Genomic DNA, 55,529 nt, shown 5'->3' on the forward strand with positions numbered 1-55,529 from the left:
GGCCTTGAGGCCACGACGTGGTATGCCGTAGTGGGCCCCAAGGGCATCCCGGACGACGTGACCAAGAAGCTGCACACCATGCTGGCAAAGGCCCTGGACGACCCCAATTTCAAGAAACGCTATGCCGAAGAAGGCTTGTTGATTCAGTCGTCCACGCCACAAGAACTGAGCGATCTCATGGCCCAGGAAATTCCGGCTTGGCGCGAGGTAGTTGAACGCGCGAATGTGAAGCTGGATTAAGCTGGCCTTGCCCCGTTTCTTCGGGCACCTTAGATGGCAACATGAATCGCTGGTAAATTTTTCTGAAAAAATGCTATTTCATCCAAACTTGTCGGTGACCCTGCCTCGTTTCCACGTACAGCAAGTCATACAGCTCGGTTGGCGATCTCCCATGCCACCTGGGCGAGGAAGTCGTTGGCCGAATGCAGGCGCTGGCGGTTGTACCAGCCCTCGATCCAGTTAACGATGTCCAACCTAGCCTGAGCCCGCGTATCGTAGCGAACTTGGTTGACGCGCTCGACTTTCAGCGTTTTGAAGAAGCTCTCCATCGCCGCGTTGTCCCAAGCGTTGGCCCTTCTGCTCATGGACATCGTGATCCCCATGTTGGCCGCCAACGCCCGGTACTGCCCACTGGCGTACTGGACACCGCGATCGGTGTGGACCAACAAGCCCGTGGCAGGCCTGCGCTGCCCCCATGCCGATCGCAGAGCAGAACACACCAAGTTGGCGTCAATGCTGTCGGACATCGACCATCCCACGACACGTCGGCCAGCAAGATCCATGACCGCCGCCAAGTATAGCCAGCCTTCACCGGTGGACACGTAGGTTATGTCAGCCACCCAAGCTTGATCGGCTTGCCAACCATCGAAACGCCTATTGAGTAGATTGGGCGCCACCGGCAGATGATGGGCAGAGTCTGTGGTCACCACGAACGGCCTGCGATATACCGGGCGCAGGCCCTGACGCCGCAGACTTTTACGTACCCGTTCAGCGCTGACCGTCTCACCCTGATGGCGCAGCGTCTGTACGATGCGAGCACGACCGTAACTGCGCCGACTCGCGCTGTGAATGGTAGCCACCCTGGCGTCCAGGGCCTGGTTGGCCAGATCCCGAGCACTTGGCGTACGCACCCGCCATTGACAATAGCCGCTGCGAGATACGCTCAGCACGCGGCACAATCGGCTGACGGTGTATTGATCGCGATGCGCGTCGATCCAGGCGTACCTCATCGCGACCCTCTGGCGAAGTACGCCGTCGCTTTTTTTAGGATTTCTACATCCTGCTTCGCTTCGGCTAGTTCCCTGCGCAGGCGGCTGTTCTCAGCTTCCAACTCACTCACCGGGCGCCGCGTAGCAACCTCCGGCACAATGGCTGCGGGCAACCCGCTGCCACTCTCGCTTACGGCCCGATGACGACGCACCCAATTGCCCACGGTCGCCACCGGAAGCCCAGACGTCGTGCCGCCTCATGACTGCCTACCGAGCCCGCGAGCCTGACCGCTTCAGCCTTGAATTCCTCTGTGTACTGCCTCTTAGGCAAACTGCTGTCTTTCATTTCGATTTTCCGTACTTTCAAAGTTGACAACTTTTTGATGTACGTGGAAACGAGGCAGGGTCACCCGTTATTTTTGCTCGCTCACCTGCTTCAGCTCGTAGTGCTGCGCCAACGGCCCGGTGGGTCGCGTGCCATCCTGGTACAGCATGATCAGCCGTCCCTCGGACACAAAGTAGCGCTGCTCGTCACCCGACATGTCAAGCAGAATAGTGCTTCCATCAGGCTGCCACGTGAAGGTGCCGCTCACTGCGGTTGGGTGCGACTGACGATCTAGGTAGCGGGTCTGCAGTTCATATGTTCCATCCTGCATCAGCACAAGGCGGGTATGAATGCCTGAGCAATCGGCACAAGGAAGCGTGCCCTCGTAGGTGCCGGCCCAGTCCAGCGCGTTGCGTGCATTATGCCCGTCGGTCTGGTCACTATGCTGGGCGGAGCTCGGCTGGAGTGGCGCAGAATCTCTCGGCCCAGCGCAGGCCGTCAGCACGACGGCAACGAGAAGGCAAAGTGGCACGGTCGATTTCATATGAGCTCCTTGAGACGTTGCGGCTTCCCTAACGATAGCCTGCTGGAGTGCCCTTTGCACCCACAGCGCTCTATTTCAACCGCGCCTGACAATACTCAAGCTGCGCCGTCACCTCCCTGATTCCAGCTCGGAGGGCGAAATAACCCGATCGAGCAGTTCGATCAAGCTCGGGGCGGGCTCCATTCAAGCACGGGTACGGCATACGCACGCACTTCACCACGCGCAGCTATAGAAGCTGATTTACGACTATATGGTCTATTTTAAAGTTTAAAAACGACAATTGGGTCCAATCAAAGCCTATCGTTAGCTAGAAAACGACATTGCTTCATTTAATGAAAATTAGCTGAAAAACGACAAAATGCATACAATAAAAGCTATAAAACGTCATTTTGGATAAATATGCTACCTGCAAAAGCGAAAAAACGACCACTCGAAGAAGTCACGTTCGCAACCGGAGATGCCGTCACAGACCGTCAACTTCAACGACGCGCGAAAAGCGGAGAGTTGCTTCGCATCGCTGCCGGAGTCTACGTTGAGGCGGGCTCTGAAGAAGAAATCATCGGTCGGGTCCGACGCAACTGGCAAAAGTTGGCCGCTCATGCTGTGCCCGGCGCTGTTGTTTCGCACCTTAGCGCGTTTGTAAGCGGAATTACGCCGTCCAACGAGGTTGTCATCTCTCACCCCACTCGCTTTAATCGACGCATCAAGTACCCGGGTTTGGTGCTGGTTCTCACAAAAGGCCCCTCACCACTTGCGGGCGATTTTCGCCTGGGCGCCCTGGACCTATATTGGTCCTCACCTGAGCGAGCATTGCTCGAAAACATGAGCCGAGGCTCCAAAGCTACACGAGCGTCTGCACAAGCAGTGGAAGAACGACTCATCGCGATGCTCAACGTGAACAAGGAAGCGGGACTTAACCGAATTCGAGACCGAATACGCGAACTTGCGATACCGCTAGACGCAAAAAAAAGCTTTGAGTCTCTTAATGGCATGATTGGCGCACTGCTAAAAACCCATTCCAAAGGTGCACTCAAGACGAAAGCTGGGCTCAACATTGCCCGAGGCACGCCCATCGACACCGAGCGTCTGGCGCTGTTCGACGTGCTTGCCACCGCACTACGAGTGACCGTGCTTCCTGATATTCCCGAAATTGCTGCTCCGGGCGATGCGCGTATCCATTTCGCGTTTCTGGAGTCCTATTTTTCGAACTACGTAGAAGGCACCAAGTTTTCTCTTGAGGAAGCAGAAGATATTGTTTTGCGTAACAAGATTGTGGCGCAACGTCCCAAGGACTCTCACGATATTCTGGGTGTATTTGAGCTAGCGAACCGTACCGAAACCCGCGGGTCAGTACCACCAGTGGGTGAGGACTTCGTCGAAGTACTACGAGCATGGCACGCGCAGATGCTCGCCCGACGCCCCGAGGTTAATCCAGGGCAACTGAAACTTGAGACGAATTACGCGGGAACGACAGAATTTGTGAGACCCTCGCACGTATGCGGCACCTTGATAGAAGGCTCACGACTGGCACCAAGCGTGCCCGAGGGCCTGGCGCGAGCCATCTACTACCTCTTCCTGATTGCAGAGGTGCACCCGTTTGAGGATGGTAATGGCCGGATATCACGACTAGTCATGAATGCAGAGCTGTCACGAGTCGGCCGCTCCCGGGTCATCATACCGACACTCTTTCATCCCCAATTCGTCGATTGTCTTCGCGCCCTCACTCGAGGAAAAGAAACAGAACCGATCATTCAGGCTATATCCAAGACGGCGACTTGGTGCGCTCAGTTTGATTACGTCCACCTGGACAAGCTTCTTGCTCAGTTACGAAAGACAAATGCCTTCGAAGAATCTCCGGCGCAATTTCGATTGCTAAATCTAGACTAAGTTTGCAAGGATACGTACCGACCCACTATTGAGCGGACGGTACGACAGCCTCCCAATAATCGCCCACATAGACACGCGGATACTGCCGCCCCAAAACGCCGTCCGGCCGATATTCATAGCCCGTCGCGTGTTTGTCCTGGAAACTCACGATGATCTCCTCATGCATCGTATCAAGGCCTAAGCGGGACAAGGCTTGCGTCTTGGCCTGCTCCAGCCGCTCCGGGCGATGCGGCGGCGCCATATAGCGGTGCAGATTCAGGTCGCGCAAAGCGGAATAAACTCCCGCATCGCCCTCGACCGTCACCCGAATGTCATAGAGCGTAAAACCGGTCAACACTAAAGGCTCTCCGTTGTACGAGAGATCATGATATCGATCGTCGACCAAGCTGATCCGCCCTGGTGACGAGACAGCAATCACCGGCTTTACGAATCGAAGCACATACCCGTGCACATTGGCCACGATCTGCTCGAACCGCTCCCGCGCGTAAGCATCGACATCGAACGTCTCCCCCTCCGGCACGACGACCGTGGGCAGGGTGAGACTGAAATAATACGGATAGTCGCAGTCTCCCGGCTTTGGCGAACTCACGTCCCGGAACAGGACGTTGCGGCTTTGCAAACGCTCCAGCGCCGGCAGGAACACGTCGCAACCGGCCTGCAACCGGCGTTCGCGCACCAAGCGCCCGGCCTGCCGCAGGCCAGACGGCACTTGAATCTGCGTCGCACTGGGTACAGAACGGCCCGCCACCTGCCTGCCATTGCGAAACAACAGCACGTAGTAATCCCCCCTGCCCTCGCCCGGCAGGAATTCCACGATGCTCGACTTGATGTCGACGGCGCCGCGATACTTCGCAATCACGTCTCTGTCATCGATCAGCGTGGCAAGCCGGCTTTCTGACTGCGCCGGATGGGTCTCAGTGCTGACTTCAGTCTCGGTTCCATCCTGGATGACCAGTATGTACTCGCCATCGGACAGGTCCAGACCGGCCAGCAGGTGCGAGCCTTTCTGTTCCTTTTCATTATCCAGCCATACGCCGGCGCCCATCATGCCAAGAACAAGCACTAGCATCAACGCACCGATTCTGCTCGAGAGGCTATTGGGCAACATCTTCATCCAGCAACCCGATCGGCAGACTGGAAAAATGGGAGAACGTTTGGGCCGTACGGGGACCGTGTTTGTTGTCGCGTTCGCATTCCTTTTTTTATCCCTTTTTACGTATGCGTCAGTGGACGCCTTAAATCCACTGATCGTTCTCGACAGTACGCTCGTCCGTCGGACCGTCACCCGTGTTCGCCACGCCTCGCGGCTCGATCAACAGCATCTTCACTTCTGCATTTGCACAGGGCTTATGCTCGACGCCCTTTGGCACCACCGCCATCTGACCGGCGCGCAGCACGATCGAACCGTCACCCAATGGGCCCGCGCGAAAATCGATGCGCAACTCGCCTTCGAGCACAATGAACGTCTCGTCAGTATCGGCATGCCGGTGCCACTGGAACTCGCCTTCGACCTTGACGACTTTAAACTGATAGTCGTTCATTTCGGCGACGACGCGCGGTTGCCAGTAACCGTCGATCAGCGCGATCTTGCCGACTAGGTCGATGGCCTGGCACTGGCCGCGCTCAGCCGGCGCGGCTGTGTGGTTCGAGGGGTGGGACATCATTATCTCCGTTCAAAGGTCAATGCACCGAGGATACGCATGCGCCTTGCGGCCATATTGCGCTATCGTGCGGGTTTTTCAGCCGCGCTGGACAACGCCCACGATTTGGCCTTTTATTTTGCTCCGCAATTCTGGTGTTGTCCCACAAATTGATTGCGCGGCCCGTACGGGCCCTTATACTGGCTTGATCCGAAACGGTCGAAAAGCGTGTGCACTGAGTCAAGTTCAGTCACGCCAGAACCAAGATCATGAATGCTGTCCCACGCACGCGGAGGCGAGGAATGGATCACACTGATGGCAACTCACAAAAACTGGGCCTAAGCGCCGATGAACTCTCGGCTTTTGCTGATGCGGCGGGGCTCGACGATGTAGACCATGCATCGCTGCTTACTTTCGCCCTATCCATAGCCGAGGAATGCGCCGAAATCGGAGATCGCTACTCGGTAGGCGATCGCAACTGCGGGAACGAAATCCGCGCTCGATTCGGACTGGGATAAATAGCGACGCGGTCCCGTTTTTGGGCATCCTGGATAAAATGTATATCCGTACGGTGCGCACAGTAGCGCGGCCATCGCACCGACGCACTGGCTGTTCGTAGAGGCTTAGCGGCAACGCGATCTCGAGACGGACTGCGCTTAACTGTTTCCTAGTTCTTGGGTGGAACAGGACAACTCAAGTCGCCTTCTTCGCAAGACAAATAGGTTTTGAAGTCCTTGATGCGAGTTTGGGTAAGCCCATCGCGACACATGCGGATTAGCATTGGATAGGCACTCCCGTCTTGCGAGCGAACGCTAGAGAAATCGCACTCGGCATCACGGAAAACAATCCAGGCCTTTTGCGCTGCGACGAGCTTTTTCACTGCATCGGGTTGATCGCTCAGACGGCCCCGGATCTCTTTATAGAGTTTGTTCAATTCGGCATCCGATTTCGCGTAGTCCTTACTAGCACACTCATTCAGTGTTGATTGATCACTCGCTGTGGCACAGTCCGCAGCGTGCGCGTTGGAGAGGGGCTCCACAGTGCCGAGTCCGAAAAATACCAGCGCGATGAACACGAGAGTACGCATTAAGTGCTCCTTTTAAGCTTTGCGCGAGTCAACATTAACGCCGCTCATGGGTGAGTCTCAAAATACTTGGACGGCAGCGCTTCGATTCGCCAAGCCAATCAAACAGATTTTTTAACGGGTGGCCGCCCGCAATTGATCAAGCACCGCCTTGCCTGCCGCACGCGTACCTAATTGCCCCCCCACGTCGGCCGTGCACTGGCCCGATGCAATGCTGGCGGCAACAGCGGCTTCGATCGCTTTGCTGGCATCCAGGAATTTTTGTTTCTCTTGACGCTGGCCATACCAATTCAACAGCATGGCCGCCGACAATAATTGTGATGCAGGATTGGCCAGATCCTTGCCCGCAATATCCGGGGCCGAACCGTGAGCCGCTTGCCCCATGGCATAGTTCTGGCCCGCATTCAACGCCCCTCCCAACCCTAGACTACCGGAAAGCTCTGCCGTCAGGTCAGACAAGATATCCCCAAACATATTGGTCGTCACTATCACGTCATAACGATCGGGTGCGCGCACCACATGAGCCATCATCGCGTCGACAATGACATCGTCCACGCGCACCTCGGGAAACGCCTTAGCCACCTCGTGACACGTATCGATGAACATGCCGTCACCGATCTTCAGCACATTCGCCTTATGCACGATCGTGACGTGTTTTTTGCGTGTCATGGCCAACTCAAAAGCAGAGCGTGCAATGCGCTCGCAGCACTGACGGGTGATACGGCGCAAGGACACGACGACATCCGGCGTGATCAGCATCTCGCTGCCGCCCGACTCGATATTGCGATCCGCGTAAAAACCTTCCGTGTTCTCACGAACGACAACCAGATCGAATTCGCCTAACCGCGCCGGCATACCCTCATAAGTACGGGCCGGACGAATATTGGCGTACAGATCTAAATTTTTGCGGAAGAATTTCGAAGGATTGATTTCCCCCTTTGATTCGTCTTTGAAATCGTAGGTGGCCATGGGACCCAGCATCAGACCGTCAGCAGCCTGGACTTTGTCCAACAACGCCGGCGTCACCGTCGCACCATGACGCTTGAGGCTATCGTGGCCCGCCACGTCATGATCCAACTGCAAACCGAGGTCGAACCGTTGCGACACCGCCTCTAGCGCATCCACCGCAACCGCCATGGTTTCAGGCCCGATACCGTCGCCAGGCAATACCACTATCTTCATGAAAACACCTCACACGTTTCACAGACTATCCAGGACAACGCGAGAAAGAATTACTCGTTGATCGCATTCTGTGCGTCCCTGATGAACCATGGGAGATTTAACCTTTCCCCCTCGCCGGATTGGATGGTCAGGCGAGGCTTTGGCGCATTGGCGTTGGTAGTCGGGCCCGACGTCGTATAGTCCGGTGGAGGCTGAACTTCGGGCTCGGGAGGTTGGGATGGCCCATGGGCGCAGGAAGCGAGCAACGCGCACATTGCCGCGGGCAAGAGGCGCGGTGATACCAAGCGATGGATCTGCATGATGCTGAGACTCCAGGTAACTATGCCATCAAGCATACCAAACGCGGTGGATCGCTGGATTCGCTGTCGAATCAAGGGCGCGTCACAGCCCTCCATGACCGGGCTGCGACACACATACCTCGCAAAATCAAGACAACATTAAAATGCCGGCTTGCGATGTTTCCAGGGGTCCGCCCGTTCGAGTTGGGCCGACACCCGCAATATCACGTCTTCGCGCCCGAAACGCCCCACTAATTGCGTGGCGACCGGTACGCCTTCTGGCGTGGCAAACAACGGCAAGCTGGCGGCGGGCTGGCCTGACGCATTGAATGCCGCCATGAAGGTCGCGTATCGCGACACCCTTTTACGCAGATCAAGAAACTCGCCGCGCTGCGTGGACAGCTCACCGAGCTTTACCGGCAACTCGGTCAATGCCGGGGTAAGGATCAGATCGAAATCCTCCATGTAGGCTTCCATCGCACGACCGATGGCGTGCAGGCGGTTCACGCTGGCGATGTATTCTTTCGCCGTGATGCGCTTGCCCAGTTCGTAGCCCGACAGCATGATGGGTTCCAGGTCGTCGCTTTGCAACGCCTTGCCGGTCGAGCCCAGACGCGTGTCCACCGCAAGAACAATATTGCTGGCCAAGATGCATGCATGCGCCTGCACGAAGGCGTCATAGTCGATGACCGGCGGCGCCGAATCCATGACCGTGTGGCCCAGGCTGTGCAGTAAGTCGACGCTGTGCTGCACAGCCTGCAACGGCTCCGGCGAAATGGCGATATCGTTCCAGGCCGAGCGCCATACGGCGATCCGCAATGGCTTGACCGCCGATTCCACGACCTCATCCAAATAGGCCCCTGTCTTGGGCGGGGCCGCGTACGGCGCGCCACGTTCGTAACCTGAGATGGCGTCCATAGCCGCGGCGGTATCTCGTACCGTCACACTCAACACCCCGTCGGTCGCCATGCCTCCCCATCCCTCACCCCGAAACGGCCCCATCGGTACGCGGCCACGCGAAGCTTTCAAGCCATACACGCCGCAACATGCGGCGGGGATGCGGATCGACCCGCCACCATCGCTGCCATGCGCCACCGGGACGACGCGTGCCGCCACCGCTGCCGCCGCACCGCCACTGGAGCCCCCGGTCGAACGGCTTCGGTCCCAGGGATTGAGGGTGGGGCCCCCATTAACCTGTGCCTCGGTCGTTGCCACCATGCAGAATTCCGGCACAGTGGAGCGGGCGAACGCGATCAGGCCTGCCTGTTCGAAACGATCTGTCAGCGTGCCATTGCAATCATAAGTCGTATCGTTAAGCAGGCGCGAACCCACGCTGGACGGAAAGCGCGTAGACGGCAGGCCCGAATCCTTCAACAAGAAAGGAATACCGCCGAACGCGCCTCGCTGTTGCCAGGACTTCGCCAGTTCGACGGATGTCTCATACTGTTCGTAGCGCAACGCATTCAGTGCCGTTGCCCGGCTGCACGCCAACTCAACCGCGCAGCGCATCAATGCCTCGGGGGACGTGTCTCCCGACTTGAGCCGGGCAGCCATATCCAGGCCGTCCAACGATTCATACTCTTCATGTTGCATGTGCAATGGTTTCCTCTGAAGGATCGGCTCGGGAGAAGTCCGGTTTGGACCACTGTCGGCCAGGAATGGAATCGATCAATCGACGCGTGTATTCGTGCTGCGGGCGATAGAAAATATCGGTGGCTCGCCCCAGTTCGACCAGCTCGCCTTGCCGCATCACCGCGATACGATCACAGATTTCGGCGGCAACGCGAAGGTCGTGGGTAATGAACAAGACCGACAGATCGAATTGCCCACTGACCGTCTTCAGCAGCTCCAGCACCTGAGCCTGGATAGACACATCCAGCGCCGATACGGCCTCATCGGCCACAAGCAGTCGAGGGCGCAGCGCCAGCGCGCGGGCAATCCCCACCCGTTGCCGCTGTCCGCCTGAGAACTGGTGCGGATAGCGGTCGCCGGCATCACCACCCAAACCCACGAGTTCGAGCAATTCGCGCGCATCCGCCAACGCTTTGCGACGCGGCTCGCCGAACGCGATGGGACCCTGTGCCACAGCGTCGACGATGCGATGGCGCGGGTTCAACGATGCATACGGATCCTGAAATACCATCTGAATCTGGCGTCGATGCTCGCGCCATTCACGGGTGGACAGGCCAACGAGCTCTCGTCCATCGATTCTCACGCTGCCACTGTCGGGAAGAATCAGGCCCGTAAGGGTACGGCCCAACGTGGATTTTCCCGACCCGGATTCACCTACCAATCCGACCGTCTCGCCCTGCTGAATCGTCAGCGAGATATCGTCGAGCGCCAGTACCTGACGTCCCTTGTCCGACCGAAACGTCTTGCGTAGCCTGTCGATCACCATCAGTGGTGGCGTCGTGGCCGCCTCCACCTTTCCCTGCGGTTTATGCGGCACGGCGGCGATCAACTGGCGGGTATAGGCCGCCTGTGGCCGATTCAGAATGTCGGCGGCGGCGCCCTGCTCTACTACCTGACCGTGGCGCATCACCACGATACGGTCGGCAATCTCCGCGACCACACCAAAATCATGGGTAATGAAAATGACGCCTATGCCCATCCGTGCCTGAATGTCTTTGATCATGGCCAGGATCTGGGCCTGCGTGGTGACATCCAGCGCCGTGGTGGGCTCATCGGCGATGAGAATATCCGGCTCCATCGCCAGGGCCATGGCGATCACCGCGCGTTGACGCTGGCCGCCCGACAACTGGAATGGGTAGGCATTCATCAACTTCTCGGGATCGGGCAGCATCACGTCATGGAACAACTGCAGTACCTTGGCGCGACGCGCCTCGGCCGGCAATTCAGTATGGCGCTCGAGCACTTCGTCAACTTGACGGCCAATGCGCATGATGGGGTTCAGTGCAGTCATGGGCTCCTGAAAAACCATACCAAACGACTTTCCCCGCAAGCCATACCAGTCTTTCGGCGTCAACCCGACTAGTTCGCGTCCGCGATAAAGAATGCTGCCTGCGCTGACCTGCAACTCGCCCTCGGGCAAGAGCCCCATCAGCGCGTGCGCGGTCACCGATTTTCCCGAGCCCGATTCACCGACCACGCATAGGATTTCGTTTCGATTAACGGTATAGGACACGCCGTTGACAACGGGCGTCGAAGGCCCGTCTTGCACGACAGAAACGCACAGGTCGCGGATTTCCAGTAGCGCCGTCATCAGTTTGTCCTTTTGCGGGCCAGTTTGGGATTGAGTGCGTCGTTGAGCGCCTCGCCCACCAAGTTAAAGGCCAAGACCGTCATCAGGATGGCAATGCCCGGAAACACACTCATCCACCACGCATCGCGCAACACGCTGCGCGATGCGCCGATGATGTATCCCCATGTCATGGTGTTGGGATCGCCCAGCCCCAGGAAACTCAACGCCGACTCCAACAAGATCGCGCTAGCCACCATCAGTGACCCCGACACGATGACCGGCGACAAGCTGTTGGGCAGTATCTGAGTCAGAATAATGCGCATATTGGACTGACCGCTCAGGATCGCGGCCTCGACAAATTCCCGATGCTTCATGCTCATGAATTCGGCGCGCACCAGACGTGCCAGCGGCGGCCAGGATACGAGCGCAATCGCGAAGATCACAGTGCTGATACTGGGAGTAAGAATAGCCACCAGCACGACAGCCAGGAAAAACCCGGGAATCGTCTGGAACAGTTCGATGAACCCGACGATGACTTGATCGACCTTGCCGCCGTAAAAGCCCGCGATCGCTCCGACCGTAATGCCCACCAGAACTGACACCGCCGTCGAGATCAGCGCCAGCACCAGCGTGACCCGGCCGCCATAGGCGATACCACTTGCGATATCGCGGCCCAGGGTATCGGTGCCCAGCAAGGCGTCCTCGGACAAGGGCGGCATATACGGCGCGTTCACCATGTCCCAGGGGCTATCGGGAAATATCCAACTGGCAAAAACCGCCAACAAACTGACCAGCGCAAGAACAGTCAAGCCCACCAGGCCGCCCTTGTTGTGGCAAAACGCGCGAAAGAAGTTCTTCATTTGAGTTCTATCCTGGGATCGGCGATCGTGTAAAGAATGTCGGTCAGCAGATTGACAATCACGACGACAATGGACGCCACGAAGAACACGCCGAGCAACACGCTGTAGTCGCGCTGTACCAGAGCGTCGAACGCCAGCCGGCCTATGCCCGGCCAGGCGAACACCGTTTCAACCAGCAAAGATCCCCCTATCAGGTGTCCCGCCTGGATACCCGCATAGGTGATGATTGGCAGCAAAGCGTTGCGCAGCACATGGCGCATGATTACGGTGCGTTCCGATAAACCCTTGGCGCGCGCCGTCTTCACAAAATCGAGCTGGCGGATCTCCAGCATCGACGCGCGGGTCAATCGTGCATAGACCGCCATATAGAACATGCCCAGCGTGACCGTGGGCAAGATCAAGTGACGCGCGATATCAGCAAAACGCGCGAACCCTGTCAGGTTGGCGCCGACGCTTTCGTAGCCAAAGGAAGGCAACCACTGCAACTGCACCGAAAACACCAACACCAGCATCAGTCCTACCCAAAATATCGGTGTGGCGTAGGCCAGCATGGCAAGCGTCGTGATGACCGTATCGCCCCATTTACCCACGCGCAATGCCGCCTGGATACCCAGCCCCACCCCTGCGAATAACGCAAAGGCAAATGACGTCAACGCCAGTATCAGCGTCGCGGGCAAGTGCGCCAAGATCAGCGTCGACACGGGAGACTGCTGGCGATAGGAATAACCCAAGTCGAACGTAGCCACGTCTTTAAGATAAGACGCAAGCTGTACGGTCAAGGGCTTGTCCAGTCCAAAATCCTGGCGCAGCTTTTCGATGTATTCGGCATCGGCCGCCCCCGACTGCCCCGCCAGAATTTCCGCGGGGTCGCCGGGTGCGGCACGGACCAGAAAGAAATTGAATATGGCGATCATGAAGAGCACCAGGATGCTCTTGACCACGCGCCTGCCCAGGAATCCGGCGATCTTGCTCATTCCTTCGACAGCCACGCATCACTGTAGGTATCCACCACGCCCAGGCCCGTCGTGATGGCGTCGTGCACGCGCTTGTTCAAGATGGTGCCGTAATTGGTGTCCACCAACCACACCAGCGGCACATCCTCGACCAGGATTTTTTGTGCCTCGGAGTAGTATCTCTGCCGTTGTTCATCGTCACTGGCCTTTGCGGCCAGATTGAACAGCTCGTCGACTTTCGGATTGTTGTACTGGGACGTGTTGCTGAACATCACACCTTTGCGAATGTTGCTGCCCACATAGGTGCGGGCCACGCCAATGGCGGGATCGGCATACTGAAACACCCCATTGCCCGCCATGTCGTAATCCCAGTTACCGACACGCGACACCCATCCCCCCACGTCGGTGCTCTCGAGGTTCACTGCGATACCGACTTTGGACAGATTCTGCTTGATGTACTCGGCGACACGACGCGGCATCTCACCGTAAGGCAATGGGATCATGCCGATGGTGACGCGCACGCCATCGCCATTGGGCTTGAGCCCCATTTCCTCAAGCAGGGCAATAGCTTTCTCGGGATCGTAGTCGTACTTCTTGACGTTGGAATCATAAAAGCGCGTGTTGTGGTGAATCGGTCCGGTAGCGGGCACCCCCTGGCCGACCATGATCTTTTCCGCGATGAATTTGCGGTTGATCGCATACATCAACGCCTGGCGAAAGCGCTTGTCGTTAAACGGCTCGCGCGCGTTGTTCAGCTCGATCCACTGCATAGTCGACCAGTATTCGAAGCCCTTGTTGGTATGCGTCATGTTGGGCAGCTTCGCCACGCGCGGCACGTCCATCGGCTCCAGATCCTGCAGCCAGGCCTGCATCACCGTGCCCTGTTCGATCGCTAGCCGACGCGACGCGGCGTCGGGAATCACGCGATAGGTAATACCGTCCAGGTACGGACGGCCTTCCTTCCAGTAGTTCTCGTTCTTCACCAGTTCCACATACGAGCCACGTTCCCATTTCTTGAACTTGAAGGGGCCGGTGCCAATCGGATGCGCGTTATTCGGGTTCTGGCCAATGGGAGTATCCACGTCGTATAGATGCTTGGGCACGATTGCGCCACCGCCAATGTCGAGCCCGTACAGGAACGCGGCATACGGTTCCTTCAGCTTGAACACCACGGTGTTCGCGTCCGGCGCCGTGACTGATTCGACGTTTTGCATCATGCCGCGGGTACGCGGCGTCTTGGACAGCACCTTCTCGTACGAAAACACGACATCGGCCGATGAGAACGGCTTGCCATCGTGCCAGGTCACGCCTTGCTGAAGATGGAAGGTATACGTCAGCTTGTCGTCGGAAACCTCCCAGGACTTGGCAAGGCTGGGCAACGGCTTAAGATCAAACGAATAGGTCAACAGGCTTTCGAAGATCTTGCCGCCAATCATCTGCGTGCCAGCGACCTGCTGGAGCGCCAGAATGAGGCTGGGCGGCTCCGGATGCAGAATGGCCGTAAGCACGCCTCCATATTGCGGCGTTTCGGCGGCGTGCACAGGCAGGTTCGCCATCGTGGCGGCAGCCGCCAATGCAAACCCACATTTGACAATGGCCCGGCGGGCCTGACTGACCAGTTTCATCACTTGCTCCGAGAAACCTCGGCATTCCTGCCGGGGAGGAAAGGGACGCAGCCGTCAGGCTGCAGGATCGGTCTGATATGAGTCGATAGCCGGGTAAATACCCCGTTATTAGGTTTGACGTCGATAGCATCTCGGGCATGCAAACCAAACGTGCCTACCGATTCCGGTTTTATCCCACGCCCGAGCAAGCGATCACGCTGGCTCGCACGTTTGGTTGTGTGCGCGTGGTCTATAACCACATGCTTAATCTTCGTTCGACGGCTTGGGCCCAGCGGCAAGAGCGCCTGGGGTATCACGCGACCTCGGCTGCGCTGACGGCGCTGAAAAAGACGGCGGACCACACCTGGTTGAACGAGGTTAGCAGTGTTCCGCTGCAACAAACGCTGCGCCATTTGCAAACGGCGTTTGTTAGTTTCTTCGCCAAGCGCACCAGATACCCTCGCTTCAAACGCAAAGACGGCTCGCAATCGGCCGAATACACCGCCAGTGCCTTTCGATGGGATGGCCGTTCGCTCAAATTGGCGAAGATGGCTGGAGTTCTCCCGATTCGTTGGTCCCGTCAGATTCCGAAGGCTGCCAAAGTCACCGTCGTCACCGTCGGCAAAGACCCGGCAGGGCGATACTTTGTCAGCCTGCTGTGTGATGACGCCGTGGTACAGAAACCTCCGGCGTCGAGCTGTGTCGGGATCGATCTGGGGCTGTCTCATTTTGCGACCCTCTCAACCGGAGAAAAAATCAATGCGCCGCATGTCTTTCGACAACATGAAGCCAAGTTAGCCAAGCTGCAACGTCGCTTGGCCAGGAAACAACGCGGATCGGCTCGCCGTGCCAAGGCAAAGCTGAAAGTCGCCAAACTGCATGCCAAGATCGCAGACACCCGCAGGGATTTCCTGCACCAGCTCTCTACCCGGTTGATCCACGAAAACCAAGTGATCGCCGTAGAAAGCTTGTCTGTGTCAAATATGCAGAAAAACCGCTGTCTGGCTAAATCCATCGGAGATGCCGGGTGGGCTGAGTTCGTGAGACAGCTTGAATACAAAGCGCGTTGGGTCGGACGAGACGTCGTGCGGGTGGATCGCTGGTACCCCTCCAGCAAGCGCTGCCACGCTTGCGGACACGTGTTACCTAAGCTGCCGTTGAGCGTGCGGCGGTGGTTCTGTCCCGCATGTGGCACAGACCACGATCGTGACATCAACGCCGCGCATAACGTATTAGCCGCCGGGCTGGCGGTGTTAGCCCATGGAGAAACGGTAAGACCTGAGTGCATGAGTGTTGATGCGCAAATGGCTCGGTTCGGTGAAGTGGGAATCCCTTTCCCTTTAGGGAGGGGAGCAGTCAACGTGTTCCCCATGAAAGACGTGAATTAACGGAAGGAATCAACCGCGCTTGGGTTCGACTCCACACCATTCATTCAGAAAGAGCGCAAACGTCTTGGCAACGCGCAGCATGCTCTGCACGCTGACGTTTTCATTGAATCCGTGATAGTTACGCGCGATCGGTCCGTAGCAGGTCACCGGCACATCGGTCATGAAATGAAAATGTCGGCCGTCCGTCGTGCCCGTCAGCGCCACAGGCTTGGGGGCTTCGCCCGCCACCTGCCGGTGCGAGTCTGCCAATAGGCGCAACGCGGGTACGTCCAGGTCGTACTCGCAACCAGGCGCATGGAAGCCTTCGTAGCGAATATTGAATTGGGTATCGGGTTGGCCGACCTCTTGCTCGACCTGGCGTATGCAAGCTTCAATACGTGCCTTGGCCGTTTCAACCGGCATGTCCGGATAGCACGACAAGCGCAGGCCCAGCGTGCATACACTGGGTACCGACGAGTTCCAATCGCCGGCATGGATCTGCCCGAGATTAAAGTTGATGGGATGCGCGTGGTCACGATAGGCGGGGTGGCGATTTTCGGGCAGGTTCCACTCGTGCTCGACCTTCCTGATCGCATCCATGACGCGCAGCCCGAGATCTACCGGACTGATTCCAGTCGTCATTACTGAGGCGTGGGCCGGCTTGCCGATGATATCCACGTACATCCAGAACACGCCCACCTGGGCCGACATCAAGCCCTCATGGGTGGGTTCCGGAATCAGCACCGCGTCGAACGCGCTGAGCTTGGCCACGCCGATCGCGCTTTTAAGCGCCGATATCGTGGCCAGCGTGCCGTTGCCGGTGTTTTCCTCTTCGAGCACACCATTGAAGCCCACCACCGCGGCGGGTTGCATACCTAGATCCTGCAGGGCTTTGAACGCCGCCAGCGAACACACAATGCCGGCTTTCATATCACCTGAACCACGGCCGTACAACCAGCCGTCATGCAAGCTGCCCTTGAACGGCGATTCTTCCCATAAATGTTCCGGGCCGGTAGGAACGACATCCAGGTGGCCATTGAAAAGCACAGAACGCCCGGTGCTTTGCGTCGGCTCATGACATGCCAGCACATTGAAACGCCCGCCGTCGGGGCAGCAAGCCGGCGAATATAGGGGGAGCCCTTCGATGTCCTCGGTACGCAGCGCGATACGCTCGCTTTGCAGGCCCAACTCGGCCAATTCGGCCTCGAGGAACTCCGCTGCCGGAATTTCCTGGCCCAGCAGGCTGCGGCACTGCACGAAACGCGACAAGGTATCGGTCATGTAGTGCTCCAGCCTATCGACCGCCGCCTCGATATCCCCTGCTGACAATCTTTGCGCCTGAACTTCGCTCATTTCACCTCCAGCGTTTTGTCGGTAAAATACGAGTATCAAATATTGATACTTACGTGCCTACTAATGATATCTTAGGGTTGTATATCAAACCTGACAAGACATCCACGATGAGAGATTTCCCTAACATCGGGATGTAGCACGTCAATTTCTATCGCGTCAGCAGGAGGCAAACTATGAGCAGTGTGGATACTCGATTCAATCAATCCGTGGCCAAGGCATTCGACATCCTTGAAGCCTTTAGTGTGAAACCCGGTACCTTGAGCTTGAATGAATTGATCGAGATTTCGAATCTGGACCGCAACTCCACGCTGCGCATGCTGCACACACTGGTGGCGCTGGGTTATCTCGAACGCGGCTCTAACCAGCGCGGCTACACACTGGGCAAGAAAATCCTGCACCGGACGTTCGACTATCTGCGTGGCCACCCACTGATCGAGCGCGCCAACCAGGTGCTGATCGAGTTGCAACAAGAGTCCAACGAAGGGGTGGACCTGAGCCTGCCCGATGACCTGAATATTGTGTACGCGCTGCGCCGGCAAACACGACGGCGCTACTATTTCGCGACCCTGGTGGGACGCTCTATGCCGATGTACCGGGCGTGCGCGGGTCGAGCCATCATGGCGCATCTGCCCGACGAGCAGGTCGACGATATCCTGACGCGCTCCGATCTGGTGGCCGTCACCCCGCACACGCAAACCGATCCTAGCGCCATTCGCGAAAAAATCTCGCAGGCCCGCCAGAACGGTTTTGCCATGACCGTACAGGAAACATTGTTGGGCGAACTCGCCGTGTCGTCGGCCGTGTTAGACCACACTGGTCAACCCATCGCGGCGATTCACATCTACGGCCTGCTATCTCAATGGAAACCAGAGGCTTTCGCCCAACGCTTCGGGCCTTTGGTCATCAATGCCGCACAAGCGCTCAGCAAGCAATGACTGCAAGCGGATGGTGAAATTTCGCTATTAGATCACTGCCGCATTACGCAGTGCGGTCAGCTCTTGATCATTCAGGCCTAGCAGACCGCCCAAGATCTCATCAGTGTGCTGGCCAATCATCGGCGGCGGTAGATCATAGGTCGGCGGCGTCGCGGTCAAGCGTAGCGGTGAAGCCGCCGCACTGACACGTGCGCCATCCTCACGCTCGTAATCGACACGTAGTTCGCGATGTTTGACCTGCTCATTATCAAAGACCTGGTCATAGGTGTTTATCGGGCCGCACGGAACGCCACTCTTTTCGAGTAGATCCAGCCAAGTAGCCGAATCCCTAGTTTGCATCGTCGCCTTTAGTGCCACGTCCAGACGCTCGCGGTTGACGATACGACCCGTTACCTTGGCAAAATCCGGATCTGCCGCTAGGTCATCGCGTGCCATCACGACGCAATAGCGCTGCCATTGATCATCGTTGCCTACTGCAATAATGATGTGACCATCGTGCGTGGGATACACCCCATAGGGCACCAGACTCATATGCGCGTTCCCCATGCGGACTGGCACTTTCCCGCTAGCGAAATAGCCGGTTATCTGATTACTGCCAAGCGCGACGACGCTGTCGAGCAAGGACATATCGATGTACTGCCCCTCCCCTGACTTAGCGCGATGATTGACTGCGGCGAGGATGGCAATCGTTGAATACATGCCGGTGATGATGTCCGCAAGCGCAATGCCTACCTTCTGGGGCCCTCCTCCCGGCGAACCGTCCTTTTCGCCCGTAATACTCATCATGCCGCCCATGCCCTGAAACACAAAATCGTAGCCCGGACGATGGGAATAAGGCCCATCCTGACCGAAGCCTGTGATTGAGCAATAAATAATCGACGGGTTCTCGCGTCGGATGGACTCATAATCAAGGCCATACTTCTTCAAATTTCCTACCTTGAAGTTCTCGATAAACACATCACTCATCATGGCTAGTCGTTTTATTAACAACTGACCCTGCTCTGTTGTGATGTCGACCGTCACCGACCGTTTTCCGCGATTCGCCGCGGCATAATAGGATGAATCCGTGGCGTCTGTTTCATCCGATACGGGAAGCCATGGTGGCCCCCAGACTCGAGTGTCATCCCCGACACCGGGGCGCTCAACTTTGATGACGTCAGCTCCCAAATCAGCCAGGTTTTGCGTGCACCACGGTCCCGCCAAGATACGTGACAAGTCCAGCACGCGAATATTCGACAAAGCCTTGTCACCGGCTTGGCTCATCATCTGGTTAAGCATGTTGTCCAGCATGGCAATCTGTCCTAGTCATCAGAACGTGGTTAATTACGGCCCTGATCGTTACCGCTGCAGCTTGATATCGGCCTGGGTGATTACCGTTGCCCATTTGTCGATTTCCTGATTCACGTAGCGATCAAATTCGACTTGTGGCATTTTCCCGGGCGCGGCGCCGAGCTCATTGAATTTCTTTTCAATCTCAGGCGAAGCCAGTACTTGGTTCACATCCTGTGATATCTGCTCAAGCAGGTCATCGGGGATTTTCTTCGGCGCATACAACCCAAACATTGCAATGGCCTCAAACCCATCCACGCCTGCCTCGGAGATCGTGGGCACATCAGGCAACTGCGGTACTCTTTGCGCCGATGTCACCCCCAAGGCGCGCAAGGATCCTGACTGAATGTGCGCCAGAACCCCGGGGACCGAATCAAACATCATTGGAATCTGCCCCGCCAACAGATCATTCAAAGACGGTGCCGCGCCACGATAAGGAACATGTGTCAGCTTTATGCCGGCCATATGCGCAAATAGTTCGCCCGAGAGATGGTTAGCTCCGCCAACACCCGCAGAGCCAAAGTTGATCTGACCGGGCTTTTTCTTGGCCAGGTCAATGAGCTCCTGCACGGTTTTCACTTCAAAATTCTTGTTCACCACCAGCACATTCGGAACCTGCGCGACCATGGCCACATTCGCGAAGGCATCTTTGGTGTCGTAAGGGATGGTGTCCTTGAGCAAGGTCGGATTGATAACATGATGCGTCGCGGTTAGCAGTAGCGTATATCCATCGGCCTGACCACGAGCCACCGCCGCCGAACCTATCGTGCCGCTGGCGCCTGCGCGATTCTCAACAACGACTGACTGCCCCCATTTTTGCGCCAAGGCATTGCTCAGATGCCTGGCCAGTACATCTGTCGTCCCGCCCGCGGGGAACGGAACGACGATGGTCACCGCCCTATCGGGAAAGCCCTTCGCCCAGGCGACAGAACACATTAGCGCCGCTATCGAACTCATGAAAATGCGATGTATCCTCTTCATACTCTATCTCCCATAGAGAACGCCGCCTACTGAAGTCAGCGGCATAAAAAGAGTTGGGTTCCTCTTTAATTAATGAGGAAACTCCACCATTGCTTCACCTTCGGCCACAAGACTATCCTGCTGATTCTTTACCTGCACGGAAACAACCACCCAGTTCGCTTTTTCCGTTTTCTTGATTTTCTTCACGATGCCTGTAGGTGTGATCGTGTCGCCAGGTTTAACCGGAGATCTCCAGCGCGTTTCCAGGCGTCGATGCGTACCCCCGAGCGGCAAGGCCCAATCCGTCATCATTCGGGTAATCAGACTGAAATTGGACATGCCGTGCATAATGATTCCGCCGAAGTTGGTCTTGCCAAAGTCCGACTTCATATACTCATCGTCCCAATGCAGCGGGTTGTAGTCGAGTGAGGCCTCGCAAAACGCCCAGATCGTCTCTCGTGTCGGACTGAATGAGGGTCCTTCAATACGCAGGCCTTCTTCAATATCAAATGTTTTTTCCATCTCGTGCTCCTTACTCTGGACGGATCGTCCAGCCGCGGCCGGAGCAGATCACTTCATTTTTTTGATTGAAGAAAACATTGTCATGAACGGCGAAAAGACGATCGCCTTTGATGAATTTGTCTAACGCGCGGGCCTGGAGCGTGATCACGTCGCCCGGCCTGGCCGGCACGTTGTAGGTCCATGATTGACTGGCATTGATGGTGCCGGGGCTGCGCATCCAATCATCGTTTGGTGTGCACGAGAACATCAGCAATACATGAATCGACGGCGGCGCAATGATGCCCTCCCATTTCGTCGTTCTCGCATACTCCTCATCGATATAAAGAGGGTTCATATCGCCGGTGGCTTTGCACAGTTTGTAGATCGCCTCTTTGGTCAACTTATAGGGAAGTGTTTTCCGCGGGACACCGGGGACGATGTCGTCCCAGAGTTTTCGGGCGGAATTACCCGCCCAGAAGTCGGTGTCATATTGGTAATCCATGCATGCCTCCGGATCAGATACTGGCAATAGATAGTCAAATGAGTCACAATAAAAACGACCGCTAGACGGTTATTAATAACCGCTATACGAACAATACTAGGGGCTACCTATTTGCCTGTCAACACGAAATTCGAGCCGCCAGACTGAAATGCTGAACGGAAAAACAGCAAAATCCCGGAGGAATGTCATGGCATGATGGGTGAACAAAACCGTCGAGTATCCTCGAATATTCAACACCATCAGATCAGTAGGAGTCCGGACCATGGAAAGTCGCGAGAGCGAATCTTTCGTACGCACCTTTGCACGCGGGCTGCAGGTCATTGAATCCCTGGGGCGTAACCAGCCCGAGATGAACATCGCCGCTCTGTCGGAAGACACGGGCCTTAGCCGGTCCGTGATCAAGCGCTATGTACTCACACTGACAGATCTTGGGTACACACGCACCGACGGTCGCAGTTATTCCCTGACACCGAAAGTGCTCAATCTTGGCCTTTCTTATCTGTATTCATTGCCGTTCTGGCGGCAAGCGCAGTTAGAGCTCGAGGAACTATCGCAGCACATCAAACAGTCATGTGCCATGTCGATCCTCGACGGAAACGAGATCGTTTATGTCGTGCGCGTCCCGACCTACAAGATCCTGCGGGCCAGCCCCACCCTGGGCAGTCGCCTACCTGCCAATGCCGTTTCCATGGGACGGGCATTACTCGCCGAACTGCAGGAGACGGAACTTAACGAGTTTCTTGAACATGCGCCCCTGAAGCGACTTACCAATCAAACATTGACAGATCGGAACGACCTGCGAGCCGAAATTTTATGCACTCGGGAACGCGGTTATGCATGGGTTGACGCAGAGCTGGATGAAGCCATTTGCGGCCTGGCCGTTACCGTCAAGGATCTCGAAGGCAGAGCACTGGCCGCGATCAATGTGAGCCTTCCGTCGGGCCAGATTAGCGAAAAGCAAGCCGTAAAGAAGTATTTGAATCTGCTTCGTTCCAGTGCGTCGAATATACGCGCGACACTATGAGCGATTGCTAAAAGTTCGAACATGACCCGCATCAACTGCGTACCCGTTCAAGAGCTAAGTGGCCCACACCTTGTTGCCGAATACCGAGAGCTGCCTCGCGTTTTCGCACTTGCACAGAAGGCTTGCGCTCGCGGAGTCCCGCCCCAACCGCCTACCTACACTCTCGGAAAAGGCCATCTGCTTTTCTTCTATACACGACTAGGCTATCTTGCGCGGCGGCACGCCGACTTGATCGAGGAAATGAAGCGCCGCGGCTACAACCCCACCTTTACCGGTGTCCGGCGTGAAGACTTTCCTGGCATTCCAGATAAGTTCTGGGGTGCCTGGGTACCGACTACCGAAGCGCTACGGCTGAACCGTCAACGGATCAAAGAACGTAGTACCGCCGCTCGCGTCGAATGATGATGTGCAACGATCACCGAGATTCTGACGATGAAATCAATGGTCTCGGCGGGGTACGCCAATGCCCCAGCAAACCCGGTAGCGCCGGTTGCAACCAATGCACCCCATCTGTTTGCATCGCGTCCGTGACCGTCTCTCTCGCATCCACATCCATCTGCCACGCGACCGCCGCCACCCAATCCTCCGGCAGGCGATAAACCCTGGCCTGCCACTGCCCTTCCGGAACACGCAGCACTGCGGCGGACGCACCGGTATATGTCAGACCCACTTTCGCCATACCAGCCGGAAACGGCAGCCTCGCCGCTTTAAGCAGGGACTCTTTGAGCGTCCACAGCACGTAGAAGTCCTCAAGCCGACGCGCAGGATCGATCTCGGACAACAAGGCCGCACGTTCTTCGGGCGTGCAAACCCACCGCGCAATGGCTTCGGTATCGCGTGGACGACAACGCTCCAGATCGACAGCCAGGACGACCGATGCCGGCGCTATCGCAGCCAGCGCGTGACCGCGACTGTGGCTCAAGGCCAACGGCGCGTGTCGGTCAGCCCCCGTAGCACGGCGCAGTTCAGCCGCGATCGACCGACTGACTTGCCAATCTTTTTCGGCACGCGGAGCCCGGGGGGCCGACAGTCGTACCCGATCCGTATCGCTCAGATTCTCAGGGTCATAATGACGTTGCCAGGCAGGCCCGCCGAACTGAATATGAATCATTAGTTTCTTTACGTAACTCGAAAATAATTTCTTTATGTAACTATAAATAACATAATACCTTATCCAGTACAATCGCCAGCTATGTTTACGTTCACCATCGAACAGTGGGGAGCGTGGGCCCCCGGTTTGGATGACGAAAGTCATTGGCGTGAATGGGCGACGTCACCGTACTGCCCGTTTCCCGAAACCGGCACCTTGCCCAGCACCCATTTTCTGCCTGCCATGCAGCGCCGTCGCCTTAGCCCGCTGGCGCGGATGACGTTCGGCTGCGCCTGGCCGTTGGCAGAAGGATGCGCGCCCATGCCTATGGTATTTGCTTCGCGTCATGGTGAAACCACACGCAGCTTCCAGCTCTTGAGTGATCTGGCCGCCGACGAACCGCTTTCGCCGACCGCCTTTGGCCTGTCGGTGCACAACGCTATTCTGGGGCAATGGTCTATTATCCGCAAAGAAACCGAGGAGACCGTTGCCTTGGCGGGTGATACGGATTTGCTGGAACACGCCATCCAGGAGGCGTGCCTACTATTGCACGCTGGCGCGCCGCGCGTGCTGGTCATTGCGGCCGAAGAACGGCCGCCACGCGCCTATTTGCCCTGGATCGATGATGTGCCCTTTTCGTATGTCGTCGCGTTGCGCCTGAGTGCCGGGTCCGACTGGCAACTGTCCCTTACCCGTTCAGGCCAGGATCCCGTGTCTGAACACTGGCCGCACCCACTCAATTTATTGCGCCACCTCGTCAACGGTACGTCCTCCTGGTCTCATAGTGGATCGACACGTCATTGGCAGTGGGGCCGCGCCGCCGCATCATGAACACCTCTCCGCTGCAGGATCCTCTTCCCGGCACGAATCCGCCGCGGCAGGACGCCTGGCTATGGCGCCTATTCGCGACGGGGCTGGCCTTTACGTTGTTTGGTCTGGGCGGATTAGCGTTACGCCTGATCGTCTTTCCGTTATTGCGCTTGCGAGGCGGCAGTGCCGACGAACGGCAGCAACGTGCCCGCGTGGCGATTGCCTGGACATTTCGTTATTTCGTCCGATTTATGGTTTTTGTCGGTATTCTGACTATCGACTTCCGGGGAGCAGAGCGCCTCGGGCGCCCGGGCCAGATGATCATTGCCAATCACCCGTCCCTGCTGGATGTGGTCTTTCTCGTGGGGCACGTTGCCAAGACCAATTGTGTCGTCAAGCATGCGCTGGTAAGTAACGTGTTCACGCGCGGCCCTATTCTCGCGGCTGGCTATATCAGTAACAATGAAAGCTTGGACATGCTGGATCAGGCGGCGCAGGTTCTGCGTGATGGTCAGGCGTTGCTTGTGTTTCCAGAGGGAGGTCGCACACCGCGAGACAGCATGCCCCGTTTTCATCGCGGCGCCTGCGCCATCGCCTTGCGGGGTGCCTGCGTCATTACACCTGTCGTTATCCGCATGAACCCACGCAGTCTCACCAAAGGCGAACCGTGGTATCGAATTCCGCATCGACGTATGCACTACACCATCCATGTAGGCCCGGATATCGACCCAGTTAAATGGAGTTCACAGGCTCCGTTACCCATTGCTGGCCGCAGGCTCAACGAGCATCTGCACGCCTATTTCGACACTGAATTAACCGATCATGACAACAAACATTCAGCTGGAACATGACATCAAGGTCCTGATCATCGAGTCCCTCGGACTCGAAGACATGCAACCCGAGGACATCGACAGCAACGCCCAGCTCTTTGGCGATGGCCTGGGCCTGGACTCTGTAGACGCGCTTGAGCTTGGCCTGGCGCTGCAGAAAAAATTCCATGTGACCATCGATGCCGAAACACGCACCATGCGCGAACACTTTGAATCGGTGGCCAATCTGAGCAAATTTGTCGCCGCGAAGCAACGCAGCGCTTGATACCGGAGTTACTCATGCAAAATCGCGAAGATATTTTTGCCGCGCTACGCGATGCGCTGGTTGAGTTGTTCGAACTGGAACCCGAGCGCGTCACGCCCACCGCCAATCTCTATACGGATCTGGAAATCGACAGCATTGATGCGATTGATCTGATTGACCATATCAAACGTCAGACCGGCCATAAACTGGCGGCGGACGACTTCCGCACGGTTCGTACGGTGCAGGACGTGGTGGATGCCGTTTGGCAAAAGATGAGCGCCCCCACATGAAAACGGCGTTGGGACTGGTGCTCGCGCTGTTGGGCGTCGCCTATCCCTTCGTCGTGCACGCGAGCCTGGGGCGTTGGCCCACTGGCTGGCTACTGGGGGTCATCGGTACGCTGTGGTTTGCGCGCGCCATGCTGCGTCCGGCAAACGCACAGCCTGGCGGGCGCTGGCTACCCACGTTGGCATTGGTCGGCTGCATTACGCTGGCCCTGATTAACACCGAATCCGCGCTGCGTGTTTACCCTGTGATGATCAACGCGCTGCTGCTGGCAGCCTTTGGTGCGAGCCTGCTGCGCGGTCGCCCCGTGATCGAACGGCTCGCTCGTCTGCGCCACCCCGATCTTTCCCCCGAAGGGGTGCTCTATACCCGCCGAGTGACGCAGGTTTGGTGCGTTTTTTTCTTGGTTAACGGCCTGGTTGCCGCGGCGCTCGGGCTATGGGGCTCGTGGCAAGCCTGGACTTGGTACAACGGGGCCATTAGCTACGCGCTGATGGGTGTGCTGTTCATGGGCGAATGGTTGCTGCGTCCGCGCGTGATAGAGGGTGCGAAAGCAACCTGACGATGAACGCTCCCTTTTGGATCGACCCTACCGAATTACTGCTGCCGCGCGACGAAGATCGGCCGCTGGCCGCCACGCCTGACCTGAGCCGCGCCGGGTTTCGTGAACGCGCGCTGTGTCTGGCGGGTGCGCTGCAGGAACGCGGTGTCCGCAATGTCGCACTCTGGTTTGAGGATGCCATCGAACTTGCGATCGCTCTGGTGGGCTGCTGGCGCGCGGGTGTCATGGCTCACTTGCCCGGCGACGTGCTGCCATCGGCGTGTGCGCGTGTCGATACAAATGTCGATTTTTGGCTATCCGACGCCGACGTCCCGCTACCGTCAGCGCGCGTTTTCTCCTCCGCCGAACTCATGGGCACCGCGCTGCCGGCCCGTGTGCTGGATGCGGAAGTCGCTGGACTGGTGTTGTACACCTCGGGCTCTAGCGGCGTGCCAAAACCCATCGCCAAGCGGTGGCGGCAACTGGCCGACGAAGTGTGCGCCCTGGAACGGCACTGGCCCACGCGCGAGACCTTGTGTGTGCTGGGCAGCGTCGGCCCGCATCATATGTTTGGCCTGCCATTTCGCGTGCTCTGGCCGCTGTGTGCCGGGCATCTGATCGATCGTCCACAACGCCACTATCCCGAAGAGCTGATGCAGGCGAGTCTGACGCATCCGCGCTTTCTCTGGATCGCCAGCCCCGCACTGCTGCGTCGCGTACAGCAGCGCATCGATTGGCCTGTGCTGCGTGGGCGTCTCATGGCGATCTACACGGCCGGCGGCCCGCTCCCGCCTGAGGTATCCGATCAAATTGCGGCGGCCTGCGATTGCCGGCCGATCGAGATTTACGGCAGTTCCGAGACCGGTGCGGCCGCAACGCGTCAAGGCGATGTCGATTGGCGTCTGTTGCAGGACGTGCGGGCCGGCCTGAATGAGCACGGCGCGTTGTGGATAGCCTCGCCGTGGACGGCGGGACGAGAACAAACGGCCGATGCCGCCACCCTGACGGGGAACGGATTGCAATTGCACGGCCGTCTGGATCGCATTATTAAGCTCGAAGAAAAGCGCATCAGCCTGCTCGAAATCGAGCAGGTCCTGCTGTCGCACCCTCACGTGGCGGATGTCCGCATGGGCCTGGCGCCGGGACGACCGAGACTCAGCGCACTGATTGTGCTCACGACAGCGGGCCTGCACACGCTGCGCAATGGCGGGCGACGCCTGCTGCTTGACGGCCTGCGTCGCCATCTGCATGGTCGCGTCCCGCCGTTGGCGGTGCCGCGCTCCTGGCGCCTACTGCCCCAGTTACCCTGGAATGCCCAGGGCAAGTTGACCCAGGCGCAATTCATCGAATTGGCCGGTCCGCGACCCCGTCATCCGAATTTTGAGGCGCCCTCGTCCCTTGAAGACGGCACGCTACAGGCCGAATTCGACGTGCCACTCGATCTGCCGGTGTTTCCGGGACACTTCCCCTGCTCACCCGTAGTGCCCGGCGTACTGCAGATCGAATGGGCGATGGATCAAGCCCGCGTACATGTGCGTCCCGATTTGCGGGCCAGCAACATCGAAAATCTGAAATTCCAGCGTTTGATGCGCCCGGGAGATCGGGCCATGCTCTCGCTGCGCTGGGACGACACGCGACACAAGCTTACTTTTTCCTATCATATGTCGGGTAAGCCCTGCTCATCCGGCCGTATCGTGTGCACCTCTTCCGATGAATCCCGATCCGTTTAAGCCCTGCGCGGTGATCCCTGTCTACAATCACGCCGCCAAGGTCGGCACCGTGGTGGTGGCGCTGCGTACACTGAACTTGCCTTGCATGCTGGTCGATGATGGTTCAGACGCGGATTGCGCGGCGGTGCTGGACGCGCTGGCCGGACCCGGCATCACGCTGATGCGCCGTGCGGTCAATGGCGGCAAAGGTATTGCCGTACAAGAGGGCCTACGCGCGGCCGCCGCAGCGGGCTACACCCATGCGCTACAGATTGACGCCGACGGCCAACATGATCTGCACGATGTACAACGCCTGCTCGACAAGGCCCGAGCGGAGCCACGGGCGCTCGTGTGTGGCCAGCCCGTGTTCGGCGATGAGGCGCCTCGCACGCGGCTATACGGCCGCCGACTCACGCGCGTCTGGGTCTGGGTCAACACCCTGTCGCGCGACATCCCTGATGCCATGTGCGGATTCCGTGTATACCCCCTGGCGCAAACGCTTCCCGCGCTACCCGGTTCCGGAGACCACATGGACTTCGACATCGGCGTGGTAGTCCATCTGCACTGGGCCAATGTACCGATGCACTGGATACCAACGCGCGTGAGTTATCCCGCAGATGGCGTCTCGCATTTTCGCGGGCTGGCCGACAACGTGCTGATCAGCCGCATGCATGCGCGACTTTTCTTTGGCATGTTGCGACGGTCGCCGCGTCTGCTATGGCGTCGTGTGAGGCCGGCATCATGACGCGGCCTGCCCCCGATTCCGCCCACTGGGCCGATCAGCCCGAACGCGGCAATCCGCTGCTGCTGCGAATCACCGCGGCGGCGGCACGCCACCTGGGGCGCCGGGCCGTCGCGCCGGTGATGTGGTTAGTGGTGCTGTATTTCTACCTGACCGGCCGCCGCGCGCGCCGCAGCATCGCAAGCTACCAGCGCCGCCTGGTCGCCACCCATCCCGATGTGGTGCTGCCACGTTACGCGCCGGTCTACCGCCAGTATCTGGCGTTTTCCAGCGCATTGCTTGACAAACTCGACGTCTGGCAGGACAAGATCCATCTCTCGGATGTCGACCTGGTCGACCCCGACAATCTGCACCCGCAAATGCGCAAAGGTAGCGGCCAATTGCTGGTCGGGTCGCATCTGGGCAATATCGAGATCTGCCGCGCGCTAGCTGAACGCGAACAAAGACTGACGCTCAATGTGCTGGTGCACAACAAACATGCGGAGGCGTTCAACCGTCTGATGGGCGAGTCGGAGGCCGTGCACCTGCGCCTCATTCAGGTGAGTGAACTGGATGCGGTACGCATGATGGAACTGGCTCAGGCGCTGACCCGCGGCGAATGGATTGCCATTACCGGCGATCGTATCCCCTTGTCAGGCGAGCGCACGGCGGAGGTCGATTTTCTCGGGGCGCGAGCACGCCTGCCACAAGGACCCTGGCTGCTTGCCGGCCTGCTGGGATGTCCAGTCAATGTCCTCGATTGCACGCGTCACAACGGTCGCTATCGCATCGCCATCTCACGTCTGACCGATCGAGTGCAATGGACCCGCGCAACCCGTGAACAAGAGGTTGCACGCTGGGCCCAGGCTTACGCCGACCATCTATCGCGTAGCTGCGCCGGTGCCCCACTGCAATGGTTCAACTTTTATCCCTTCTGGAGCGACGATGCGTAGCCGCGGCGTTCATAGTGTGCAAATCGACATCGAGGTCCCGTTCTACGACGTCGACATGATGCAGGTAGTTTGGCACGGTCACTACGTTAAATACCTGGAGCAGGCGCGTTGCGCGCTGCTGGCCGATCTGAACTACGACTATTCCGTCATGCGGGCCTCGGGCTATGTCTGGCCTGTGATCGACCTGCAACTCCGCTATGTACAGCCGGCGACGTTTGGCCAGCACTTGCAGGTGCGTGCCGAATTGGTCGAGTGGGAAAGCCGCCTGAAGATCCATTACCTCATCTCCGATGCCGCCTCCGGACAACGCATCACGCGCGCCAGTTCGATACAAGTCGCCGTCGATGTTGCCACACGTGAGATGCAGTTGATGTCGCCCGAGCCAATGTGCACGGCCATCGAAACCCGCTTGACCCAACTCGGAGCTGCCCGATGATCTTCCTGCGCCAGATGTTGCGACTGCCTGTCCTGACCTTGTGTGCGTTGTTGCTGCCCGCCGCAGGCTGGGCCTTCGACCTCGCCCAATTGCGTGAGCAATTAACCGCGGCGCCTGTGGTGCGCGGCAAATTCGTACAGGAAAAGCACCTGCGTTCGCTTGCCGAGCCACTGGTCTCGCGCGGCGAGTTCGTGCTGGCCACAGGTAAAGGCGTGCTATGGCACCTGCGCAGCCCGCTGGAGCAGAACTTGCGCATCACTTTGCAAGGGGTAGCACGCAAGCTACCCGACGATACCTGGCAGCCTGCGCCCGGCAGCAGCAATCGCGAAACTCAACTATTTCTCGCCCTGCTGAGCGGTGACGCGGAAGGTCTCGCCGAAAACTTCAACCTTCGGTTGGAAGGAACACCCACCGACTGGCGCGTGCTGATGACGCCCAGTTCGCTACTGCTACGCCAGGTTTTCACGGACATCGAGATCCGCGGCGGCACACTGGTGCAGCGCATCGAACTGCGCGAAACCCAGGGCGACCGTACGGTGTTGCGCATGGAGGACGCCCGGACAGCCTCTTCGTTGAGCGATGATGCACAGCGCGACCTCACCGACTGAACGGCACCTGCGTCGCGCGGCTTGGGTCGCGCTCGTGCTTTTGCTAGCTCTGCTGGGCTGGCAGTGCCGTCACGGCTGGCCCGTTACCTCAGATCTGATGGTACTGGTACCGCACACCACCACGGATCCGCTGCGCGCGCAGGCTCAGGCTCAGGCGCGCGTTGATGCGCCGCTTACGCGCCAGATGGTGGTATTGGTCGGTCATGCCGACCGCAAACAGGCCGTGTCGCTAGCTGAATCCGTTGCGAGCCGGCTACGAGATAGCCAGCGTTTTGACAGCGTGCGTTTGCACATTGACGTCGCGTTGCCGGAGCTACGTCAAAGCCTGCTCGCCATGCGTCTTGCCATGCTGCCGAGCGACGACCGGCACCTGCTCATCAATGATCCGGCAGCCTACGCCGGTCGCCGCGCGACCCAAATACTCGATCCCTTCGGCAGCGCTGGTGTCGTCCCTCTGAACGACGACTTTTTGGGTCTGACCTCGCGCGTCGAACGTGCGATGCGACCCACGGGCACTGTGCAACTGGACCTACCTACCACCACGCTGCAAGCCAACGCCGAGGGTCGTACCTGGGTACTCATGTTGGGGCAGATCCGCGGTAGAGCGTTTGATGGCGAAACCAGCCGTGCGATCGCAACGATAGTGCGGCAAGCGGATGCCGCTGTCACCCAAGGCGGCGGCGCCCTGCTGGCAACGGGTGGCGTCCTCTACGCCGCGGCCGGTAGCGAACAGGCGGCCGATGAAAGCGGTCGTATCGGCATCGTGTCGCTGATCGGCACCGTCCTGGTCCTGCTGCTGGCCCTGCGCCGCGCCAGCGTACTACTGGCGTTTTTTCCAGTGGCGGTCGGCTTTGTGGCCGGCTTGGCCGCCAGCATTGCGCTGTTCGGTGAAGTCCATGTGCTCACGCTGGTGATCGGCATGAGCCTGCTCGGCATCGCCATTGATTTCCCCATGCATTGGCTCGGTAAAAGCTACGGCATGCCCGATTGGCAGTCGCATACCGCGATGCGGCGCGTATTGCCCGGCCTGACCATCAGTCTGGCCGCCACACTGACCGGCTATGTGGCGCTGGCCTTTACCCCCTTTCCCGCCCTGACCCAGACTGCCGTGTTTTCCACGGCTGGTCTGGCTGCGTCGTACGCCACGACGGTACTGCTGCTTCCGTCGCTACTGCCGCGACTACGCCCCCGTCCCTCGGCACTTTTAGCTCGTGCGGCCGAACGCTTGCTGGATGGCATCGCGAGCGCCCGCCGGGCACCGCGTACTTTGCGTCATTTCATGTTATGGCTGATGATCGGCCTGAGCGTCGCCGGCATTCTTCGCCTGGACATGCGCGACGATATGCGTCAATGGTTGAGCGCGCCGGCGACCCTGCTCGAGCAGGCACAAGAAATCGCCGCCATCACCGGTGTCATGCCCACTAGCCAATTCTTTCTCGTGCGAGCGCCCGATACGGATACCTTGCTCCAGCGTCAGGCCGCATTAACGGCACGACTCGACTCCCTCGTGACAGAGGGAAAATTAAAGGGCTACGACGCGCTTAGCCAAGTCGCGGTACCGCGCGCGGCACAGCAGCAATTGCAAGCTCAATTACATGCCCAGGCCGACAACCCAGCCGCATGGCGCGCACTCACCGAGCTGGGCCTGCCTGAAAGCGCCATTCAAGCTGAGCTGAAGACGCTGACATCCCTGCCCCTGCTCAGCCTCGATCAGGTACTGGCCTCACCGCTCGCAGAACGCTGGCGTACGCTGTGGCTCGGCCCCATCGATGGCGAGGTGGCGGGTCTGGTCACCCTGCAGGGCCTGAGTTCCGCCGAGGTGCTCGTACACGTGGCCGAGGGACAAGCAGGCGTGTCGCTGATCGACCGTGCGGGCGAACTCAATGCTCTGTTTTCCGCCACACGATTGAAAGCCGCCGAGCTCAAGATCGGTTCTTATGTGGTGGCCGGTCTGCTGATAGCCCTCCTGCTGGGTCGCGCGGCGATGTTGCGCATCCTGACAGTACCGATCATCGCCACCGTCGCGACGCTAGCCATACTCGGCTTTACCGGCCAGCCAATCACCCTGTTCTCGTTGTTTGGGCTGCTGCTGACCTCGGCACTGGCCGTCGACTACGCGATCTTCATGTATGAAGGCGTGGGCGGCGCCCCCGCCTGCGTGATCGGTATATCCCTGGGCGCATTGACGACACTGTTTTCATTCGGGATGCTCGCGGCCAGCGCCACGCCCGCCATCGCCAGCTTTGGACTGACCGTGACGATCGGCGTGCTGTGCTCGGTCTTTTGCGCGGCCTGGATCCGTAGCCCGTTCCTGTCTCACCCACCTCACTCCCAACCGTAATCCTCACAGAGATTCCCATGCAAAATCGTCAAATCGTCGTGATTGGAGCAGGCCCCTCGGGCTCGGTCGCAGCCGCGCTGCTCAAGCGTCGGGGCCATGATGTGCTGATCCTGGAGCGACAGCGTTTTCCGCGCTTTTCGATTGGCGAGAGCCTGCTGGCTCACTGTCTGGAATTCATCGAAGAAGCCGGAATGATGGACGCGGTCCGCGCCGCAGGCTTCCAGACCAAGAACGGTGCGGCTTTTGCTTGCGGCAACGCTTACACGACCTTTGATTTTCGTGACAAATTCTCGCCTGGCCCTGGCACCACGTTCCAGGTATTGCGCGCGCAGTTCGATAAAGTCCTGGCCGACGATGCCGAGCGCCAGGGCGTGGAAATTCGCTACGAACAAACGGTCACGGCCGCTGACTTCAGCGGCGCGCGCCCTGTGCTGGATGTCAGTAGTGCCGACGGCTCCTCCTATCAGGTGACTTGCGATTTTGTGCTCGACGCCAGCGGGTATGGCCGCGTGCTGGCTCGCCTGTGCGATCTGGAACAACCTTCCTCCGCGCCCCCGCGCAAGGCGATTTTCACCCACATCGAAGACCGTATCGATAGTGAACAGTTTGATCGCAACAAGATCCTGATCACTGTCCATCCGAAAATCCGCGACATCTGGTACTGGCTCATTCCCTTCTCGAACGGTCGCAGCTCAATCGGGGTCGTCGGCGACGTTAATCTCTTTGGCTCGTCCGACGAACCGCTCATGGACACACTGCGCAGTACCTGCGATGCCGCGCCCAATCTGCAGCGCTTGCTAGGCAACGCACAATGGGACACTCCAGCCAATCTCATCAGCGGCTACTCCGCCAGCGTGCGGTCTTTGCACGGCCCGGGTTTCGCCCTGCTGGGCAATGCCGCCGAGTTCCTCGATCCGGTGTTCTCATCGGGCGTCACCATCGCGTTACGCTCCTCAAAACTGGCCGCCGACGCCCTGCATCGCCAATTGAGCGGTGAGACCGTCGACTGGCAACGGGATTTTGCCGACCCGCTGATGGTGGGTGTGGAGACCTTTCGCACCTATGTGCAAGGCTGGTACGAAGGCGCGTTCCAGGATGTCGTGTTCTACGAGCAACCCCAACCCGCAATTCGCGCCATGATCAGTTCCATCCTGGCAGGCTATGCTTGGGATCAAGCCAACCCGTATGTCGCCGAATCCCGGCGGCGCCTTGCCACCCTGGCCGAGATATGCCAGGGTGCCACTGAGCGCGCCGCAGCAACGGCACTTTGATCCGCAATGAATCTTCGCTCCGCCCCCCTTTCTCGCCTGTGCAACCTCATGGCAATGGGTACATTGGTCAGCGTGCTGGTAGCTGGCTGCGCCAGCAGCCTGCCCGTGCCGCGCGAACCCATCGCGTTGACGACGCCACGCATGCTCCACGTCACAGAGCAGCGCCCCGGCGAGGCCGTCAACGATGCCATGCTGGTCGTGCAATCCGAAGGAAGCGGCACGCGCTGGTCCCTGTTCGATCCGCTTGGCGCGCCTCGTGCCCGCCAGATACTCGAGGATGGCCAATGGCGCACCGATGGCTTCCTGCCCCCGAACGCGAAAGCGCGATCACTATTCGCGGCTCTGATCTTTGCCTGGACGCCCCAGGCGGAACTGGCCTCCCGCTACGGCGCGTCCAACGTCACGCTAGCGGATCACACGCGCATCCTCAACGCGCAGGGCAAGCCCCTCGTCAGCGTCACACCAATGCCCGGCGACACACTACGCATCGAGCTCAACGATGGCACTCGCTGGCAAGTGATGCCGCTGAAGGAAAAGCCATGAACGAAACCCATTGGCTGGACGCGCCAGGAATCGTCTGTGCGCTCGGCGCCGATACCGCGACGGTACGCGCGCGCCTGCTGGCGGCTGACTGCCGTGGTCTGCGTCAAGAAGAGGGCTGGGTGAAAAATCGCAGCATCACGCTCGCTGCCGTAGACGCCGCGCTACCCGAGATTCCGCCTCACTTGCCAGCGCATTTGCATAGCCGCAACAATCGTCTCTTACTCGCTGCAGCGCAACAAATCGAACCCCAACTACGCGCCGCATTGGACCGCTACGGCGCCGCGCGCGTCGGCATCGTCCTGGGCACCAGTACCTCCGGCATTAACGACAATGCACCCGCGTTTACCACCTTGGCGACGACGGGTAGCTGGCCCGCGGGTCATGACTATCGGCGCCAGGCCCTGAATGCACCGGCAGAGTTTCTCGCCGAATGGCTCGGCACGGCCGGTCCCGCCTATACCCTGTCGACGGCCTGCACCTCGAGTGCACGCGCGCTGCTATCGGCGCGCCGCCTGCTGCAACTGAATGCCTGCGATGCCGTCATCTGCGGCGGCGCCGACTCGCTATGCCGTCTTACCATCAATGGGTTTGCCGCCCTCGAAGCGATTTCCGACACGCGCTGCCTGCCGTTTTCTGCCAATCGCGCCGGCATCAATATTGGTGAGGCTGCCGCATTGTTTTTGATGCATCGCGAGCCTACCGGAGACGTCGCCCTGCTGGGCGGCGGCGGCAGCTCCGACGCCTGGCACATGTCGGCGCCCGAGCCCACCGGCGCTGGCGCCCGGCAAGCAATGCAGGCCGCCCTGGCCGATGCGAACCTGGAGGCCAACGAGATTGGTTGGGTTAATCTCCACGGAACCGGTACCGCGCTCAATGACGCGATGGAAAGTCACGCCATGCAAAGCTTATTCCCCTCCGGCGTCCCCTGCGCCTCGACCAAGGGCATGACGGGCCACACCTTGGGTGCAGCGGGCGTGCTTGAGGCCGCGATCACCTGGCTCACCCTCGATCGCGCCAGTCGTGGGCAACCGTTGCCTCTCCATGCGTGGGACGGCGTACCCGATCCGCAGTTGCCAACACTCGATTTCTGCAATGGAACACAGCGCTACGGCGAGCGCCAGCGACGCATCGCGATGAGCAATTCCTTTGCCTTTGGGGGCAACAACACCAGCCTGATTCTCGCAGCGGCATCATGACAATCTGGCCTATCGCCGAACTCGTCCCGCACGCCGGCGACGCGATTCTGCTGGACGAAGTGCTGACTTTCGACGCAGACACCCTGCGCGCGCGTGCCACCGTGCGCGCCAGCGGCCCCTTTCACTTGCCGGACAACACGCTGGCCAACTGGATGGGATTGGAATTCATGGCCCAAGCCGTGGCCGCATGGGCGGGATGTCACGCACGCGCCGCCAATCAACCGGTAGAACTGGGGTTTTTACTCGGTACGCGCCACTATGAATGCCACCTTTGCGCTTTCACCGCCGGCATGGAATTGATCGTGGACGTAAAACGTAGCCTGCAGGATGATTCGGGCATGGGGGTGTTCGAGTGCAAGCTGTCCTCACTCGATCGCCTATTGGCCTGTGCTCGGCTTAATGTTTACCGGCCGCCGGATCCCAGTGCTTTTATGCAAGAACAAGAACCGCGCTGACGCTCGCATTACATGAAAACAAACGTATGAATTCTTCTTTTATTCTCGTCACGGGCTCCAGCCGGGGCATCGGACGCGCTATTGCAATCGCACTGGCTCAGGCCGGCCACAATCTCGTCATCCACTGCCGCGACAGGCGCGAGCAAGCTGAAGCCACGGCCGCATCGGTCCGTGCGCTCAGTCGTGACGCGCGCGTGCTGCAATTCGACGTCAGCGACCGAGCCGCCGCCCGCGCTGCCCTAGAGGCCGACATTGAGGCGCATGGCGCCTATTACGGCGTTGTGCTCAACGCCGGCCTCACCCGTGACAATGCCTTCCCGGCCCTGAGCGATGATGACTGGGACAGCGTCCTGCGCACGAATCTGGATGGGTTCTACAACGTGCTGCACCCTGTCATCATGCCCATGATTCGACGCCGTGCCAGCGGCCGCATCGTTTGCATGGCATCGGTCTCCGGGCTGATCGGCAACCGCGGTCAGGTCAACTACAGCGCCTCCAAGGCCGGCCTGATCGGCGCGGCCAAGGCCCTCGCCGTCGAACTCGCCAAACGGCAAATCACCGTCAATTGCGTCGCACCGGGCCTGATCGATACGGATATGCTCGATGAACACGTCCCAGTCGAAGAAATCCTCAAGGCCGTGCCTGCCCAACGCATGGGCACTCCCGAAGAAGTCGCCGCCGCGGTAGTATTTTTCATGTCACAGCCTGCTGGCTACATCACACGCCAGGTTTTGGCGGTCAACGGAGGGTTGTGCTGATGGAACGCGTCGTCGTCACCGGTATGGGCGGCCTATGCGCCCTGGGTGATCAATGGGACCAAATCGAGGCGGCGTTCGATACCGGACGCAATGCGGTGCAGTACATGCCCGACTGGAATCGCTACACGGACATGAACACGCGTCTGGCCGCGCCGCTGCCAGCCTTCACCACACCCTCGCACTGGACCCGCAAGCAACTGCGCAGCATGGGCAGGGTGTCGCAACTATCGGTGTACGCGGCCGAGCGCGCGCTGGCGGATGCCGGCCTGCTCGGCGATCCCTGCATCAGCGACGGCCGCATGGGGGTCGCTTGTGGGTCGTCGACGGGCAGCACAGCCGATGTCCAGGCCTTTGGCAGGATGCTGATCGATGGCACGACCGACAACTTGAATGCGAATTCATATGTGCGCATGATGCCGCACACCACCGCTGCCAATATCGGCATTTTCTTTGGCCTAAAGGGGCGTGTGATCCCGACCTCCAGTGCCTGCACCTCAGGCAGTCAAGGCATCGGCTATGCGTTCGAGGCTGTCCGCTATGGTCGCCAGGCGCTGATGCTGGCGGGCGGCGCCGAGGAGCTTTGCCCGAGCGAAGCCATCGTGTTCGATGCGCTCTACGCGACCAGCCAGAGAAACGAGACTCCCGAACTCACGCCGCGCCCGTATGACCGGGCCCGCGACGGCCTAGTGATCGGCGAAGGGGCCGGTATCCTGGTACTGGAGTCGCTCTCGCACGCCCAGGCGCGCGGTGCACGTATACATGCCGAACTCGTCGGATTTGGCAGCAACTCCGATGGCACGCACATCACGCGTCCCGAAGCCACCACCATGCGCATCGCGATGGCCCAGGCATTGGCCGATGCGGGCGTACCGCCCGAGGCCATCGGTTATGTCAATGGACATGGCACCGCGACCGAGCACGGCGATATCGCCGAAACCAATGCGACACATGACTTGTTTGGTCCGCGAATGATGATCAGCTCGCACAAAAGCTACCTGGGCCATACCCTGGGGGCCTGCGGTGCACTCGAATCCTGGTTCAGTATCGAGATGCTCAAAAAAGGCCGCTATACACCCACTCTCAACCTTACCGAGGTCGACCCACAGTGCGGGGAATTGGACTACATCACCGGCACGGCCCGCCAGGCCGACCTCGAGTACGTGATGAACAACAATTTCGCCTTTGGTGGTATCAATACGTCTTTGATTTTTCGGCGTTGGCCTTAACCACCCCGCACGCTGTTTATCCAAATACAAGGAAGAAACCATGTCTCTGATCCGCGCTCGTCTTGCCCAAGCCAGCGTTTGCCTGACTTTCGCCCTGGCAGCTACCGGCGCCTATGCCGCCGACGACATTGTCCACCTGCCGCTCAAGCAGGCCATCGACGCCGCGACAACCGCCGGCAAACTCGATGGTAGCGTCAAGTTCTACCTCGCTGGCACGGGCCCCACAGGCAAGCTGATACAGGCCGACGTCATCACCAACAAGAAGAGCAACGCCTTTGGCAAGGAAAATGACGAAATCTGCATCTGGACGGCCCAATCGGCCCTGATTCAACTCCAGGAAGCAGCCAAGAACGCCGGCGCAAACGCGGTCACCAACATCGTCAGCTACTTCCGCAAAAACGAATACACCGACAAGACCAACTTCGAATGCCACGTCGGCGCCATCATGTCCGGCGTCGCACTCAAGGGTAATTTAGTCCGAATTGGCAACTGAATTCGTCGGCCGCACGACCGACGATACCGCTGATGTCGCCGTGGGCAGGAAACGCACGCCCGTGCGTTTCACCAGCTCGTCATAGCTGATCGGTGCGCCCGCCCGCGTGCTGGCGCTATTGGCCTGCCAATAGGCCCACGAACGTCCTGTCGCCGGGTCATAGACCAGTTTGTACAAATGGGTGGGCACCGCGACCCCGGTGCCAATCGATCTCGGGCTCTCGGAGTAAACCGGCCCCGTGAAAATATAAACGTCGCCCGCCGCGCGCATGATGTACTTCCGGGTGTCTTGCTCAATGCGGCTCCAGGGCCCTGCATTGTGCGTCTGGTCTTGAGGCACCATATTGGCCAGCGAGAAGCTCTGTGCCATGGTTTCCGCGTTATACATATCCGCGGCGGGCGCCATGTGCCCACGCGAATAACCAGAGCCCCGGTAATCATCCAGATCCGCGCGCTCGGCTTTGGGCAAGCGCGCCTCTTCGTAAAAATTGTCCGTCCGCGTTAATCCCTGAGCTTGCGTCAAGAGCCCCCGATTCAGGCGCTCAGCGACAAAAACAGGTGTTTTGGTCTGGCCGTTATGCAACACAGCGAACCCCGAAAAACACAGCTCGCGTAGCCCTTGTGTTGCGGGAACAATGGGTGGACGCTGGTCGGGAAAAATCTGTGGGCACGCGGAAAATTGCGTTTGAACGGACGGACCACTCAACGGGACGGACGGCGCCGTGGCCCCAGCGTCCTCCTCTAGCCCTTGCCACCCCAGACGAGCCAGGACCTCCTGTGCTGACGCGGGCAACTCCCATTCAAAGGGCAATTCCCAGTCAAAGGGTAGTGTCCATTGAGACGGCAATTGCCACTGCGCGGGCAATTGCCATTGCGTCGGAGGCTGCCATGTCAATGACGGCCGCCATTGAGGATTAAGAAGATAAGACCCAAGCCCGAAACCGGTAATCGCGCAGACGACAAACGCCCGCAAAAATCGACCGGATCGATGGGTTTTACTGGATTTAACGCTGGCTTTTGAACGTTTCTTTGTGGAGGCTGATTTTTTCGAGCGCGTCATACTACCAATAAGCTGCAGGCCGGCACATCGTCACAACGTGCACCGCGACGCATTGTAGATGACATCATCGGGAAAAAACCCAACCCGAAGATCCATCCGGCATCTGCCTACATGCCGAACGGAATCATGTGCAAGAGACAAAGCGCCGGGATCTACGCCGCCACTCTCAAGTGCCGTTTGCCGCGACGTCCAGAAACCGGGCTCGAGTTGGGACTCAGCAAACTACTGGGGACATCGGCCAGCAGCCCCTCTTCACCCCGTTGGCTGATCTGGCCGGGGAGAATCCAGCTTTTCCCATCGCTACATTCTGTGTCACGCAACTGCATCGCGAGACGCATGGCGTCGTGTTCGGCACGTTCGCGCCCAGGACGGGAAATTTCGCAAAACCGGGCAAAACTGAATGTGCGGAGCCCTTCGCGACCGATTACGTCGACGCAGCCCCGGTACTCACCAATACCCATTTCATGTACCCATGGGCGAATGGAGTAGCTCACTTTGGAGGTAAACGCAGCAAGAGTGTCCATAGCCTGATCTCCTTGATGACGTCCTACCCCTCCAGAGTAGAACAAAATCAGAAGTCTGCTCGGTTCGTTTGCATTCTTTGAAAACCATTACGATAACGTTACATACGCCTATAAATTCCTACTTTTTTGCCCTGCAGGCGATCAAGGCTTAGTGGAACGTACTCGACGCCGAGAGTGGCCGCTTTGTTCGGGACGGTTATTTTGTTGGAAATCTCCGGTTTTTTTAGCGGAATCGACTCGTGGTGTGCCGGGCGATCGTTGCGCGGGAGCGACACGCGGCGCACCCGGGTGTGACTCGTGCCCGTCCTCAGGCAGCGCAATACCAGAGGAAAACAGGTCCCAGCAGGCGATGAATAGCGCAGCGATCAGCGGTCCGATGACAAAGCCATTGAGCCCGAACAACCCCATGCCGCCCAAGGTGGAAATGAGTACTACATAATCGGGCAGCTTGGTGTCTTTACCCACCAACAACGGGCGCAACACGTTATCCACCATGCCAATCACGAGCACCCCGTACAACACCAGGGCCACCCCTTCCCACATATGCCCACTGACCAGGAAGTACACCGCGACGGGCGCCCAGATCAGACCCGCTCCGATGGCGGGCAGCAATGACAGGAACGCCATGACCACGCCCCACAACACCGGCCCTTGAATGCCCAATGCGTAGAAAATCACGCCGCCCAGCACCCCTTGGGCCGCCGCCACGGCGATGTTGCCCTTCACAGTCGCACGGATGACCGTGGTGAACTTGCGAAGCAAATGCATCTTGTGCGTGTCACTGAGTGGAATCGCCTGACGCAGTCGCGCCGACAAGATCGATCCGTCGCGCAGCAAAAAATACAACAGATACAGCATCACGCCAAAACTCACCAGGAACTCAAAGGTGTTCTGACCGATATTGATGGCCTGGGTCGCGAGATACTGGCTGGCTTGCAACGCACCCGCAGTCAGTTTTTCCTGAATACTGGTGAAGTCACCCACCCCAAAACGCGACAGCATGCTGTGCACACTGGATGGCAACGCGTCGAGAATTTGCTGGAAATACGCACCGAAGTTCAAATTTCCCGATTTCATGCGCTGATACAGATTCGCCCCCTCTTGTATCAGCGAGGCGGTGATGAATGCCACGGGTACGATCACCACAAACAAGACCAGCAGCAATGAGATCAGGGCGGCAAGATTACGACGTGCGCCCAATTTGCTGGCGATGCGCCGATGAACCGGCGCAAAAATAATAGCCAGAATCGACCCCCAGAATATCGCGCCATACAGCGGCCACAAGAGCCATAAAAAGGCAATCGACACGGCCGCCAAAAGCAATAAGAAAAAGCGGTAATACAGGCTAGACCCGTTCATAGTTTGATTCCGTGGGCGGCCCCAGCCGCGTGTGGCGAATTGTACAAACTCAGTGGTTATAAAGACTGCAATGTTTGCAAGCGGCTTGACGCTTGCTCGATGGCGTCGGCATGACTATTTAACGCGTCGAGCAATTGATTCAGTTCGTGCTGGACGGAAGGATCCTGCACAACGGCGGAATCGGCCTCGATAGTCATCTGATTGGCATGCTGGGCGACGAAATCCGACGCTCGCAACCCATCATCCAGCGCGGCTAATGCGGTGGCGGTCAACCCACCGAGGATCTCAGCGGGCTGCGTGACGGCCTTGTCATAGGCCTGTGCGTAGACGGACTGCAAATCGGCAGGCTGCTTCCATTCGGCGCGCTGGGTCTGGGCTTGGGCCTGTGCCTCGCGCAGTGCCTCTCGCGCCTTGAGCAGGGCCTGCCGATCAGTCCGCAACACCTCTAGACGGCCCTGCAGTTGCGCCACGGACGACAACGTCGCGTGATCGAACGCGTGCACGAGATGCTGTCTCAACGCCGCCGCCGCGTTATTGGATTCCATCAACACCGCGTACTGCTTGGCGTAGTCTCCCCAGGCGTCGCGCTGGGCCTCGTCAGGCGCCGGTACGCGCAAGTCTGGCGAAGCAATCACCTGGGTCTGCAACCCCGTGATGAACGCGGCGCGTTCTTCTGGCTCTTTATTGACACAGCCGACTGCCGCCAGACTCAACCACACCATCCCGATGAAATAAACCGCAATGCGCATAGATTTCCTGTTTACCCCCCCAGCGCGGCGCGATTTATCGCGCTGCCTGCTGGCATAGACTACCCTACAATGGCGAAATGAATGCTTCCAATTCTTCCCATTCAGCCGCCGGCGAATCGCCACCCTGGGGCTATGACCATCCCGATTGCCGGGGTGCGGCCGCGTTCCTGTTTTTCACATCAGACCTGGCGCGCGTCGTTAATCAACAATTGGCCGGCCTGCCACTCGACGCCGCCGCGTTGGCCCGCGCGCAGCAAGCCGTCGATGCACTGATACAAAAGTACATTGAGGTTCAGGCTGCGCCGGCCGCCTTTAATGGCCAACGCATCATACTGAAACTCGATGCGGAGCAACCGGGCGATGTTCCGCAAGTCGCGCTGGAAATGTCACCCGAACTCGAAGACCAAATCATCGAAGCCCAGCGCCTGGCACAGCAACAAGCGGCCTTGCGTCAATAAAGGCTTGCTAAAACAATAATTTACGGATAAAATCGAAAGATTGGCAGTATAAGTAGTAGTTGTACATACGGATCTAACCATACGTATCTAACACGAAGATGTGTATTAGGATTTGGGTGCAACGTGAGTGCATGTACTACGTGCACAAGCAGTACGCGGTAAAACAAGTCGCAGTTGATATTTTTTGATGGCAGGCATGGCACAACCATGCAAATAACCAGCCTGCTGTCTTGCAGTATTTCTTTGGCTCATTGAGCATCCGTTCAAACGGAGCAATAACAATACCGCCCCTGGTGGCGAGAGCCTCGGCAAATGCCGTTTTCATTACCTGTACCGCCATACAGCCCTCGCGCAGTTTTTCTGTGGCGTTCTATGCCTGCAGGCGTCTCTCGCATATCACCGAGACGCGCCCTATGAGCGTACGCCGCATTTGCGCGAGATTATTGACACGCCCTGTCCGGCTCGCGCATTTGCGCGCCCCGTACACGGACTGTCATCGCATTTCCATAACGAAAACCTAGAATAAGGATCATCATGAGCCAACTTATCAACCACCCCATCACGCCGGCCGAATTGTTACCCCGTCAGACTCACAGCAACCTGGATCATATGCAGATTCATGTGGGCGACATCGTGCACCTGCGGCCCGCCAACGGTCCGGAAATTCGCGCGACCGTGATCTACAACGCGCCCATCAACGGTACCGTGACGTATACCACTGACGTGGTATGCCCTCGCGGCCGTACCGGCCAACCCGGCATGCGTATCCGGTTCCGTCACGAACACGTGCATCGCATCGAACCGCTGCGCCAACACGCAGCATAATCTGTTGCATCCGGGTCGTGTGCTGCATCGCGCGGCAACGTCTCGCCTCCCGCAGCACACCCGCACTGCAACGCGCGGCCATGATAAAGTGAATTTCCCCTTTTTACTGCCATCATGCCCATGCTGCACATGCGATCTTCTGTCCGTATCTGGGACCTGCCTACCCGCCTATTCCATTGGGCCCTGGCCGTCTGTGTCATCGGCGCGTATGTCAGCGTCAAGCTCGGCGGGCTATACATGGACTGGCACGTCCGTTTCGGCCTCGCCACGCTGGGGCTGATTATCTTTCGCCTGGCCTGGGGATTTATCGGTCCCCGCTATGCCCGATTCGCGTCTTTTGTCCGCGGTCCTGGCACAATAAAACGCTATTTCCAGGGGGCGATGACCTCGGCTGGCCACAATCCGTTGGGCGCACTCTCTGTCATTGCCATGCTGGCCCTGCTGGGGTTTCAGGCGGTCAGCGGCTTGTTCACCAGCGATGACATCATGACGCAGGGCCCGCTTTACTCACGGGTAGACGAAAGCGTCGCCTCGTGGTTTTCCACGTGGCATCACCGAAACGAATGGATCATCGTAGGCGTGGTTGCCCTGCATCTGCTGGCGATCGTCTGGTATGTCGTCGTCCGACGCCAGCGTATGGTACGGCCCATGATTACGGGCGATGTACGACCTCAAGACCTGCCCGACGGCACGCCGCCGGCGCATGATGGCCCAATGATCTGGCTACGTGCCGCTTTGATTGCCGCCGCCGCGACAGCATTGGTCTTGTGGATCCGCTCACTGGAGATCGTGGCGGATTTTTCATTCTCGTAAAAATCGCTCCCAACGACCAACAACTGCGGCCTGCGAACGGTTAATCCGCAGGCCGCAAGCTGGCATTGCGATACCGAAAATTATTTCTTTTTGCGGAAGCTGTCGTGACAGGACTTGCAGCTGGCGCCCACATCACCAAACGCAGCACGGACCTTTTGCAGATCGCCCGAGTCGGCAGCGACCTGCAACTTGGCCATGTTTTCTTTCAGCGCATCACGTTTTTGCGCAAAACCCGCGGCGTCGCTCCAGACCTCGGGAAGAGCCTCTCCCCCTTCCGTGCCTGGGCCAAAACCCGCCCAGGGTAGTTCGGCCAGGGTATTGAGCAGTTGCACGTTCGCCTTGATTTGCTCGGCATCGTACGGTGCCTGGCCTTTTACGACGGGCTGCATACGGCCGAAATGCGAGGCCATCAGCGTCAAGGCGGCTTGGCGATATTTGATCGCATCAGCGGGCTTGGCAAATTGCGCTTCGGCGGGCGCAGCCCACAGCGATGCAACGGTCATACAGGCCGCAGCGGCCAGCAAAGGGAACTGCTTCATAGATGGTCTCCGATCGGTGTGACGGCGTGCCGGCCTACCCGGCACTGCCGACTATACCTCCCGAGCGAGACTAGCCGCCAGTCCTATGTAGCTACGCGGCGTCATCGCCAGCAGACGGGCCTTGGGCTCGTCGGGCAAGGCCAGGCCGTTGACGAACTCGCGCAATGCCGTTTCGGTAATCCCCTTGCCACGGGTCAGGGCCTTGAGTTGCTCGTACGGCTGCGGCAAACCATAACGACGCATGACGGTTTGCACGGGCTCGGCGAGGACTTCCCAGCAGGCATCGATATCGGCGTCAATCGCGGCGGTGTTGACCTCGAGCTTGCCCAGGCCACGCATGCACGAATCCCAGGCCACCAGGCAGTACCCCAGGCCGACCCCCAGGTTACGCAGGACGGTCGAATCGGTCAGGTCACGCTGCCAGCGCGAGACCGGCAGCTTTTCGGACAAGTGACGCAGCACGGCGTTGGCCAGGCCGAGGTTGCCTTCGGAGTTCTCGAAATCGATGGGGTTGACCTTGTGCGGCATGGTGGACGAACCCACCTCGCCTTCTTTGAGGCGCTGCTTGAAATAACCCAGTGCCACATAACCCCAGATATCGCGATCCAGATCCAGAATGATGACGTTGGCCCGCGCCACCGCGTCGAACAGGGCCGCCATCCAGTCATGCGGTTCGATCTGAATGGTGTGACGGTTTTGTGTCAGGCCCAGGCCGCCCAGCACGCGGGCGCTGAATGCCGGCCAGTCGATTTCCGGATAAGCGGACAAGTGGGCGTTGTAGTTGCCCGTCGCGCCGTTGAGCTTGGCCAGCGGCTCGACGGCCTCGATCGCGGCAATGGCGCGCTGCAGGCGCGCGGCCACGTTGGCAAACTCTTTGCCCAGCGTCGTGGGGCTGGCGGGCTGGCCATGCGTACGCGACAAGAGCGGCTGATCCGCGTACACGCGTGCCATGTCCGCCAAAGTATCGGCGATCTGTCGCAAGCGCGGCACCACGACCTCGCTGCGCGCGCGCGTCAGCATCAGGGCGTGAGACGTGTTGTTGATGTCCTCGGACGTGCAGGCAAAGTGAATGAACTCGGCCGCGTTCGCGAGCTCGGCATCGTCGGCGACCTTTTCTTTCAGCCAGTATTCCACGGCCTTGACGTCGTGATTGGTCGTGCGCTCGATGTCCTTGATACGGGCGGCGTCAGCCTCGGAAAAGTCGCGGACCAACTCGGACAGACGTGTGCGTGCGCCGGCAGAGAAGCTCGATAGTTCGGGCAGACCCGCATCGGACAAGGCCACGAGCCAGGCAACCTCGACTTCGACGCGGTGCGCCATGAAGCCGGCTTCGGACAACAGGCCCCGCAGTGCATCACCGCGAGCCGCGTAACGGCCATCGAGCGGAGAAAGGGCATTGAGGTGACTGATCTGGTCGGCAATCTGCATGGCGTGAAAGGGAAAAAATGTGGAGGCAACCCGCGATTTTATCACCCGGGTCTCTGTAACAATTCAGACCCTCGTTGCACGGTAAAATCGATGGCTGTTTCCCTGGTAGCCAGGCTTGCTATATTTCTCTCGTAGCCAGGCCTGCTATACTCCGCCCGCCTTTCGACTTTGCCTGTGGCCCCCATGAAACTGATCGGTTCACTCACTAGCCCCTACGTCCGCAAAGTGCGCGTCGTCATGGCCGAGAAAAAGCTGGACTACCAGCTCGAAATCGAAAATGTGTGGTCGCCTGACACGCAAATTCAAAGCTATAACCCGCTGGGCAAAGTGCCTTGCCTGGTCATGGAAGACGGCGGCGCGCTGTTTGATTCGCGCGTCATCGTCGAATACCTGGACACGCTGTCCCCTGTCGCACGTTTGATTCCGCAATCGGGGCGTGACCGTGCGGCCGTGAAATGCTGGGAAGCCATCGCCGACGGCATGCTGGATGCCGCTATCCTGATCGTCCGCGAAAATCTACGCCCCGAGACGGAGCGCAGCACGAGCTGGATTGAACGCCAGTACGGCAAGATCGATGCCTCGCTGCACGCCATGGAAGAAAGCCTCGGCGAGCAGGCCTATTGCATGGGTGTCAATTACAGCCTGGCCGACATCGCGGTGGGCTGCGCCACGAGCTATCTGGATCTGCGGTTTGCCCATCTGAACTGGCGCGCCGACCATCCTAATCTGGCGCGCCACGAAGAAAAGCTGTCGCAACGCCAATCGTTTATCGACAGCGTGCCGCCTCCTCCGGCGGCATAAACGCATCAGCCACTAAACGCCTGGACGGCCTTGAACAACATATAGGCCGCCAGCGCAAACAGCAGGCAAGCAAACACGCGCTTTAACGTCGCCACTGGCAAGCGGTGCGCCATGCGCGCACCTGCCGGCGCCGTCAGCACACTCGTGGCCACCAGCGCCAGCAAAGCCGGCCAATACAGGTACCCAAACATGTGCGGCTGCGTGATGTCTGATTTGAGGCCCGAAATGATATAGCCCACGCTGTTTGCCAGGGCGATGGGGAAACCCAGCGCGGCCGATGTGGATACCGCCGCATGCAGGGCCACGTTGCACCAGACCATAAAGGGCACGGACAAAAAACCGCCTCCGGCGCCGACTAGGCCCGACAGAAAGCCAATCCCTGCGCCGGCCGCCGTCGTACCCACCACACCCGGCATCTGGCGTGACGGCTTGGGCTTGGTATTGCGCAACATGCTCCAGGCCGAATAGCCCACGAACAAGGCAAAGAACAACGACAGCCACGCGGTGTTCAGCGCCGCAAATACCGCCCCGCCGGACAACAATCCGCCCACGATAATGCCCGGCGCCATGGCAAATACGATGGGCCACTGAATCGTGCCCTTGCGTTGATGAGCCCGCACGCTGGACACCGAGGTAAACAGGATTGACGTCATCGACGTGGCAATCGCGGCGTGGACGATCAAGTCCTGTGGCATCCCCTGCCAGGTAAATAGCATCGTCAGGAAAGGCACCAACAGCATGCCACCGCCGATACCCAATAAGCCTGCCGCGAACCCGACGACGGCCCCCAGCGCCAGCAAACACACCAACATCATGACATCCACTTCGACTTCCTCCGGTCAAGAACAACGTGTAAGTAAACTTGTTTGAATGCTTGGACCCGGCGGCAGTCGCTACCTGGTATACCGCATCATGTATTTGATGATGAGGCGATAATGCCCCCACCCAGGCAGACATCTCCGTCATACAACACAGCCGATTGCCCAGGTGTCACGGCCCATTGCGGCTGACTGAACGACAACTCAAATGACTCGGGATTAGCCGAGACCACCCGGCACGCCGCGTCGGCCTGCCGATAGCGCGTTTTGGCGCCGATATTTGTCGCCTCGGGNGGNCGGCCGGCCACCCAGCTGGCGTCGAGCGCTTGCAAGCGATCCGACAAGAGCCAAGGATGATCGTGCCCCTGCACTGCGTACAACACATTACGCGTCAGGTCTTTACGAGCGGCATACCAGGCATCGGCCGTGCCGTCATCGCGCTGATTGCCTTTCACGCCTCCTACGCCCAGGCCTTTACGTTGGCCCAAGGTGTAAAACGACAAGCCGTGATGACGTCCGATACGCTGGCCCTCTGGCGTCAAGATGTCGCCAGGTTCGGTCGGCAGATAGCGGTTCAGAAACTCACGAAATGGGCGTTCGCCAATAAAGCAGATGCCCGTCGAGTCTTTTTTGGCCGCGTTATGCAGACCGATTTCGTGCGCGATACGGCGCACCTCGGTTTTGTGGATTTCGCCCAGCGGAAACAACGTGCGCGACAACTGCGCCTGATTGAGGCGATGCAAGAAATAGCTTTGGTCTTTGCTGGCATCGAGTGCCTTGAGCAACTGGTATTCCGGGCCATTCGCGCCCTCAATGGCACGCACCCGCGCATAGTGTCCCGTCGCAATATGTTCGGCCCCCAGCGTCATGGCGTGATCGAGAAACGCCTTGAATTTGATCTCGGCGTTGCACAACACATCGGGATTGGGCGTACGGCCAGCCGAATATTCGCGTAAAAACTCGGCAAAGACCCGATCTTTGTATTCGGCGGCGAAATTTACGAACTCGAAGTCCACGCCGACCAGGTCGGCCACACTCGCCGCATCCAGTAGATCCTGGCGGGTCGAGCAGTACTCCGAGTCGTCGTCATCCTCCCAGTTTTTCATGAACAGGCCGATGACCTCGTAGCCCTGCTGTTTGAGCAACCAGGCCGTGACCGACGAATCAACGCCGCCGGACATACCGACAACGACGCGGCCTTTGCCGCGAGGAATATGAGGGGAAGCTAAAGACATGATAGTGGCATTTTAGCCGGGGATTGCTCAGTCCACGCGTGGTTCGGCTGCACGGGAGACCTCGGCCAGCCAGGTTCGAAACGCCTGCACAATGGGCAGGTTGGCCTTTTGCTCGGGAAAGCACAGGTAATAGCCCTGGCGTGCGCGTACAGGCGCCTGCAAGGCCACGGTCAGCCTGCCGTCACGCAACTCGTCTTCGATCAAACAGCGCGGAATCAGCGCAATACCGAAACCCGCCGCCGCAGCCTGCGATAGCAAGGCATATTGGTCAAAGCGCGCGCCCTCTAGTGCGCGACGCGTGTCGCAGCCCGCCTCATCGAGCCATTCACGCCAGCCTTCCAGGGCCGAGGTATGGTGCAGCAGCGGGTAGCTCAATAATTCGCTGGCGTTTTCACAACCCTTGCCAAGCAAGCGCGGGCTGCCCACCGGCACCACATCGCGCCCGACGATGTAGTCCGCGCCGCTGCCAGGCCAGATGCCTTCGCCAAAACGCACCGCGGCATCAAGCTCCGGGCTCGAAAAATCGTAGCCCTGTCGATGCGGCAAAAACTCCACATGAATATCGGGCCGCACCCGCATGAACGCCGTCAGGCGCGGAATCAGCCAGCGCGCCCCGAAGGTCGGCATGCAGGTCAGCCGCAGGGTGCCGCCCTGGCCCTGATGGGCAATGAGCTCGACCGTTGCGGCCTCGATCTGGCTCAAGCCCGACTGGATTTTCTTCAGATAACTGCGCCCGGCTTCGGTAAGCACCAGGCCTTGCCTGATTCTGAGGAATAGCTCGACCCCTAAAAAGGACTCGAGATGTTTCACTTGTTTGCTAACGGCGCCTTGGGTCACGCAGAGTTCTTGGGCCGCGCGGGTAAAACTGTTATGTCTGGCAGCGACCTCGAAAGCTTGAAGGTCAGTCAGAGAGGGACAAAATCGGCGCATGATAAGCGCGAAATCGAAATGGCTATTTGTAACTATTTACGACTTCATGCATGAGTAAAAGGAATAGCTTACGGAGAATCTTTCGTTTGCGCAAACCCGTATCGAGAACCAAAATTATAAAGTCAGAGTCGCTCTAAGAAGCATGCGCCAAAGCAGGCCAGACCTGTCGCTTTAATCCAATACACTTCCTACAGGGGAATTCATGCAACGTCGTCATGTCATTCTGGGCCTCTCGCTGGCCGCCGCCGCCCTCGCCTCGCCGCTGACCGCCGGTATCGCCCACGCCCAAGATGCTTACCCGAGCAAGCCGATCCGTCTCATCGTGCCGTTCCCGCCCGGAGGCACCACCGACATCGTAGGTCGCCTGTTCGCCGACAAACTCAGCCAAGAGCTGGGCCAAACCGTCGTGATCGAAAACAAGGCCGGCGCCGGTGGCTCGATTGGTAGCGCACAAGTTGCCAGCGCCGAACCCGACGGCTATCTGCTGGGCATCGCCACGGTCAGCACGCACGGTATCAATCCCGCCATTTATCCCAATTTGCCGTTCGATGCGGAAAAAGACTTCACGCCGATCTCGAACCTGGCAGCCGTGCCCAATGTGATGACCACCAACCCCAAGGTGGGTGTCAAGACCATTGGCGAATTCGTTGAGCTGGCCAAGAAAAACCCCGGCAAATTCGCCTATGCGTCAGCCGGTAATGGTTCCGTGTCGCACATGATGGGCGAGTTGTTCAAGATCTCGTCGGGCACCGACCTGATGCACGTGCCCTACCGTGGCGTCGGCCCGGCCTTGAACGATACGCTGGCGGGCCAAGTCGATGTGCTGTTCGATAACCTGCCCTCGTCGTTGCCACACATCCAAGCTGGCAAGCTGGTCGCCATGGCGGTCGCCTCGAACAAGCGCGTCGCCGCGCTGCCCGATGTGCCGACCTTTGCCGAGGCCGGCTTCGCCCCGGTGAACGATTCGTCGTGGTTCGGTTTGATTGGCCCGGCGAATCTGCCCAAACCCGTTCTTGAAAAACTGCACGCCGCCGTCGTCAAGGTCAGCGCTGATCCAGCGTTGATGTCGCGTCTGGAAAGCCTGGGCGCCTCGCCCGTCGCCAACACGCCCGAAGAATACGCACAACAGATCTCGGCCGAAATCGCCAAGAACAAGCGTATTGCCAAAGAAGCTAATGTGAAGATCGACTAATCGATCTACGGCCCCCAGCTTTCCTGGGGGCCGTTTTATTTTTGCGGACGTATCGCGATCATCATGACTATTACGAACCCCCTTTCCTATCGACTGGCTTTGCCAGCCGGCTATCCCGAAAGCGCCACGCCGCTGGTGCTGGACTCGCCGCACAGCGGCACGACCTATCCCCCCGATTTTTCGCCTTCGGCGCCATTTGGCCCGCTGCGTACCGCAGAAGACACCTGGGTCGACGATCTATGGGGCGATGCCGTCGATATGGGTGTTCCCTTGGTGGCCGCCTCGTTTCCGCGCGCTTATATCGACGCCAATCGCTCGCTCGAAGAAATCGATCCGCTGCTGCTCGATCAGCCGTGGCCCGAGCCGTTGCCCGAGTCGGGCAAAGTCAAACTCGGCAAAGGTCTGATCTGGCGCATGCTGGATGATGGCACGCCGCTGTACGATCGCAAGCTCAGCCATGACGAAGTCAACCACCGCATTAATGCTTGCTGGAAACCCTATCACGCCAAAGTCACAGAGCTGATCGATCAGGCCCACACAAAGCACGGCAAGGTCTGGCATATCAACTGCCACTCGATGCCCAGCGTTGCCGGCGCCTATGCGACCGACCAACCCGGCCTCGTACACCCTGATTTCGTGCTGGGCGACCGCGACGGCTCCACCAGCGACCCGGCCTTTCGCCAATTCGTCGCGGCGTGGCTGCGCGAACGCGGCTACAACGTCACCGAGAACGATCCCTACAAAGGCGTGGAATTAGTGCGTGCCAATGGCCGTCCCGCTGATGATCGCCACAGCTTGCAAATCGAAATCAACCGCAAGCTGTATATGGACGAAGTCTCGCTGCGTCCTTCCGAAGGCTATGCCCGTCTGAAGGCCGACCTGCGCGACCTGACCGCGGCCCTGCTGGACTGGATGCGCACGCAAACGGCCTGAAAACGGCTTGATACCAAGGGCTGCAAGGGCGCTGATCAAGAATGCCCTTGTCCTACAGCCTTGTCGACAAACGCTCGTCGACCACCTCAATCCAGTGTCTCACCGGAATATCTGTTCCGCTTTGCAAGTGAGACACGCAGCCCATGTTCGACGACACGATCACCGGCGGCTGATTCTGCAGGATGGCATCCAGTTTGCGATCCCGCAGCGTCAATGCCATCTCGGGATTCAGCACCGAATACGCACCCGCTGATCCACAGCATAGATGCGTATCCATAAACGGCTGCAATTCAAAACCAAGGTCTTTGAGCAGTCGCTCGCTCAATGGTCGCAACCCCTGCCAGTGCTGCAAGGTGCACGGGGGGTGAAAGGCCGCGCGGCCACCGAGGGGCATGCGCTGGCTCAATGTCTGCGCATGCGGCGCCACGATTTCCGCCACGTCTTTGACTAACGCAACGATGCGCGCCGCCCGTTCTGCATAGCGCGCGTCGCCGCGCAGGTGATGCGCATACTCTTTCACCATCGCGCCGCAACCCGAGGCATTCATCACGATAGCTTCGATATTGCCTTGCTCGATCAACGGCCACCATGCATCGATATTGGCGCGCATTTGATCCAGCGCGTCTGCCTGCGCGTCGAGATGAAAGTTGACTGCGCCACAACACCCCGCGCCGGGCGCCAATCTCGCACCGATGCCGATCGCGTCCAACACGCGGATAGTGGCCGCATCGATGGTGGGCATCATGGCAGGTTGGACACAGCCGGTCAGCATCAGGACTTGGCGAACATGCTGCGTCACATCGGGCAATAAACCGGGATGGCGAGGCACCGGCACTTTGCGTTTGAGCGCGTCGGGCAATAGGCTGCGCACCGTCTGCCCGAGTCGCATTGCCACGCCAAACAGCGAAGAATTCATGCCTTTGCGCAAGAGCGTGCGACGCAATCGGTCTGGCCACGAGCGACGCACTTTCTGATCGACCAGCTGGCGGCCAATGTCAATCAGATGCCCATATTGCACGCCAGAGGGGCATGTCGTTTCGCAGTTGCGACAAGTCAAGCAACGATCCAGATGCTGTTGCGTTGCCCGTGTCGGCTCATCGCCTTCGAGGACCTGCTTGATCAAATAAATGCGACCGCGCGGGCTATCGAGCTCATCGCCCAAAACCTGATAGGTCGGACACGTCGCGGTGCAAAATCCGCAGTGCACGCAACGCCGCAAGATGGCATCGGCTTCGCGGCCCTGATCCGTATCGCGCACCCAGGAAGCAAGATTCGTCTGCATGCTGCGCTATAGCTCCAACACCATTCGGCCCGGATTGAATAATCCCGCGGGATCCAGTTCGTGCTTCAGGCGACGGGTAATCGTGGCAACGCCTGAAGACAAGGGATGAAAGACGCCGTCAGCCGGAATGGGCCCGGCTGCAGGTCGAAACAGCGTGGCATGCCCTCCCAGGCGCTCTGCCCACGCCCGGATCGTCTGCGCATCGATGCTGCCGCTTAACCAGCGCTGGCCACCGCCCCATTCCACCAACGTGGGTAGACCGAAGTCCTGGACGGGCGTTGCGGGCGGGAGCGCCAGGCGCCATAGCGGCTGATGCCGCGTAAAGAATGAATGGGTCTGCTCCCGCAAAGACGACCACCAACGCACGGCTTGATCGTCGTCCAGTTTTTCGCCGCCGATATGGCCTACCGCGGCCTGAATGGCCGGCGGTGCGCCCGACAGCCGTACCGTGACGTAGCCCGCCGACATGGCGTCGCCGTGGTCTGCATCGGCACGATGCACAGCGATGCCATCGGCACTGGATTGCGCGGCGGCGGTCCAGCTCGTCGCGGAAATCGCTAACGGTTGGCTGCGCCATTGTGCAAAACGGGACAGGGCTTCTTGTTGAGTCGCCTCAAATCGCACGCTGCACTGTTCGAAAGGTATGGGCAAGACCTTGAGCGATACCTCGACAATGGCGCCGAAAATACCCATTGAGCCGGCCAGCAAACGCGAAACGTCATAGCCGGCCACGTTCTTCATGACCTCTCCGCCAAACGACAACAAGCGTCCCTGCGAATCCAGTAGACGCGCGCCCAGGACGAAATCACGGACGCCACCTGCCGTCATACGGCGCGGCCCCGCCAAGCCCGCCGCCACGCAACCGCCTATCGTCGCCGGCCCACCAAAATGGGGAGGCTCAAACGCCAACATCTGGCCCTGTTCGGCCAACTCGGCTTCGAGCGAAGCCAGAGAGGTCCCCGCCCTGGCCGTGACCACCAACTCGGTCGGCTGATAATTGACGATACCGTTATACGCCGTCATATCCAGCAGGCAATGGCCGTCTTGGGGCGTCACGGGACGGTAGTTGCCATAAAAGGCTTTGCTACCACCGCCGCGCACAAACAACGGCCTGTGAGCGGCGTGCGCCGTCATCACCTGATCACACAACTCCTGCAAGACGAATTTCATACTCGCCGCGCCTAAAAGCGCGCCAGGTCTGGAAAAGGGAGATCTCCCCCGTGCACGTGCATTTTTCCATACTCGGCACAACGTGCCAGGGTAGGAATCACTTTTTCGGGATTCAACAGGCCGGGGGGGTCAAACGCCCGCTTAACGGCCAGGAACGCGTCGAGTT

At 58.9% G+C, this 55,529-nt stretch carries 59 protein-coding genes and 2 pseudogenes (2 of these 61 only partly in view); 31 read left to right on the plus strand and 30 right to left on the minus strand.

What is annotated here, in order from left to right:
• Positions 1–240, plus strand: partial view of a Bug family tripartite tricarboxylate transporter substrate binding protein gene (locus tag ACNAZS_RS05295; protein WP_415786837.1) — the final stretch only. Its footprint begins 747 nt before the window's first position; 240 of the gene's 987 nt are visible here — the last part of the coding sequence; its start codon lies off the left edge, out of view; it ends in the stop codon at positions 238–240.
• A gap of 125 nt (positions 241–365) precedes the next feature.
• Here ACNAZS_RS05295 and ACNAZS_RS05300 read toward each other — a convergent pair.
• A pseudogene (locus tag ACNAZS_RS05300) lies at positions 366–1,554 on the minus strand (IS3 family transposase).
• A gap of 67 nt (positions 1,555–1,621) precedes the next feature.
• The gene (locus tag ACNAZS_RS05305) at positions 1,622–2,077 is read right to left on the minus strand and encodes a copper resistance protein NlpE (protein ID WP_415786839.1); all 456 of its coding nucleotides are present in this window, start codon (positions 2,075–2,077) and stop codon (positions 1,622–1,624) included.
• Between the two features lie 399 nt (positions 2,078–2,476).
• On the opposite strand from ACNAZS_RS05305, the gene ACNAZS_RS05310 reads away from it, so the two are divergent.
• On the plus strand, positions 2,477–3,964 hold the full coding sequence (locus tag ACNAZS_RS05310) for a Fic family protein (protein WP_415786841.1): 1,488 nt from the start codon (positions 2,477–2,479) through the stop codon (positions 3,962–3,964).
• Between the two features lie 25 nt (positions 3,965–3,989).
• Here the strand turns inward: ACNAZS_RS05310 and ACNAZS_RS05315 are convergent, their stop codons facing one another.
• Positions 3,990–5,033, minus strand: a complete 1,044-nt coding sequence (locus ACNAZS_RS05315) for a hypothetical protein (RefSeq protein WP_415786843.1) — start codon at positions 5,031–5,033, stop codon at positions 3,990–3,992.
• A 166-nt stretch (positions 5,034–5,199) separates the two neighbouring features.
• Entirely contained in the window at positions 5,200–5,625 is a 426-nt protein-coding gene (locus ACNAZS_RS05320) for a cupin domain-containing protein (protein ID WP_415787089.1), read from the minus strand.
• 281 nt (positions 5,626–5,906) lie between these two features.
• Here ACNAZS_RS05320 and ACNAZS_RS05325 point away from each other — a divergent pair, with 281 nt between their 5' ends.
• Positions 5,907–6,122 carry a hypothetical protein gene (locus ACNAZS_RS05325; protein ID WP_415786845.1) on the plus strand — a complete coding sequence of 72 codons (216 nt, stop codon included), beginning with the start codon at positions 5,907–5,909 and terminating at the stop codon, positions 6,120–6,122.
• A 149-nt stretch (positions 6,123–6,271) separates the two neighbouring features.
• Here the strand turns inward: ACNAZS_RS05325 and ACNAZS_RS05330 are convergent, their stop codons facing one another.
• From ACNAZS_RS05330 to ACNAZS_RS05360, 7 genes are all read right to left on the minus strand, one after another.
• Complete coding sequence (locus ACNAZS_RS05330) at positions 6,272–6,691, minus strand: lysozyme inhibitor LprI family protein (protein WP_415786847.1); 420 nt, start codon at positions 6,689–6,691, stop codon at positions 6,272–6,274.
• A 111-nt stretch (positions 6,692–6,802) separates the two neighbouring features.
• Positions 6,803–7,870 (minus strand): isocitrate/isopropylmalate dehydrogenase family protein, encoded by a 1,068-nt coding sequence (locus ACNAZS_RS05335; RefSeq protein ID WP_415786849.1) that lies wholly within the window; start codon positions 7,868–7,870, stop codon positions 6,803–6,805.
• A gap of 437 nt (positions 7,871–8,307) precedes the next feature.
• Positions 8,308–9,741 (minus strand): amidase, encoded by a 1,434-nt coding sequence (locus tag ACNAZS_RS05340; protein WP_415786851.1) that lies wholly within the window; start codon positions 9,739–9,741, stop codon positions 8,308–8,310.
• Entirely contained in the window at positions 9,731–11,371 is a 1,641-nt protein-coding gene (locus ACNAZS_RS05345) for an ABC transporter ATP-binding protein (protein ID WP_415786853.1), read from the minus strand. Before ACNAZS_RS05345 ends, ACNAZS_RS05340 begins: the two co-directional genes overlap by 11 nt.
• Positions 11,371–12,210, minus strand: coding sequence for an ABC transporter permease (locus ACNAZS_RS05350; RefSeq protein WP_415786855.1), 840 nt, complete (start codon positions 12,208–12,210; stop codon positions 11,371–11,373). Before ACNAZS_RS05350 ends, ACNAZS_RS05345 begins: the two co-directional genes overlap by 1 nt.
• Positions 12,207–13,184 carry an ABC transporter permease gene (locus ACNAZS_RS05355; protein ID WP_415786857.1) on the minus strand — a complete coding sequence of 326 codons (978 nt, stop codon included), beginning with the start codon at positions 13,182–13,184 and terminating at the stop codon, positions 12,207–12,209. Before ACNAZS_RS05355 ends, ACNAZS_RS05350 begins: the two co-directional genes overlap by 4 nt.
• The gene (locus tag ACNAZS_RS05360) at positions 13,181–14,788 is read right to left on the minus strand and encodes an ABC transporter substrate-binding protein (protein ID WP_415786859.1); all 1,608 of its coding nucleotides are present in this window, start codon (positions 14,786–14,788) and stop codon (positions 13,181–13,183) included. The genes ACNAZS_RS05355 and ACNAZS_RS05360 overlap by 4 nt, the downstream gene beginning before the upstream one ends.
• Positions 14,789–14,925: 137 nt before the next feature.
• Between ACNAZS_RS05360 and ACNAZS_RS05365 the strand changes: the two genes are divergently transcribed.
• Positions 14,926–16,155 (plus strand): RNA-guided endonuclease TnpB family protein, encoded by a 1,230-nt coding sequence (locus ACNAZS_RS05365; RefSeq protein WP_415786861.1) that lies wholly within the window; start codon positions 14,926–14,928, stop codon positions 16,153–16,155.
• A gap of 9 nt (positions 16,156–16,164) precedes the next feature.
• Here the strand turns inward: ACNAZS_RS05365 and ACNAZS_RS05370 are convergent, their stop codons facing one another.
• Entirely contained in the window at positions 16,165–17,487 is a 1,323-nt protein-coding gene (locus ACNAZS_RS05370) for an ArgE/DapE family deacylase (protein ID WP_415786863.1), read from the minus strand.
• 173 nt (positions 17,488–17,660) lie between these two features.
• Here ACNAZS_RS05370 and ACNAZS_RS05375 point away from each other — a divergent pair, with 173 nt between their 5' ends.
• Entirely contained in the window at positions 17,661–18,422 is a 762-nt protein-coding gene (locus ACNAZS_RS05375; protein ID WP_415786865.1) for an IclR family transcriptional regulator, read from the plus strand.
• Between the two features lie 27 nt (positions 18,423–18,449).
• On the opposite strand, the gene ACNAZS_RS05380 is transcribed toward ACNAZS_RS05375, so the two are convergent.
• From ACNAZS_RS05380 to ACNAZS_RS05395, 4 genes are all read right to left on the minus strand, one after another.
• A complete protein-coding gene (locus ACNAZS_RS05380; protein WP_415786867.1) occupies positions 18,450–19,712 on the minus strand; it encodes a CaiB/BaiF CoA transferase family protein in 1,263 nt (420 codons plus the stop codon).
• Positions 19,713–19,760: 48 nt separating this feature from the next.
• Complete coding sequence (locus tag ACNAZS_RS05385; protein WP_415786869.1) at positions 19,761–20,732, minus strand: Bug family tripartite tricarboxylate transporter substrate binding protein; 972 nt, start codon at positions 20,730–20,732, stop codon at positions 19,761–19,763.
• Positions 20,733–20,801: 69 nt separating this feature from the next.
• Positions 20,802–21,233, minus strand: coding sequence for a MaoC family dehydratase (locus ACNAZS_RS05390; protein WP_415786871.1), 432 nt, complete (start codon positions 21,231–21,233; stop codon positions 20,802–20,804).
• Positions 21,234–21,243: 10 nt separating this feature from the next.
• A complete protein-coding gene (locus ACNAZS_RS05395; protein WP_415786873.1) occupies positions 21,244–21,714 on the minus strand; it encodes a MaoC family dehydratase in 471 nt (156 codons plus the stop codon).
• A 262-nt stretch (positions 21,715–21,976) separates the two neighbouring features.
• Between ACNAZS_RS05395 and ACNAZS_RS05400 the strand changes: the two genes are divergently transcribed.
• A complete protein-coding gene (locus tag ACNAZS_RS05400) occupies positions 21,977–22,738 on the plus strand; it encodes an IclR family transcriptional regulator domain-containing protein (protein WP_415786875.1) in 762 nt (253 codons plus the stop codon).
• Between the two features lie 21 nt (positions 22,739–22,759).
• Positions 22,760–23,140, plus strand: coding sequence for a pyrimidine dimer DNA glycosylase/endonuclease V (locus ACNAZS_RS05405; RefSeq protein ID WP_415786877.1), 381 nt, complete (start codon positions 22,760–22,762; stop codon positions 23,138–23,140).
• 13 nt (positions 23,141–23,153) lie between these two features.
• On the opposite strand, the gene ACNAZS_RS05410 is transcribed toward ACNAZS_RS05405, so the two are convergent.
• The gene (locus tag ACNAZS_RS05410) at positions 23,154–23,849 is read right to left on the minus strand and encodes a 4'-phosphopantetheinyl transferase family protein (RefSeq protein ID WP_415786879.1); all 696 of its coding nucleotides are present in this window, start codon (positions 23,847–23,849) and stop codon (positions 23,154–23,156) included.
• 81 nt (positions 23,850–23,930) lie between these two features.
• On the opposite strand from ACNAZS_RS05410, the gene ACNAZS_RS05415 reads away from it, so the two are divergent.
• Genes ACNAZS_RS05415 through ACNAZS_RS05500 form a run of 18 tightly spaced genes read left to right on the plus strand, consistent with a single transcriptional unit; the run spans position 23,931 to position 39,248 of the window.
• Positions 23,931–24,659 (plus strand): beta-ketoacyl synthase chain length factor, encoded by a 729-nt coding sequence (locus tag ACNAZS_RS05415; protein ID WP_415786881.1) that lies wholly within the window; start codon positions 23,931–23,933, stop codon positions 24,657–24,659.
• Positions 24,656–25,489, plus strand: a complete 834-nt coding sequence (locus ACNAZS_RS05420) for a lysophospholipid acyltransferase family protein (protein ID WP_415786883.1) — start codon at positions 24,656–24,658, stop codon at positions 25,487–25,489. Before ACNAZS_RS05415 ends, ACNAZS_RS05420 begins: the two co-directional genes overlap by 4 nt.
• Positions 25,461–25,733, plus strand: a complete 273-nt coding sequence (locus ACNAZS_RS05425) for a phosphopantetheine-binding protein (RefSeq protein ID WP_415786885.1) — start codon at positions 25,461–25,463, stop codon at positions 25,731–25,733. The genes ACNAZS_RS05420 and ACNAZS_RS05425 overlap by 29 nt, the downstream gene beginning before the upstream one ends.
• 14 nt (positions 25,734–25,747) lie before the next feature.
• Positions 25,748–26,002, plus strand: coding sequence for an acyl carrier protein (locus tag ACNAZS_RS05430; RefSeq protein ID WP_415786887.1), 255 nt, complete (start codon positions 25,748–25,750; stop codon positions 26,000–26,002).
• Complete coding sequence (locus ACNAZS_RS05435) at positions 25,999–26,559, plus strand: COG4648 family protein (protein WP_415786890.1); 561 nt, start codon at positions 25,999–26,001, stop codon at positions 26,557–26,559. The genes ACNAZS_RS05430 and ACNAZS_RS05435 overlap by 4 nt, the downstream gene beginning before the upstream one ends.
• 2 nt (positions 26,560–26,561) lie before the next feature.
• The gene (locus ACNAZS_RS05440) at positions 26,562–28,268 is read left to right on the plus strand and encodes an AMP-binding protein (RefSeq protein ID WP_415786893.1); all 1,707 of its coding nucleotides are present in this window, start codon (positions 26,562–26,564) and stop codon (positions 28,266–28,268) included.
• Positions 28,249–28,992 (plus strand): glycosyltransferase family 2 protein, encoded by a 744-nt coding sequence (locus ACNAZS_RS05445; protein WP_415786895.1) that lies wholly within the window; start codon positions 28,249–28,251, stop codon positions 28,990–28,992. Before ACNAZS_RS05440 ends, ACNAZS_RS05445 begins: the two co-directional genes overlap by 20 nt.
• The gene (locus ACNAZS_RS05450) at positions 28,989–29,921 is read left to right on the plus strand and encodes an LpxL/LpxP family acyltransferase (RefSeq protein ID WP_415786897.1); all 933 of its coding nucleotides are present in this window, start codon (positions 28,989–28,991) and stop codon (positions 29,919–29,921) included. Before ACNAZS_RS05445 ends, ACNAZS_RS05450 begins: the two co-directional genes overlap by 4 nt.
• Positions 29,914–30,357: an acyl-CoA thioesterase gene (locus ACNAZS_RS05455; protein WP_415786899.1), complete on the plus strand. Its 444-nt coding sequence runs from the start codon at positions 29,914–29,916 to the stop codon at positions 30,355–30,357. Before ACNAZS_RS05450 ends, ACNAZS_RS05455 begins: the two co-directional genes overlap by 8 nt.
• Positions 30,354–30,965 carry a LolA family protein gene (locus ACNAZS_RS05460; protein ID WP_415786901.1) on the plus strand — a complete coding sequence of 204 codons (612 nt, stop codon included), beginning with the start codon at positions 30,354–30,356 and terminating at the stop codon, positions 30,963–30,965. Before ACNAZS_RS05455 ends, ACNAZS_RS05460 begins: the two co-directional genes overlap by 4 nt.
• A gap of 34 nt (positions 30,966–30,999) precedes the next feature.
• On the plus strand, positions 31,000–33,306 hold the full coding sequence (locus ACNAZS_RS05465; protein WP_415786903.1) for an MMPL family transporter: 2,307 nt from the start codon (positions 31,000–31,002) through the stop codon (positions 33,304–33,306).
• Positions 33,307–33,323: 17 nt separating this feature from the next.
• Positions 33,324–34,577: an NAD(P)/FAD-dependent oxidoreductase gene (locus ACNAZS_RS05470; RefSeq protein WP_415786905.1), complete on the plus strand. Its 1,254-nt coding sequence runs from the start codon at positions 33,324–33,326 to the stop codon at positions 34,575–34,577.
• A 6-nt stretch (positions 34,578–34,583) separates the two neighbouring features.
• Positions 34,584–35,120 (plus strand): hypothetical protein, encoded by a 537-nt coding sequence (locus tag ACNAZS_RS05475; RefSeq protein WP_415786907.1) that lies wholly within the window; start codon positions 34,584–34,586, stop codon positions 35,118–35,120.
• Entirely contained in the window at positions 35,117–36,316 is a 1,200-nt protein-coding gene (locus ACNAZS_RS05480) for a beta-ketoacyl-[acyl-carrier-protein] synthase family protein (protein WP_415786909.1), read from the plus strand. The genes ACNAZS_RS05475 and ACNAZS_RS05480 overlap by 4 nt, the downstream gene beginning before the upstream one ends.
• On the plus strand, positions 36,313–36,771 hold the full coding sequence (locus ACNAZS_RS05485; protein ID WP_415786911.1) for an ApeP family dehydratase: 459 nt from the start codon (positions 36,313–36,315) through the stop codon (positions 36,769–36,771). The genes ACNAZS_RS05480 and ACNAZS_RS05485 overlap by 4 nt, the downstream gene beginning before the upstream one ends.
• A gap of 26 nt (positions 36,772–36,797) precedes the next feature.
• The gene (fabG, locus tag ACNAZS_RS05490) at positions 36,798–37,529 is read left to right on the plus strand and encodes a 3-oxoacyl-ACP reductase FabG (protein ID WP_415786913.1); all 732 of its coding nucleotides are present in this window, start codon (positions 36,798–36,800) and stop codon (positions 37,527–37,529) included.
• Positions 37,529–38,755, plus strand: a complete 1,227-nt coding sequence (locus ACNAZS_RS05495) for a beta-ketoacyl-ACP synthase (protein WP_415786915.1) — start codon at positions 37,529–37,531, stop codon at positions 38,753–38,755. The genes fabG and ACNAZS_RS05495 overlap by 1 nt, the downstream gene beginning before the upstream one ends.
• A 40-nt stretch (positions 38,756–38,795) precedes the next feature.
• Positions 38,796–39,248: an excinuclease gene (locus ACNAZS_RS05500; RefSeq protein WP_415786917.1), complete on the plus strand. Its 453-nt coding sequence runs from the start codon at positions 38,796–38,798 to the stop codon at positions 39,246–39,248.
• Here ACNAZS_RS05500 and ACNAZS_RS05505 read toward each other — a convergent pair.
• The 4 genes from ACNAZS_RS05505 to ACNAZS_RS05520 form a co-directional block, all read right to left on the minus strand.
• Entirely contained in the window at positions 39,228–40,307 is a 1,080-nt protein-coding gene (locus tag ACNAZS_RS05505) for a DNA/RNA non-specific endonuclease (RefSeq protein ID WP_415786919.1), read from the minus strand. The genes ACNAZS_RS05500 and ACNAZS_RS05505 overlap by 21 nt on opposite strands.
• A 152-nt stretch (positions 40,308–40,459) precedes the next feature.
• Positions 40,460–40,831, minus strand: a complete 372-nt coding sequence (locus tag ACNAZS_RS05510) for a hypothetical protein (RefSeq protein WP_415786921.1) — start codon at positions 40,829–40,831, stop codon at positions 40,460–40,462.
• 141 nt (positions 40,832–40,972) lie between these two features.
• Positions 40,973–42,190: an AI-2E family transporter gene (locus ACNAZS_RS05515; protein WP_415786923.1), complete on the minus strand. Its 1,218-nt coding sequence runs from the start codon at positions 42,188–42,190 to the stop codon at positions 40,973–40,975.
• 56 nt (positions 42,191–42,246) lie between these two features.
• Positions 42,247–42,939: a DUF3053 family protein gene (locus tag ACNAZS_RS05520; protein WP_415786925.1), complete on the minus strand. Its 693-nt coding sequence runs from the start codon at positions 42,937–42,939 to the stop codon at positions 42,247–42,249.
• Positions 42,940–43,016: 77 nt separating this feature from the next.
• Here ACNAZS_RS05520 and ACNAZS_RS05525 point away from each other — a divergent pair, with 77 nt between their 5' ends.
• The 3 genes from ACNAZS_RS05525 (at position 43,017) to ACNAZS_RS05535 (ending at position 45,035) form a co-directional block, all read left to right on the plus strand.
• Positions 43,017–43,397 carry a hypothetical protein gene (locus ACNAZS_RS05525; protein ID WP_415786926.1) on the plus strand — a complete coding sequence of 127 codons (381 nt, stop codon included), beginning with the start codon at positions 43,017–43,019 and terminating at the stop codon, positions 43,395–43,397.
• Positions 43,398–43,931: 534 nt separating this feature from the next.
• Entirely contained in the window at positions 43,932–44,222 is a 291-nt protein-coding gene (locus ACNAZS_RS05530) for a hypothetical protein (protein ID WP_415786928.1), read from the plus strand.
• A 120-nt stretch (positions 44,223–44,342) separates the two neighbouring features.
• Positions 44,343–45,035: a cytochrome b/b6 domain-containing protein gene (locus tag ACNAZS_RS05535; RefSeq protein ID WP_415786930.1), complete on the plus strand. Its 693-nt coding sequence runs from the start codon at positions 44,343–44,345 to the stop codon at positions 45,033–45,035.
• Between the two features lie 80 nt (positions 45,036–45,115).
• Here the strand turns inward: ACNAZS_RS05535 and ACNAZS_RS05540 are convergent, their stop codons facing one another.
• Positions 45,116–45,574, minus strand: coding sequence for a c-type cytochrome (locus tag ACNAZS_RS05540; RefSeq protein WP_415786932.1), 459 nt, complete (start codon positions 45,572–45,574; stop codon positions 45,116–45,118).
• A gap of 51 nt (positions 45,575–45,625) precedes the next feature.
• Positions 45,626–47,002, minus strand: a complete 1,377-nt coding sequence (gene purB / locus ACNAZS_RS05545) for an adenylosuccinate lyase (RefSeq protein ID WP_415787091.1) — start codon at positions 47,000–47,002, stop codon at positions 45,626–45,628.
• A 183-nt stretch (positions 47,003–47,185) separates the two neighbouring features.
• Between purB and ACNAZS_RS05550 the strand changes: the two genes are divergently transcribed.
• Positions 47,186–47,803, plus strand: coding sequence for a glutathione S-transferase N-terminal domain-containing protein (locus ACNAZS_RS05550; RefSeq protein WP_415786934.1), 618 nt, complete (start codon positions 47,186–47,188; stop codon positions 47,801–47,803).
• A gap of 5 nt (positions 47,804–47,808) precedes the next feature.
• Here ACNAZS_RS05550 and ACNAZS_RS05555 read toward each other — a convergent pair whose 3' ends face one another.
• From ACNAZS_RS05555 to gcvA, 4 genes and pseudogenes are all read right to left on the minus strand, one after another.
• A complete protein-coding gene (locus tag ACNAZS_RS05555; RefSeq protein WP_415786935.1) occupies positions 47,809–48,627 on the minus strand; it encodes a sulfite exporter TauE/SafE family protein in 819 nt (272 codons plus the stop codon).
• 86 nt (positions 48,628–48,713) lie between these two features.
• The coding region (locus ACNAZS_RS05560; protein WP_415786937.1) for an aminomethyltransferase beta-barrel domain-containing protein at positions 48,714–48,917 on the minus strand (204 nt) is incomplete at its 5' end.
• Position 48,918: 1 nt separating this feature from the next.
• Positions 48,919–49,856: pseudogene (mnmA, locus tag ACNAZS_RS05565) on the minus strand (tRNA 2-thiouridine(34) synthase MnmA); the annotation flags it as partial.
• Positions 49,857–49,883: 27 nt separating this feature from the next.
• Positions 49,884–50,786 carry a transcriptional regulator GcvA gene (gene gcvA, locus ACNAZS_RS05570; RefSeq protein ID WP_415786939.1) on the minus strand — a complete coding sequence of 301 codons (903 nt, stop codon included), beginning with the start codon at positions 50,784–50,786 and terminating at the stop codon, positions 49,884–49,886.
• 202 nt (positions 50,787–50,988) lie between these two features.
• On the opposite strand from gcvA, the gene ACNAZS_RS05575 reads away from it, so the two are divergent.
• Entirely contained in the window at positions 50,989–51,978 is a 990-nt protein-coding gene (locus ACNAZS_RS05575; RefSeq protein ID WP_415786941.1) for a Bug family tripartite tricarboxylate transporter substrate binding protein, read from the plus strand.
• 63 nt (positions 51,979–52,041) lie between these two features.
• Positions 52,042–52,911, plus strand: a complete 870-nt coding sequence (locus ACNAZS_RS05580) for an N-formylglutamate amidohydrolase (protein ID WP_415786943.1) — start codon at positions 52,042–52,044, stop codon at positions 52,909–52,911.
• A gap of 52 nt (positions 52,912–52,963) precedes the next feature.
• On the opposite strand, the gene glcF is transcribed toward ACNAZS_RS05580, so the two are convergent.
• The 3 genes in view from glcF to ACNAZS_RS05595 are tightly spaced (at most 11 nt apart) and all read right to left on the minus strand, a layout consistent with a single transcriptional unit that may run on beyond the window.
• Complete coding sequence (glcF, locus tag ACNAZS_RS05585) at positions 52,964–54,193, minus strand: glycolate oxidase subunit GlcF (protein ID WP_415786945.1); 1,230 nt, start codon at positions 54,191–54,193, stop codon at positions 52,964–52,966.
• A gap of 6 nt (positions 54,194–54,199) precedes the next feature.
• Positions 54,200–55,363 carry a glycolate oxidase subunit GlcE gene (gene glcE, locus ACNAZS_RS05590; RefSeq protein ID WP_415786947.1) on the minus strand — a complete coding sequence of 388 codons (1,164 nt, stop codon included), beginning with the start codon at positions 55,361–55,363 and terminating at the stop codon, positions 54,200–54,202.
• An 11-nt stretch (positions 55,364–55,374) separates the two neighbouring features.
• Positions 55,375–55,529, minus strand: the 3' end of a protein-coding gene (locus tag ACNAZS_RS05595; protein ID WP_415786951.1) for an FAD-linked oxidase C-terminal domain-containing protein. The gene runs 1,345 nt beyond the window's last position; 155 of the gene's 1,500 nt are visible here — the last part of the coding sequence; its start codon lies beyond the right edge, outside the window; the stop codon is at positions 55,375–55,377.

Source organism: Bordetella tumulicola, from assembly GCF_965138755.1.
Classification (GTDB): Bacteria; Pseudomonadota; Gammaproteobacteria; order Burkholderiales; family Burkholderiaceae_B; genus Bordetella_A; species Bordetella_A tumulicola.

Excerpts from the sequence above, each read along its gene's own strand:
- ACNAZS_RS05305 (WP_415786839.1), bottom strand. The coding sequence starts at position 2,077 with ATGAAATCGACCGTGCCACTTTGCCTTCTCGTTGCCGTCGTGCTGACG.
- ACNAZS_RS05310 (WP_415786841.1), top strand. The coding sequence starts at position 2,477 with ATGCTACCTGCAAAAGCGAAAAAACGACCACTCGAAGAAGTCACGTTC.
- ACNAZS_RS05315 (WP_415786843.1), bottom strand. The coding sequence starts at position 5,033 with ATGCTAGTGCTTGTTCTTGGCATGATGGGCGCCGGCGTATGGCTGGAT.
- ACNAZS_RS05320 (WP_415787089.1), bottom strand. The coding sequence starts at position 5,625 with ATGTCCCACCCCTCGAACCACACAGCCGCGCCGGCTGAGCGCGGCCAG.
- ACNAZS_RS05325 (WP_415786845.1), top strand. The coding sequence starts at position 5,907 with ATGGATCACACTGATGGCAACTCACAAAAACTGGGCCTAAGCGCCGAT.
- ACNAZS_RS05330 (WP_415786847.1), bottom strand. The coding sequence starts at position 6,691 with ATGCGTACTCTCGTGTTCATCGCGCTGGTATTTTTCGGACTCGGCACT.
- ACNAZS_RS05335 (WP_415786849.1), bottom strand. The coding sequence starts at position 7,870 with ATGAAGATAGTGGTATTGCCTGGCGACGGTATCGGGCCTGAAACCATG.
- ACNAZS_RS05340 (WP_415786851.1), bottom strand. The coding sequence starts at position 9,741 with ATGCAACATGAAGAGTATGAATCGTTGGACGGCCTGGATATGGCTGCC.
- ACNAZS_RS05345 (WP_415786853.1), bottom strand. The coding sequence starts at position 11,371 with ATGACGGCGCTACTGGAAATCCGCGACCTGTGCGTTTCTGTCGTGCAA.
- ACNAZS_RS05350 (WP_415786855.1), bottom strand. The coding sequence starts at position 12,210 with ATGAAGAACTTCTTTCGCGCGTTTTGCCACAACAAGGGCGGCCTGGTG.
- ACNAZS_RS05355 (WP_415786857.1), bottom strand. The coding sequence starts at position 13,184 with ATGAGCAAGATCGCCGGATTCCTGGGCAGGCGCGTGGTCAAGAGCATC.
- ACNAZS_RS05360 (WP_415786859.1), bottom strand. The coding sequence starts at position 14,788 with ATGAAACTGGTCAGTCAGGCCCGCCGGGCCATTGTCAAATGTGGGTTT.
- ACNAZS_RS05365 (WP_415786861.1), top strand. The coding sequence starts at position 14,926 with ATGCAAACCAAACGTGCCTACCGATTCCGGTTTTATCCCACGCCCGAG.
- ACNAZS_RS05370 (WP_415786863.1), bottom strand. The coding sequence starts at position 17,487 with ATGAGCGAAGTTCAGGCGCAAAGATTGTCAGCAGGGGATATCGAGGCG.
- ACNAZS_RS05375 (WP_415786865.1), top strand. The coding sequence starts at position 17,661 with ATGAGCAGTGTGGATACTCGATTCAATCAATCCGTGGCCAAGGCATTC.
- ACNAZS_RS05380 (WP_415786867.1), bottom strand. The coding sequence starts at position 19,712 with ATGCTGGACAACATGCTTAACCAGATGATGAGCCAAGCCGGTGACAAG.
- ACNAZS_RS05385 (WP_415786869.1), bottom strand. The coding sequence starts at position 20,732 with ATGAAGAGGATACATCGCATTTTCATGAGTTCGATAGCGGCGCTAATG.
- ACNAZS_RS05390 (WP_415786871.1), bottom strand. The coding sequence starts at position 21,233 with ATGGAAAAAACATTTGATATTGAAGAAGGCCTGCGTATTGAAGGACCC.
- ACNAZS_RS05395 (WP_415786873.1), bottom strand. The coding sequence starts at position 21,714 with ATGGATTACCAATATGACACCGACTTCTGGGCGGGTAATTCCGCCCGA.
- ACNAZS_RS05400 (WP_415786875.1), top strand. The coding sequence starts at position 21,977 with ATGGAAAGTCGCGAGAGCGAATCTTTCGTACGCACCTTTGCACGCGGG.
- ACNAZS_RS05405 (WP_415786877.1), top strand. The coding sequence starts at position 22,760 with ATGACCCGCATCAACTGCGTACCCGTTCAAGAGCTAAGTGGCCCACAC.
- ACNAZS_RS05410 (WP_415786879.1), bottom strand. The coding sequence starts at position 23,849 with ATGATTCATATTCAGTTCGGCGGGCCTGCCTGGCAACGTCATTATGAC.
- ACNAZS_RS05415 (WP_415786881.1), top strand. The coding sequence starts at position 23,931 with ATGTTTACGTTCACCATCGAACAGTGGGGAGCGTGGGCCCCCGGTTTG.
- ACNAZS_RS05420 (WP_415786883.1), top strand. The coding sequence starts at position 24,656 with ATGAACACCTCTCCGCTGCAGGATCCTCTTCCCGGCACGAATCCGCCG.
- ACNAZS_RS05425 (WP_415786885.1), top strand. The coding sequence starts at position 25,461 with ATGACAACAAACATTCAGCTGGAACATGACATCAAGGTCCTGATCATC.
- ACNAZS_RS05430 (WP_415786887.1), top strand. The coding sequence starts at position 25,748 with ATGCAAAATCGCGAAGATATTTTTGCCGCGCTACGCGATGCGCTGGTT.
- ACNAZS_RS05435 (WP_415786890.1), top strand. The coding sequence starts at position 25,999 with ATGAAAACGGCGTTGGGACTGGTGCTCGCGCTGTTGGGCGTCGCCTAT.
- ACNAZS_RS05440 (WP_415786893.1), top strand. The coding sequence starts at position 26,562 with ATGAACGCTCCCTTTTGGATCGACCCTACCGAATTACTGCTGCCGCGC.
- ACNAZS_RS05445 (WP_415786895.1), top strand. The coding sequence starts at position 28,249 with ATGAATCCCGATCCGTTTAAGCCCTGCGCGGTGATCCCTGTCTACAAT.
- ACNAZS_RS05450 (WP_415786897.1), top strand. The coding sequence starts at position 28,989 with ATGACGCGGCCTGCCCCCGATTCCGCCCACTGGGCCGATCAGCCCGAA.
- ACNAZS_RS05455 (WP_415786899.1), top strand. The coding sequence starts at position 29,914 with ATGCGTAGCCGCGGCGTTCATAGTGTGCAAATCGACATCGAGGTCCCG.
- ACNAZS_RS05460 (WP_415786901.1), top strand. The coding sequence starts at position 30,354 with ATGATCTTCCTGCGCCAGATGTTGCGACTGCCTGTCCTGACCTTGTGT.
- ACNAZS_RS05470 (WP_415786905.1), top strand. The coding sequence starts at position 33,324 with ATGCAAAATCGTCAAATCGTCGTGATTGGAGCAGGCCCCTCGGGCTCG.
- ACNAZS_RS05475 (WP_415786907.1), top strand. The coding sequence starts at position 34,584 with ATGAATCTTCGCTCCGCCCCCCTTTCTCGCCTGTGCAACCTCATGGCA.
- ACNAZS_RS05480 (WP_415786909.1), top strand. The coding sequence starts at position 35,117 with ATGAACGAAACCCATTGGCTGGACGCGCCAGGAATCGTCTGTGCGCTC.
- ACNAZS_RS05485 (WP_415786911.1), top strand. The coding sequence starts at position 36,313 with ATGACAATCTGGCCTATCGCCGAACTCGTCCCGCACGCCGGCGACGCG.
- fabG (WP_415786913.1), top strand. The coding sequence starts at position 36,798 with ATGAATTCTTCTTTTATTCTCGTCACGGGCTCCAGCCGGGGCATCGGA.
- ACNAZS_RS05495 (WP_415786915.1), top strand. The coding sequence starts at position 37,529 with ATGGAACGCGTCGTCGTCACCGGTATGGGCGGCCTATGCGCCCTGGGT.
- ACNAZS_RS05500 (WP_415786917.1), top strand. The coding sequence starts at position 38,796 with ATGTCTCTGATCCGCGCTCGTCTTGCCCAAGCCAGCGTTTGCCTGACT.
- ACNAZS_RS05505 (WP_415786919.1), bottom strand. The coding sequence starts at position 40,307 with ATGACGCGCTCGAAAAAATCAGCCTCCACAAAGAAACGTTCAAAAGCC.
- ACNAZS_RS05510 (WP_415786921.1), bottom strand. The coding sequence starts at position 40,831 with ATGGACACTCTTGCTGCGTTTACCTCCAAAGTGAGCTACTCCATTCGC.
- ACNAZS_RS05515 (WP_415786923.1), bottom strand. The coding sequence starts at position 42,190 with ATGAACGGGTCTAGCCTGTATTACCGCTTTTTCTTATTGCTTTTGGCG.
- ACNAZS_RS05520 (WP_415786925.1), bottom strand. The coding sequence starts at position 42,939 with ATGCGCATTGCGGTTTATTTCATCGGGATGGTGTGGTTGAGTCTGGCG.
- ACNAZS_RS05525 (WP_415786926.1), top strand. The coding sequence starts at position 43,017 with ATGAATGCTTCCAATTCTTCCCATTCAGCCGCCGGCGAATCGCCACCC.
- ACNAZS_RS05530 (WP_415786928.1), top strand. The coding sequence starts at position 43,932 with ATGAGCCAACTTATCAACCACCCCATCACGCCGGCCGAATTGTTACCC.
- ACNAZS_RS05535 (WP_415786930.1), top strand. The coding sequence starts at position 44,343 with ATGCTGCACATGCGATCTTCTGTCCGTATCTGGGACCTGCCTACCCGC.
- ACNAZS_RS05540 (WP_415786932.1), bottom strand. The coding sequence starts at position 45,574 with ATGAAGCAGTTCCCTTTGCTGGCCGCTGCGGCCTGTATGACCGTTGCA.
- purB (WP_415787091.1), bottom strand. The coding sequence starts at position 47,002 with ATGCAGATTGCCGACCAGATCAGTCACCTCAATGCCCTTTCTCCGCTC.
- ACNAZS_RS05550 (WP_415786934.1), top strand. The coding sequence starts at position 47,186 with ATGAAACTGATCGGTTCACTCACTAGCCCCTACGTCCGCAAAGTGCGC.
- gcvA (WP_415786939.1), bottom strand. The coding sequence starts at position 50,786 with ATGCGCCGATTTTGTCCCTCTCTGACTGACCTTCAAGCTTTCGAGGTC.
- ACNAZS_RS05575 (WP_415786941.1), top strand. The coding sequence starts at position 50,989 with ATGCAACGTCGTCATGTCATTCTGGGCCTCTCGCTGGCCGCCGCCGCC.
- ACNAZS_RS05580 (WP_415786943.1), top strand. The coding sequence starts at position 52,042 with ATGACTATTACGAACCCCCTTTCCTATCGACTGGCTTTGCCAGCCGGC.
- glcF (WP_415786945.1), bottom strand. The coding sequence starts at position 54,193 with ATGCAGACGAATCTTGCTTCCTGGGTGCGCGATACGGATCAGGGCCGC.
- glcE (WP_415786947.1), bottom strand. The coding sequence starts at position 55,363 with ATGAAATTCGTCTTGCAGGAGTTGTGTGATCAGGTGATGACGGCGCAC.